The sequence below is a fragment of the Streptomyces sp. cg40 genome (assembly GCF_050320165.1).
Lineage (GTDB): Bacteria > Actinomycetota > Actinomycetes > Streptomycetales > Streptomycetaceae > Streptomyces > Streptomyces hokutonensis.
Window position 1 is genome coordinate 2,235,202 of record NZ_CP190128.1, and the last position, 57,279, is coordinate 2,292,480.

At 71.0% G+C, this 57,279-nt stretch carries 47 protein-coding genes (2 of these 47 cut by a window edge); 15 read left to right on the forward strand and 32 right to left on the reverse strand.

What is annotated here, in order from left to right; genetic code table 11:
* A protein-coding gene (locus ACQHII_RS09860) for a gamma-glutamyltransferase family protein (protein WP_427918924.1) crosses the window boundary here: on the reverse strand, positions 1–455 show its 5' end (the start). 1,348 nt of this gene lie to the left of the window's left edge; 455 of the gene's 1,803 nt are visible here — the first part of the coding sequence; the start codon lies at positions 453–455; the stop codon falls past the left edge of the window.
* A gap of 189 nt (positions 456–644) precedes the next feature.
* Complete coding sequence (locus tag ACQHII_RS09865) at positions 645–1,799, reverse strand: ROK family transcriptional regulator (RefSeq protein ID WP_427918925.1); 1,155 nt, start codon at positions 1,797–1,799, stop codon at positions 645–647.
* 368 nt (positions 1,800–2,167) lie between these two features.
* Here ACQHII_RS09865 and ACQHII_RS09870 point away from each other — a divergent pair, with 368 nt between their 5' ends.
* The 7 genes from ACQHII_RS09870 to ACQHII_RS09900 all read left to right on the forward strand — a co-directional run bounded on the left by ACQHII_RS09870 (position 2,168) and on the right by ACQHII_RS09900 (position 13,386).
* Positions 2,168–4,237, forward strand: a complete 2,070-nt coding sequence (locus tag ACQHII_RS09870) for a fibronectin type III domain-containing protein (protein WP_427918926.1) — start codon at positions 2,168–2,170, stop codon at positions 4,235–4,237.
* Between the two features lie 56 nt (positions 4,238–4,293).
* A complete protein-coding gene (locus tag ACQHII_RS09875; protein WP_427918927.1) occupies positions 4,294–5,319 on the forward strand; it encodes a carbohydrate ABC transporter permease in 1,026 nt (341 codons plus the stop codon).
* Positions 5,320–5,330: 11 nt separating this feature from the next.
* The gene (locus ACQHII_RS09880; protein ID WP_427918928.1) at positions 5,331–6,269 is read left to right on the forward strand and encodes a carbohydrate ABC transporter permease; all 939 of its coding nucleotides are present in this window, start codon (positions 5,331–5,333) and stop codon (positions 6,267–6,269) included.
* 32 nt (positions 6,270–6,301) lie between these two features.
* A complete protein-coding gene (locus tag ACQHII_RS09885) occupies positions 6,302–8,719 on the forward strand; it encodes a glycoside hydrolase family 95 protein (RefSeq protein ID WP_427918929.1) in 2,418 nt (805 codons plus the stop codon).
* Positions 8,713–9,750, forward strand: a complete 1,038-nt coding sequence (locus ACQHII_RS09890; RefSeq protein WP_427918930.1) for an acetylxylan esterase — start codon at positions 8,713–8,715, stop codon at positions 9,748–9,750. The genes ACQHII_RS09885 and ACQHII_RS09890 overlap by 7 nt, the downstream gene beginning before the upstream one ends.
* Complete coding sequence (locus ACQHII_RS09895) at positions 9,747–11,108, forward strand: ABC transporter substrate-binding protein (RefSeq protein WP_427918931.1); 1,362 nt, start codon at positions 9,747–9,749, stop codon at positions 11,106–11,108. Before ACQHII_RS09890 ends, ACQHII_RS09895 begins: the two co-directional genes overlap by 4 nt.
* A gap of 94 nt (positions 11,109–11,202) precedes the next feature.
* Positions 11,203–13,386 carry an alpha-galactosidase gene (locus ACQHII_RS09900; RefSeq protein ID WP_427918932.1) on the forward strand — a complete coding sequence of 728 codons (2,184 nt, stop codon included), beginning with the start codon at positions 11,203–11,205 and terminating at the stop codon, positions 13,384–13,386.
* Here the strand turns inward: ACQHII_RS09900 and ACQHII_RS09905 are convergent.
* Positions 13,367–14,077 carry a response regulator gene (locus tag ACQHII_RS09905; RefSeq protein WP_427918933.1) on the reverse strand — a complete coding sequence of 237 codons (711 nt, stop codon included), beginning with the start codon at positions 14,075–14,077 and terminating at the stop codon, positions 13,367–13,369. The genes ACQHII_RS09900 and ACQHII_RS09905 overlap by 20 nt on opposite strands.
* Positions 14,074–15,189 carry a sensor histidine kinase gene (locus tag ACQHII_RS09910; RefSeq protein WP_427918934.1) on the reverse strand — a complete coding sequence of 372 codons (1,116 nt, stop codon included), beginning with the start codon at positions 15,187–15,189 and terminating at the stop codon, positions 14,074–14,076. Before ACQHII_RS09910 ends, ACQHII_RS09905 begins: the two co-directional genes overlap by 4 nt.
* Positions 15,190–15,355: 166 nt before the next feature.
* On the opposite strand from ACQHII_RS09910, the gene ACQHII_RS09915 reads away from it, so the two are divergent.
* Both ACQHII_RS09915 and ACQHII_RS09920 read left to right on the forward strand, forming a co-directional pair.
* The gene (locus ACQHII_RS09915) at positions 15,356–16,351 is read left to right on the forward strand and encodes a carboxymuconolactone decarboxylase family protein (RefSeq protein ID WP_427918935.1); all 996 of its coding nucleotides are present in this window, start codon (positions 15,356–15,358) and stop codon (positions 16,349–16,351) included.
* Between the two features lie 163 nt (positions 16,352–16,514).
* Positions 16,515–17,186, forward strand: a complete 672-nt coding sequence (locus tag ACQHII_RS09920; RefSeq protein WP_427918936.1) for a hypothetical protein — start codon at positions 16,515–16,517, stop codon at positions 17,184–17,186.
* Between the two features lie 27 nt (positions 17,187–17,213).
* On the opposite strand, the gene ACQHII_RS09925 is transcribed toward ACQHII_RS09920, so the two are convergent.
* The 9 genes from ACQHII_RS09925 to ACQHII_RS09965 all read right to left on the reverse strand — a co-directional run bounded on the left by ACQHII_RS09925 (position 17,214) and on the right by ACQHII_RS09965 (position 28,533).
* Positions 17,214–18,761, reverse strand: a complete 1,548-nt coding sequence (locus ACQHII_RS09925; protein WP_427918937.1) for an NCS1 family nucleobase:cation symporter-1 — start codon at positions 18,759–18,761, stop codon at positions 17,214–17,216.
* Positions 18,762–18,893: 132 nt separating this feature from the next.
* A complete protein-coding gene (locus ACQHII_RS09930) occupies positions 18,894–19,913 on the reverse strand; it encodes a TIGR03842 family LLM class F420-dependent oxidoreductase (RefSeq protein WP_401938476.1) in 1,020 nt (339 codons plus the stop codon).
* Between the two features lie 11 nt (positions 19,914–19,924).
* On the reverse strand, positions 19,925–21,328 hold the full coding sequence (hydA, locus tag ACQHII_RS09935; RefSeq protein ID WP_427918938.1) for a dihydropyrimidinase: 1,404 nt from the start codon (positions 21,326–21,328) through the stop codon (positions 19,925–19,927).
* A gap of 123 nt (positions 21,329–21,451) precedes the next feature.
* On the reverse strand, positions 21,452–22,294 hold the full coding sequence (locus tag ACQHII_RS09940) for a nitrilase-related carbon-nitrogen hydrolase (protein WP_328676852.1): 843 nt from the start codon (positions 22,292–22,294) through the stop codon (positions 21,452–21,454).
* Between the two features lie 155 nt (positions 22,295–22,449).
* Positions 22,450–24,012, reverse strand: coding sequence for a PucR family transcriptional regulator (locus ACQHII_RS09945; protein ID WP_427918939.1), 1,563 nt, complete (start codon positions 24,010–24,012; stop codon positions 22,450–22,452).
* A gap of 27 nt (positions 24,013–24,039) precedes the next feature.
* Positions 24,040–25,326 (reverse strand): aspartate aminotransferase family protein, encoded by a 1,287-nt coding sequence (locus tag ACQHII_RS09950; protein WP_427918940.1) that lies wholly within the window; start codon positions 25,324–25,326, stop codon positions 24,040–24,042.
* Positions 25,323–26,165: a nitrilase-related carbon-nitrogen hydrolase gene (locus ACQHII_RS09955; RefSeq protein WP_427918941.1), complete on the reverse strand. Its 843-nt coding sequence runs from the start codon at positions 26,163–26,165 to the stop codon at positions 25,323–25,325. The genes ACQHII_RS09950 and ACQHII_RS09955 overlap by 4 nt, the downstream gene beginning before the upstream one ends.
* 159 nt (positions 26,166–26,324) lie before the next feature.
* Entirely contained in the window at positions 26,325–28,115 is a 1,791-nt protein-coding gene (locus ACQHII_RS09960; protein ID WP_427918942.1) for a hypothetical protein, read from the reverse strand.
* A gap of 166 nt (positions 28,116–28,281) precedes the next feature.
* The gene (locus tag ACQHII_RS09965) at positions 28,282–28,533 is read right to left on the reverse strand and encodes a helix-turn-helix domain-containing protein (protein ID WP_019071243.1); all 252 of its coding nucleotides are present in this window, start codon (positions 28,531–28,533) and stop codon (positions 28,282–28,284) included.
* Positions 28,534–28,565: 32 nt separating this feature from the next.
* Here ACQHII_RS09965 and map point away from each other — a divergent pair, with 32 nt between their 5' ends.
* Entirely contained in the window at positions 28,566–29,336 is a 771-nt protein-coding gene (map, locus tag ACQHII_RS09970) for a type I methionyl aminopeptidase (protein WP_427918943.1), read from the forward strand.
* Positions 29,337–29,474: 138 nt separating this feature from the next.
* Positions 29,475–32,051, forward strand: coding sequence for an ATP-dependent Clp protease ATP-binding subunit (locus ACQHII_RS09975; RefSeq protein ID WP_427918944.1), 2,577 nt, complete (start codon positions 29,475–29,477; stop codon positions 32,049–32,051).
* Here ACQHII_RS09975 and ggt read toward each other — a convergent pair.
* On the reverse strand, positions 32,035–33,837 hold the full coding sequence (gene ggt / locus ACQHII_RS09980; RefSeq protein WP_427918945.1) for a gamma-glutamyltransferase: 1,803 nt from the start codon (positions 33,835–33,837) through the stop codon (positions 32,035–32,037). The genes ACQHII_RS09975 and ggt overlap by 17 nt on opposite strands.
* A 143-nt stretch (positions 33,838–33,980) precedes the next feature.
* Between ggt and ACQHII_RS09985 the strand changes: the two genes are divergently transcribed.
* On the forward strand, positions 33,981–34,736 hold the full coding sequence (locus tag ACQHII_RS09985; protein ID WP_427918946.1) for a hypothetical protein: 756 nt from the start codon (positions 33,981–33,983) through the stop codon (positions 34,734–34,736).
* A gap of 116 nt (positions 34,737–34,852) precedes the next feature.
* Entirely contained in the window at positions 34,853–36,421 is a 1,569-nt protein-coding gene (locus tag ACQHII_RS09990; RefSeq protein WP_427918947.1) for an alpha/beta fold hydrolase, read from the forward strand.
* A gap of 36 nt (positions 36,422–36,457) precedes the next feature.
* On the opposite strand, the gene ACQHII_RS09995 is transcribed toward ACQHII_RS09990, so the two are convergent.
* The 5 genes from ACQHII_RS09995 to ACQHII_RS10015 form a co-directional block, all read right to left on the reverse strand.
* On the reverse strand, positions 36,458–37,315 hold the full coding sequence (locus ACQHII_RS09995) for an amino acid ABC transporter permease (RefSeq protein ID WP_427918948.1): 858 nt from the start codon (positions 37,313–37,315) through the stop codon (positions 36,458–36,460).
* Positions 37,312–37,956: an amino acid ABC transporter permease gene (locus tag ACQHII_RS10000; RefSeq protein ID WP_427918949.1), complete on the reverse strand. Its 645-nt coding sequence runs from the start codon at positions 37,954–37,956 to the stop codon at positions 37,312–37,314. Before ACQHII_RS10000 ends, ACQHII_RS09995 begins: the two co-directional genes overlap by 4 nt.
* A gap of 11 nt (positions 37,957–37,967) precedes the next feature.
* A complete protein-coding gene (locus ACQHII_RS10005; protein ID WP_427918950.1) occupies positions 37,968–38,873 on the reverse strand; it encodes a glutamate ABC transporter substrate-binding protein in 906 nt (301 codons plus the stop codon).
* Positions 38,874–38,890: 17 nt separating this feature from the next.
* Complete coding sequence (locus tag ACQHII_RS10010) at positions 38,891–39,634, reverse strand: amino acid ABC transporter ATP-binding protein (RefSeq protein WP_427918951.1); 744 nt, start codon at positions 39,632–39,634, stop codon at positions 38,891–38,893.
* A 112-nt stretch (positions 39,635–39,746) separates the two neighbouring features.
* Positions 39,747–40,154, reverse strand: a complete 408-nt coding sequence (locus ACQHII_RS10015; RefSeq protein ID WP_427918952.1) for a DUF6278 family protein — start codon at positions 40,152–40,154, stop codon at positions 39,747–39,749.
* 175 nt (positions 40,155–40,329) lie between these two features.
* On the opposite strand from ACQHII_RS10015, the gene ACQHII_RS10020 reads away from it, so the two are divergent.
* Positions 40,330–41,571 (forward strand): lipase, encoded by a 1,242-nt coding sequence (locus tag ACQHII_RS10020; RefSeq protein ID WP_427918953.1) that lies wholly within the window; start codon positions 40,330–40,332, stop codon positions 41,569–41,571.
* A 29-nt stretch (positions 41,572–41,600) separates the two neighbouring features.
* Here the strand turns inward: ACQHII_RS10020 and ACQHII_RS10025 are convergent, their stop codons facing one another.
* The 8 genes from ACQHII_RS10025 to ACQHII_RS10060 form a co-directional block, all read right to left on the reverse strand.
* The gene (locus ACQHII_RS10025; protein ID WP_427918954.1) at positions 41,601–42,380 is read right to left on the reverse strand and encodes an exodeoxyribonuclease III; all 780 of its coding nucleotides are present in this window, start codon (positions 42,378–42,380) and stop codon (positions 41,601–41,603) included.
* Between the two features lie 30 nt (positions 42,381–42,410).
* The gene (locus tag ACQHII_RS10030) at positions 42,411–43,055 is read right to left on the reverse strand and encodes an MBL fold metallo-hydrolase (protein ID WP_427918955.1); all 645 of its coding nucleotides are present in this window, start codon (positions 43,053–43,055) and stop codon (positions 42,411–42,413) included.
* A gap of 70 nt (positions 43,056–43,125) precedes the next feature.
* Complete coding sequence (pcaC, locus tag ACQHII_RS10035) at positions 43,126–44,418, reverse strand: 4-carboxymuconolactone decarboxylase (protein ID WP_427925271.1); 1,293 nt, start codon at positions 44,416–44,418, stop codon at positions 43,126–43,128.
* A 174-nt stretch (positions 44,419–44,592) separates the two neighbouring features.
* Positions 44,593–46,107, reverse strand: a complete 1,515-nt coding sequence (locus tag ACQHII_RS10040; RefSeq protein ID WP_427925272.1) for an SWIM zinc finger family protein — start codon at positions 46,105–46,107, stop codon at positions 44,593–44,595.
* A gap of 1,070 nt (positions 46,108–47,177) precedes the next feature.
* On the reverse strand, positions 47,178–50,012 hold the full coding sequence (locus tag ACQHII_RS10045; RefSeq protein ID WP_427918956.1) for an SNF2-related protein: 2,835 nt from the start codon (positions 50,010–50,012) through the stop codon (positions 47,178–47,180).
* Positions 50,013–50,110: 98 nt separating this feature from the next.
* Positions 50,111–50,692 carry a sugar kinase gene (locus ACQHII_RS10050; protein WP_427918957.1) on the reverse strand — a complete coding sequence of 194 codons (582 nt, stop codon included), beginning with the start codon at positions 50,690–50,692 and terminating at the stop codon, positions 50,111–50,113.
* The gene (locus ACQHII_RS10055) at positions 50,689–51,837 is read right to left on the reverse strand and encodes an ROK family glucokinase (protein WP_381241248.1); all 1,149 of its coding nucleotides are present in this window, start codon (positions 51,835–51,837) and stop codon (positions 50,689–50,691) included. The genes ACQHII_RS10050 and ACQHII_RS10055 overlap by 4 nt, the downstream gene beginning before the upstream one ends.
* Before the next feature lie 198 nt (positions 51,838–52,035).
* Positions 52,036–52,773, reverse strand: coding sequence for a GntR family transcriptional regulator (locus tag ACQHII_RS10060; protein WP_427925273.1), 738 nt, complete (start codon positions 52,771–52,773; stop codon positions 52,036–52,038).
* A gap of 129 nt (positions 52,774–52,902) precedes the next feature.
* On the opposite strand from ACQHII_RS10060, the gene ACQHII_RS10065 reads away from it, so the two are divergent.
* A complete protein-coding gene (locus tag ACQHII_RS10065) occupies positions 52,903–53,919 on the forward strand; it encodes a Gfo/Idh/MocA family protein (RefSeq protein ID WP_427918958.1) in 1,017 nt (338 codons plus the stop codon).
* Here ACQHII_RS10065 and ACQHII_RS10070 read toward each other — a convergent pair.
* The 5 genes from ACQHII_RS10070 to ACQHII_RS10090 all read right to left on the reverse strand — a co-directional run.
* Complete coding sequence (locus ACQHII_RS10070) at positions 53,912–54,412, reverse strand: hypothetical protein (protein ID WP_427918959.1); 501 nt, start codon at positions 54,410–54,412, stop codon at positions 53,912–53,914. The two genes, ACQHII_RS10065 and ACQHII_RS10070, sit on opposite strands and share 8 nt — an antisense overlap.
* Before the next feature lie 12 nt (positions 54,413–54,424).
* Entirely contained in the window at positions 54,425–54,823 is a 399-nt protein-coding gene (locus ACQHII_RS10075) for a PaaI family thioesterase (RefSeq protein WP_427925274.1), read from the reverse strand.
* 109 nt (positions 54,824–54,932) lie between these two features.
* Positions 54,933–56,117: a cytochrome P450 family protein gene (locus ACQHII_RS10080; RefSeq protein WP_427918960.1), complete on the reverse strand. Its 1,185-nt coding sequence runs from the start codon at positions 56,115–56,117 to the stop codon at positions 54,933–54,935.
* Positions 56,118–56,182: 65 nt separating this feature from the next.
* A complete protein-coding gene (locus tag ACQHII_RS10085; protein ID WP_427918961.1) occupies positions 56,183–56,869 on the reverse strand; it encodes a response regulator in 687 nt (228 codons plus the stop codon).
* Positions 56,870–56,907: 38 nt separating this feature from the next.
* A protein-coding gene (locus tag ACQHII_RS10090; RefSeq protein ID WP_427918962.1) for a sensor histidine kinase crosses the window boundary here: on the reverse strand, positions 56,908–57,279 show its final stretch. 885 nt of this gene lie beyond the right edge of the window; the window shows 372 of its 1,257 coding nt (coding positions 886–1,257); the start codon falls outside the window, past its right edge; it ends in the stop codon at positions 56,908–56,910.

Here is a 57,279-nt window from a genome sequence, read left to right on the forward strand (position 1 = left end):
GTCGCGCCGACGTTCTCCACGCACGCGTGCCCGTCCTCGGCGTACCCGATGGCGTACTTCAGGACGTCGGCCAGGGACTTCGTGCCGTGGTCGCGGAGCAGCAGCATCCACGCGTCGAAGGCACCGGGGACGGCCGCGGCGAGGGGGCCCGTGCCGGGTACGAGATCCAGACCGAGTCCCCTGTAGTGGTCGATCGTGGCTCCGGCGGGGGCGACGCCCTGTCCGCACAGCACGCGCACCTCGCCGCCCGCCGGGGCGAGCAGGACGGGCACCTCGCCGGCCGGGCCGTTGAGGTGCGGCTCGACGACGTGCAGGACGAAGGCCCCGGCGACGGCGGCGTCGTAGGCGTTGCCGCCGTCCTCCAGGACGGCCATCGCGGACTGCGAGGCGAGCCAGTGGGTGGAGGACACCATGCCGAAGGTGCCCTGGAGGGTGGGGCGGGTGGTGAAGGACATGTCTCACCTCTGCGGTCGCGCGCGTAGGCCGGGGCTCGGCTCCGGTCGTCCTGATCGATCAGCAGAGTATCGACCGGGGGCGTGCACCCTTCGGCGCGCGCTGGGCCGAAGGGCCACAGGGGCGACCGGCTGCGGGCTGCGGGCTGCGGGCTGCGGGCGACGAGGAGCCCACCCACGTCCGCAACTCCCCTACTTCGCGGGAGCGAACACCCGATGTGCCGCGACCACCGCCCCGCCGCGCGCCCACTCCTCGAACGGCAGGGGGCGGACCACGAGATCGCAGTCGACCGCGGCACCGAAGGCGTGATCCACGAAGGCCTGCCGGATGTGGTCGGCGAAGAGGTCGTAGGAGGCGACGCCCTCGCCGGAGATGATGATCCGCTCCGGCCCGATGAGGTTGGCGACGCAGGCGAGGGCGAGGCCCACCGCGTGTCCGGCGCGGGCGAAGACGGCGCGGACGGCGGGGTCGCCGGTGTGCGCGAGGCGGATCGCGCCGTCCATGGTCAACTCCGCGTCGCCGGTGGCCTGTCGGGCCTGTTCGACGATCGCGTGGGTGGAGGCGACCGCCTCCACGCAGCCGGTGTTGCCACAGGTGCAGACCCGGTCGGTGCCGCTCACCGGCAGGTGGCCGACCTCGCCCGCCACGCCCCGCGCGCCGGAGACCACCCGACCGGCGACGCAGAGCCCGGCGCCGATGCCGGCTCCGACGGTGACCAGGGCGAAGATCGACAACCCGACACCGGCGCCGAACCACTGCTCGGCCACGGTCAGCGCGCGTACGTCGTTCTCGACGACCGTGGGTGTCCCGGTGGCCGTCTCTACCAGCTGGGCGAGCGGCACCCGGCGCCAGTTGAGGAAGGGCGAGTACTGGACCGTGCCCAACTGGCTGTCCACGTCACCGGAGATGGTGACCCCGACGCCGTGGAGGTCGGCGGGGCCCGCCAGGTTGGCCGCCGTTCGCAGTTCGTCGACGAGCCGGGCGATGGCCAGCACCACGGTGCCCACGTCGCGCGAGTCGAGGCGGACGCGCCGGGAGGCCAGCGGACGGGCCGTCAGATCGGCCAGTACGCCGATGAGTTCCTCGCCGGTGACCTTCACACCGGCGAACAGGGCGCGTTCGGGCCGGACTTCGACCGGGGTCGCGGGACGGCCGTTGGTCCGCCCGGTGGTGGGCCGGCCGCCCTCGGTGATCCAGCCGTCGGCCATCAGCGAGGTGGCCACCTTGGTGACGGCTCCCGCGGTCAGTCCGGTCCGCCGGCCGATCTCGGCGCGACTCAGCGGACCGTGCTGGAGCAGGGTCTGCAGGACGAGTGCGGCCGCGGGCGGCTGGTCGGCGAGGGTCATGGGGCGACGTTACCTTTCCTTTGGAAAGTAAGACAAGGGATATTCATCGGCCCTATGGGCCTGAAACCGCAGGTCATTCGACAGCAGGTGGCTGAAACCCCCCACCAGGCCACACAAAGGTCGGAGTTTTCTGCGCGTTGACTATGTTGACGCTGGAAGGAAACTAAGCCTAGATTCGCCGCACTCCTCGTCGGGGCGGACGGGACGGTCCTGCGCCGGTGAGGAGTGTGTGGCCCCCACCCACTCGCCCGTTGGCCCCAGCGAACCCCCTCGGTGATGTCCCGGGACGACCACACCGAGAGGCTCCCCGCACCTCGACACCTCAGGCGGGAACCCCGCCTGCAGCCGCGCCCTGACGGAGTACACACATGCCTCGTCCAGCTCGACCCACCCGTCTGAGAACTCTCACCTGCCTCACCGCACTGACGGCGGCGCTCGTCGTGCCCGCCTCCGCACAGGCCGCGACCGCCGCGGACGCCCCGGGGGCCCAGGCATCCGGTACCACGACCGCCACGACCACGCCCCTCGTGGCCGCCAAGCCCTACATGGGTTACAGCACTTGGAGCGTCGAGTCCACCAACTTCCCCGGCTACGGAGGGGACTGGCTCACCGAGGCCCACGTCCTCCAGCAGGCGGACGTACTGTCCTCGAAGTTGAAGTCGCACGGCTACAACTACGTGAACGTGGACGCCGGTTGGAACGACGCCAAGGGCGACGCCTACGCCCGGCCGACCCCGAACCTGACGAAGTTCCCGCACGGGATGAAGTACCTCGCGGACCAACTCCACCGCAAGGGGCTGAAGTTCGGCCTCTATCTGGCCGTCGGCCTCTACCAGCAGGCGTACAACGACGGCAGGACGCCGATCTACAACGCCCCGGGCTGCACCACGAAGGACATCGTCTACCCGGACCTGCGCAAGACCAGCGGCTGGGACGACGTCTCCTACCAGCTGAACTTCTCCAGCCCCTGCACCACCAAGTACATCCAGTCCGAGGCCGACCAACTGGCCTCCTTCGGCGTCGACTTCCTCAAGATCGACGGCGTGGGCCCCGGCTCCAACCAGGGCGACGCGGCGCACGACAACGTCCCCGACATCCAGGCCTGGCACACCGCCCTGAAGAACACCGGGCGGCCCATCGAGTTCACCCTGTCCTGGTCGCTCAGCCACAACCAGGCCGACGTCTGGAAGGCCAACTCAAACGGCTGGCGCATCGACACGGACGTCGAGTGCTACTGCGACACCCTGGTGACGTGGAACAACTCCGTGAAGGCGCGCTGGAACGACGTCGTGCCGTGGATCGACGACGCCGGGCCGGGCCACTGGAACAACCTCGACTCGCTCGATGTGGGTTCGGACGTCATGGACGGCGTCAACCAGACCGAGCGGCAGAGCTACATGACGCTCTGGGCCATCGAGGCGGCGCCGCTGTACATCGGTGACGACCTCACCAAGCTCGACAAGTACGGCCTGAAGCTACTCACCAACGACGAGGTCATCGCCGTGGACCAGGCGGGCAACCCGGCCAGGCCGGTCAGCCAGAAGACGCCCCAGCAGACCTGGTACGCCCGCAACGCCGACGGCAGTTACACCGTGGCCCTGTTCAACCTGGGCAAGGGCTACTCGGACGTGACCGCGGACTTCAGCGACCTCGGCATCAGCGGCAAGGCCAAGGTCCGCGACCTGTGGAGCCACAAGAACCTCGGCTCGGTGAGCGGCAGGTTCACCGACAACCTGGCCCCGCACGGCTCGCGTCTGCTGCGCATCACGCCCGCCGCGACCGGCAGCCACCCGGGTGTGCCGCTGAACGTGCACGGCACCGCGTCGACGGCCGGCAGCGTCTCGCTCGCCTGGAGCGCGGTCAACTCCGGTACGAAGACAACCGGTTACGACGTGTACGCCAATGGCACCAAGAAGGCCACCGTCACCGGCACTTCGGCCACCGTGAGCGGTCTGAAGGCCGGTACCGCCTACTCCTTCACCGTGGTCGCCCATGACGCGAAGGCCCGAAAGTCCTTCCCCAGCAAGGGAGTCGACGTCACCACCCCGGCGGCCGGCGGACCGGTGTCCTACGAGGCCGAGGCCTCCGGGAACACCCTCACCGGCAACGCCTCCGTGGGCGACTGCTCCGCGTGCTCGGGCGGCAAGAAGGTCGGCAACCTCGGCGGCACCGGAACCCTGGCGGTCAACCACGTCACCGCGCCCCGCGACGGCACCTACCTGATGAAGCTCGACTACACCGACGGCTCCACCGGCCGCACGATGATCATCGGCACAGGTGACACCTCCTTCCAGCAGTTCCTGCCGGGCAGCAACGACAACAACTGGGGGCAGCCGAGCTCGATCACGGTGCCCGTGCAGCTGAAGGCCGGCGACAACACGATCACCTTCGGCAACGCCTCGGACTACGCCTCCGACGTGGACCGCATCACCCTCTGACCGCCGTCCGTCCGACCCGGGCGGCCTCCAACCGACCGACATCCGAGGAGAGTTCCGTGGTGGTCACATCACAGGGCGAGCCCAAGACGCCGACCCCACCGCCGTCCGCCGCGGTGACCACCACGGTTACCGCCCCCGGCCCAACCCCCCGCGTCCGCAGGACCCGTTCGACCCGCAGGGCGAGCCGATACGCGCCGACCAGGTCCGCGGCGGCCCGCCGCCGCGACCTGCCGGTCGCCCTCCTGCTGATCATTCCCTCCGTCGTCGGCTTCGCGGTCTTCTACGCCTATCCGACCCTCCGAGGCATCTACCTCAGCTTCACCGACTTCCATGTCCTCACCCCGCCGAACTGGGTGGGACTGGCCAACTTCCACCAGATGTTCGGCGACGACGTCTTCTGGCACTCGCTGCTCGTCACCGTCTACTTCGTGATCCTGGCCGTCGTCTTCGGCACATTGGCCTCCCTGGTGACGGCGGTGGTGCTGCACCGGGTGACCAAGTCGTCGGGGCTGCGCGGCGTGATCCTGCTGCCGTTCCTGATCTCCAACGTCATCGCCGCCCTGGTCTGGCAGTGGATGCTCGACCCGTCCCTCGGTGTGGTCAGCCTCGTCCTCCAGCATCTGACGGGCCACTCCATCCTCTTCTTCGGCAGCAGCGCCTGGGCCATCCCGTCCCTCGCCGCGATCAGCATCTGGAAGTGGATGGGCTACTACTCCCTGCTGATCTTCGCCGGTCTCCAGACCATCCCCTCCACCATCTACGAGGCCGGCCGGGTCGACGGCGCCAGTGAGGTGCAGATGTTCCGCCGCCTCACGGTGCCCCTGCTGCGGCCGATCCTGGTCATGGTGGTCGTCCTGACGGTGATCAACTCCTTCCAGGTGTTCGACATCGTGCAGGTCACCACCCAGGGCGGCCCGGCGAACGCCTCGAACGTGCTCCAGATGTACATCTACAGCAAGGCGTTCAGGCAGTTCGACTTCGGCTACGCCGCCACCCTCTCGCTGGCCCTGTTCGCCCTGCTCATCACGGTCACCTTCACCCAACTGCGGCTCGCCCGGGCCAACGAATCCGACCTGAGCTGAAGGAGCCCGTCATGGCAGTCACCCTCGCCCCCGGCCGGGCGGCCACCGCGTGGCCCCGGCCCCGGAAGAACCGCAGAAGCCTCTCCCCCGGCAGGATCGTCGCCTGGATCTATCTGGGCATCGTCGTCCTCATCACGCTCTTCCCGTTCTACTGGATCCTGCGCACCGCGCTGTCCAACAACTACAAGCTGTCGACACACCCGTCCTCGCCGCTGCCGGTCGGCTTCACCTGGGGCGCCTTCGAACGCGTCCTCGGGATCGCCTCCACCGCCGACGCACAGGCCCAGGGCGGCTCGGGTGCGGCCATCGACATCGCGCTGTACCTGCGCAATTCGCTGATCTACGCGTCCGTGCAGACCGTGCTGATCGTGCTGTTCGCCTCGGCCGGCGCCTACGCGTTCTCCCGGCTGCACTGGCGGGGCCGCAACCTGGTGTTCAATATCCTGATCACCGCGCTGATGGTGCCCAGCGTCTTCACGCTGCTGCCCAACTTCGTGTTCGTCAAAGACCTCGGCCTGACCAACACGTTCGCCGGACTGATCCTGCCCGGAGCCCTCTTCCAGGCGTTCACGCTGTTCTTCCTACGGCAGTTCATGCTGGGGCTGAGCAACGAGGTCGAGGAGGCCGCGATCCTCGACGGGGCGGGCCCGCTGCGGATCTTCTTCCGGATCGTGCTGCCGATGTCGTCGGCTCCGATCGCGACCGTGTCGCTGCTGATGTTCGTCAACGCCTGGAACGACTACTTCTGGCCGCTGCTGATCACCAACAGCCAGGACGTGGAGCCGCTGACCCTCGCGCTCGGCGTCTTCAAGCAGTCCTCGCCCCAAGCCGCCCCCGACTGGGCCGGGTTGATGGCCGCCGCCCTGGTCGCGGCCCTGCCAATGCTGCTGCTGTTCGTCGCCTTCGGCAAGCGCATCGTCAACTCCATCGGCTTCTCCGGCCTCAAGTGACCGGCCGTACCCCGCGATTGGACGACACAGCCATGCACTCCAGCGACCTGGTGCTGAGCTGGCCCGCGCCCGCCGCCACCTGGACGGAGGCCGCCCCGGTCGGCAACGGCAGGATCGGCGCGATGGTCTTCGGCGGCACCGGCCGGACCCGTGTCCAGATCAACGACTCCACCGTCTGGTCCGGCACCCCCGCCGGACCGGCCGCCGCCCTCGCCGCACTCCGCGCGCGAGGGGCAGGTCCGGAGCGGCTCGAAGAGGTCCGCGCCGCGCTGCGCGCCGGCGACCAGGACCGCGCCGAATCCCTCCTCATGACCTTCGAGGGCCCCTACACCCAGGAGTATCTGCCGTACGCCGACCTGCACTTGACCGTGCCGGGCGGCGAGCGCGCCACCTACCGCGGCCGGACACTCGACCTCGACACAGCGGTGGCCGAGGACGGCTTCGACCTCGACGGGACGACGGTACGGCGCCGGGTCTGGGCCGACGCCGTCACCGGCGCGCTGTGCGCGACGCTGGACGCGGACGGCGGCACGGTCGACCTGGCCGTTGAACTGTCCACCCCGCTAAGGGAATTGCTCCGCTCGGCCGCGCCCGACGGCATCACGCTGGGCATCGGGATACCGGTGGACGGCGCCCCCGAGCACGAACCCGAGGTCGCGGAACCGCTGCGCTACGTGGACGGCCCCGTCGACGGCTACGACCCCTTCGGCGCCCTGGCGCTCGCCGTGCACACGGACGGCACGACGACCGTGGACGACGAGGGAGTCCTGCGCGTCACCGGCGCCTCGCACGTCCTGCTCACCCTGGCCAGTTCCACCGCGGCCCACCGCGACTGGAACGGGGCCCCGGCCGTGGACCGGGCCGCCCATCTGGCCGAGGCCGGCCACCTCGCGGCGCGGGCCCTCGCGCAGGGCGCCGACCGCCTCCTCAAGGACCACGAGGCCGACGTACGGGCCCTGTTGGGCGGCACGTCCCTGCGCGTCGGGCCCCGCCGCTCCGGCACCTACGACGTCGCCCGCGACATCCTCGGCGGCGACGACGAACTCCTCACCGCCACCGTGCTGTTCCAGCTCGGCCGCCACCTCCTGGCCACCGCCTCCCGCCCGCACACCGGCCCCCCGGCCAACCTCCAGGGCATCTGGAACGCCGAGCTGCGCCCCGCCTGGTCGTCCAACTACACGATCAACATCAACACCCAGATGAACTACTGGGGCGCGGAGACGGTCGGGCTCAGCGCCTGTCACGCGCCCCTGTTCGACCTCCTCGACCGCATGGCCGTACAAGGCACGCGCGTGGCAAGGGAGTTGTACGGTGCGCGCGGCTGGGTCGCGCATCACAACACCGACCCGTGGGGATGGGCGCTGCCGGTCGGCATGGGGCACGGCAACACCTCGTGGGCACTGTGGATGATGGGCGGCGCCTGGCTGTCCCAACACCTTTGGGACCACTACGAGTTCACCCGGGACGCCGTCTTCCTGCGGGAGCGGGCCTGGCCGTTGCTCAGCGGCTGCGCCGAGTTCCTGCTCGACTGGCTCGTCGACGACGGCACCGGCCACCTGGACACCCTGCCGTCGACCTCCCCGGAGAACCTGTTCCTGGCCGACGGCGTTCCGAGGTCCCTGACCCGCTCCGCCGCCATGGACCTGGCGCTGATCCGGGCCACCTTCCAACGGACCCTGACGTCAGCCGAGTTGCTGGGCATGGACACCCCGCTGACCGGGGAGATACGCGCGGCACTGCCACGGCTGCGCCCACTGCCGGTGTCGCCGGAGGGCCGGCTCCAGGAGTGGGCCGAGGACCTGACCGAGGCCGACCCGCACCACCGTCACCTCTCGCACCTGATCGCCGTACATCCGCTGGGTCTGATCGATCCCGACTCGACTCCCGAACTGGCCGAGGCGGCAAGGAAGTCGATGGACCGGCGCGGGCCGGGGGCGATGGGGTGGTCGTGGTCCTGGAAGATCGCTCTGCGGGCGTGGCTGCGTGACGCCCCCGCCGCGCGCTCGCTGTTCCTCGAAGCCGTGCAGCCACTTGACGGCGACTCCGGGGTGAACGCCCCTGTGGACGGATCGCGTTGGGGCGGGCTGCTGCCCAACCTGTTCTCCACGCATCCGCCGTTCCAGATCGACGGCAACTACGGGCTGATGGCAGGCATCGCCGAGATGGTGGTGCAGAGCCACACCGGCACGCTCCAGCTGCTGCCCGCGCTGCCCGCGCAGTGGGCCGAAGGTGAGGCCCGGGACCTGCGTTGTCGCGGTGGTCTGGCCGTCGACTTCGCCTGGAACAAGGGCGAGTTGACCGGTGCGACCGTGCGCAGGCACGCGGGTGACTCCGGTGAGACCGTGCGGGTCCGGTATCGCGACCGGACGACCGAGCTACTGCTTCCGGCCGGTCACCAGGTCGAGTTGGACGCTGCGCTGCGGCCCAAAGGGGAGCCGGTGCCGTGCTGAGCGAACAGGACGTCCCCGAGCTGTTCGCCTACCGCAGCGCCTACCGCGAACCCGCCGACTTCGACACCTTCTGGAAGGGCACCCTCGCCGAGACCCGCGCCGGACAGGAGGCCACCCTCCAACTGAGCGCGGTCGCCACCGGCTTGGAGACGGTCGACGTCTACGACGCCGTGCTGCCCGGCTTCGGCGGCCACCCCGTCCGCGCCTGGCTGCGGATGCCCCGGCGGCGGGGCGGCCCGCTGCCCGCCGTGGTGCAGTTCCACGGTTACGGCAGTGGGCGCGGGGCCCCGATCGACGACCTGCTGTGGGCGTCCGCCGGGTACGCGCATCTGCTGGTGGACGCGCGCGGTCAGGGCGGCGCCTGGGCGGGCGGGGGCGGGACCCCCGACCCGGTCGGCAGCGGCCCGGCGCATCCCGGGTTCCTCACGCGGGGCATCGAGGACAAGGACACCTACGTCTACCGGCGGGTGTTCACCGACGCCGTCCGTGCCGTGGACGCGCTGCGTGCCCGCACCGATCTGGTCGACCCGGAGCGGGTCGCCGTGGTCGGCCCCAGCCAGGGCGGCGGTATCGCCCTCGCGGTCGCCGGACTGGTGTCCGGCCTGGCCGCCGCCCACTTCCAGTCGCCGTTCCTCTGCGACATCCGGCACGCCACCCGGCTCACCTCCGCCGAGCCCTACGCCGAGATCGTCGGCTATCTGGGGGCCCGCCGGGACCGGGTGGAGCAGACCTTCGACACTCTCGGCTACTTCGACGGACTCGCCTTCGCCCGCCGCGCGAACGCCCCGGCCTGGTTCTCCGCCGGGCTGCGCGACGAGGTGTGGTCGGCCGTCACCGCGATCGCCGCCTACCACGCCTACGCCGGCCAAAAGGAGCTGCGGCTGTGGGAGTTCAACGGCCACGACGCCGGCGGGCCCGAGGACCTGGCCGTCGCACTGGGCGCTTTCGGCGCCCTCCTCAAGACGTCGTCCCATCCGCCGGTGCAGCCGTCCCCCGCACCGACCGCGTCATCCCGAAAGAAGGAACAATGAGAAGAATCAAGGGAGTTCGGAAGACGGTCGCGCTGGGCGCCACGCTCACGCTGGCCGCGCTGCTCTCCGCGTGCTCGGGCGGCTCCTCCTCCGCCGGTGGTTCCAGCACCGTCAACTGGTGGACCTGGGACGACAAGCAGGCCGCCGCGTACAAGGTGTGCGCCACGGACTTCGAGAAGGCCAACCCCGGCACCAAGGTGAAGATCACCCAGTACAACGTCAACGACTACTTCACCAAGCTGACCGCCGGATTCGTGGCCGGCAACGCGCCCGACGCCTTCCAGAACAGCGTCCAGTTCTTCCAGGCGTACGCCTCCCAGCACCAACTGCTGGCGATGGACGACTACATCAAGAAGGACAACTTCGACCTGTCCCGGTTCTCGGTCGGTGTCGACGCCTGGAAGTTCACCGACGGCAAGCAGTACGCCCTGCCGCTGGACTGGGCGGCGTCCGGCGTCTACTTCAACGAGGACGCCGTCAAGAAGGCCGGGTACACCGACCAGGACGTCAAGTCGCTGAACTGGAACCCCGACAACGGCGGCACGCTCGGCAAGATGATCGCCCACCTGAGCATCGACACCAAGGGCCGGCGAGGCGACGAGAAGGGCTTCGACAAGTCCCACATCAAGACGTACGGCTACGGGGAGGTCGCGTCGAAGGACTTCATCGGCCAGTTCACCTGGAACCCGCTGGTCAGCACCACGGGCTGGCGGCTGGGCGACAGGACGACCTGGCCGACAGTGTTCAACTACGCCGACCCCCGGTTCGTGAAGACCATGGACTGGATCCGTTCCCTGACCGACAAGGGCTACGCGCCGAAAATCGGGCAGTTCAACGACAGCGTCAGCGACGTCGACCTGCTCTCCTCCGGCAAGGTCGCCATGGAGACCGGCGGTTCGTGGGAGGCCTCGACCTTCGTGAAGATCCCCGGCGTCAAGGTCGGGATCGCCCCCACCCCCTACGGCCCCGACGGCAAGACCCGGTCCGTGCTGAGCAACTCGAACGGCAACAACATCTGGGCCGGCACCAAGAACCCCGAGCAGACCTGGAAGTGGGTCTCCTACATGGGCAGTGAGGCCTGCCAGTCCAAGGCCTCCCTGACGGGCACCTTCTTCCCGTCGATCCCGGCCTCCATGGACGCCTCGGCCGCCGCGCTGGCCAAGACGGGCGTCGACCTGTCCGTCTTCACGGACATGATCAAGGACAAGGTCCTCTACCCGTCCCCGGTCTACGGCAACGGCGCGGCTCTCCAGGACGCGTTCCAGCCGCTGTTCCAGGGCTACTTCGCGGGCCAGAAGAGCGACTCCGTCTTCACCGACATGCAGAACCAGAGCAAGCAGCTGCTCGCCAAGAAGTGACCCCACCGCTCCTCCGCACCCCCTGTCCGGCCGTCGGACGGGCCCACTGAGCCGGGCCCGTCCGGTGGCACCGGGCGCCCGGAAAGGACTCTTCATGCCGGACACCACGGCGCGGATCCACATCCTGCGCGCGGCGGGCACCGCCCTCGTCGTGGAGCTCACCGAGCCGGTGCCCAGGGTGCTGCACTGGGGGGCCGACCTGGGCGACCTCCCGCAGGACGCCCTGGCCGCGCTCGCCCTGACCGGCGAACCCGCCGTGCTCAACAACTCCGTCGACATCCCGCGCCGGTTCACCGTCTGGCCCACCGAGGCCGACGCCTGGTCCGGCACCCCGGCCCAGGAGGGCCATCTCGCCGGCGCGTTCGCCGCACCCCGGCTGACACTGACGGACAGTTCGTACCAACCACGTTCTAAGGGCGGGGAGTTGACCCTCCACCTCGTCGACCCCGGCACCGGACTCGACGTCACGCTCTCCTACGTTCTGGAGCCCTCCGGGGTACTGGGCGTACGGACCACACTCACCCGCCGGCCGGACGCGGACCCGGTGCCGTACGACCTGGCGGGCCTCACGACGCTGCTGCCGCTGCCGCGCCGGGCGTCCGAGGTCCTCGACTTCACCGGCAAGTGGAGCCGGGAGCGCTCACCGCAGCGGCGGCCGCTGGGCTACGGCACGCACGCCCGTGAGGTGCGGCGGGGCAAGCCGGGGGTGGACTCGCCGTACGTCATGGCGGTGGGCGTGCCCGGGTTCGGTTTCCGCGACGGGGAGATCTGGGCCGTCCATGTGGCCTGGAGCGGCGACCAGCGGTATCTGGCCGAGCAGTTGCCGGAGGGCGCGGGCACCCATGCGGGGGTGCTCGGCGGCGGCGAACTCCTGCGGGCCGGGGAGATCCGGCTCGCGCCCGGTGAGTCGTACACCGCTCCGGTCTGCCACTTCGCCTGGTCCGACCAGGGCCTGGACGGGCTCGCCGACCGCTTCCACACCCTGCTCCGGGCCCGCCCCACGCATCCGCGCGGCCCCCGCCCGGTGATCCTCAACAGCTGGGAGGCGGTCTACTTCGACCACGACCTGGACCGGCTGCTGCGGCTGGCCGACCGGGCCGCCGAGGTCGGTGTCGAGCGGTTCGTGCTGGACGACGGCTGGTTCCGGGGCCGTCGTTCGGACGACGCCGGGCTCGGCGACTGGACCGTCGACCCCGTGGTGTGGCCCGAGGGGCTGACCCCGCTGGTGGACCATGTGCGGTCGCTCGGCATGGAGTTCGGGCTGTGGGTGGAGCCGGAGATGATCAACCTGGACTCCGACCTGGCCCGCGAGCACCCCGACTGGGTGCTGGGCCCCGCCCGCGGGGTCGGCCCGGCGGCCCGCCACCAGCATGTGCTGGACCTGGCCAACTCCGATGCCTGGCAGTATCTGTTGGACGCGTTGGACGCCCTAGTGGAGAAGTACGCCATCGCGTATCTCAAGTGGGACCACAACCGGGAACTCCACGAGACCGTGCACTCGGCCGCCGACCGCCCCGCGGCGCACGCCCAGGTGGTGGCCCTCTACCGGCTGATGGACGCTCTCAGGGAGCGCCACCCCGCCCTGGAGATCGAGAGCTGCGCCGCCGGTGGCGGACGGATCGACCTGGGCATCCTGCAACGGACCGACCGGGTCTGGGCCTCGGACTGCAACGACCCGGTGGAACGCCAGACCATCCAGCGCTGGACCGCGCAACTACTGCCCCCCGAACTGGTCGGCACCCACGTGGGCCCGCGCACCAGCCACACCACCGACCGCGTCAGCTCCGACCAACTCCGCCTGACCACCGCCCTGTTCGGCCACGCGGGCATCGAACAGGACCTCACCCGCTGCTCCCCGGAGGAACTCGCCCGCCTCACCGCCTGGACCGCCCTCCACCGCGAACTGCGCCCGCTGCTCCACGGCGGCCGCACGGTCCGCGTCGACCTCACCGACGAGTCGACCCTGCTGCACGGAGTCGTGGCCCACGACGGCTCGGCCGCGCTGTACTGCTGGGCGCGGCTCGCCACGTCCCCCGAAGGCCAGTACGGGCGAACGCAGTTGCCCGGCCTGGACCCCGAGGCGACCTACCGGGTGCGCGTGCGCACCGAGTTGGGCCTGCCGTCCTTCCACGAGATCGCGGAACCGGCCTGGCTGTCCGCGGCCCTCGACGACGGTCTGTCCCTGCCCGGTTCGGTACTCACCGTCGCCGGCCTGCCCCTGCCGAACCTCAACCCCGAACAGGCCCTGCTCCTCGAACTCAGGAGGACGGCCGACTGACCGGGCGTGACTCCGCCTCGCAACGGGATTCCGTTGCGCGGGCCGTCACGAGGCCCGACTCGTAGGCGAACACGACGAGTTGGGCCCGGTCTCGGGCGCCCAGTTTGGTCATGGCCCGGCTGATGTGGGTCTTCGCCGTGAAGGGGCTGATGACCATGTGGGCGGCGATCTCCTCGTTGGTGAGGCCGCGGGCGGCCAGGGCGGTGACCTCGCGTTCGCGACGGGTGAGATGTTCGAGGCCGGTGGCGGTGGAGCGGTCGGGGGGCCGGGAGACGAACTCGCCGATGAGGGTGCGGGTGATCGACGGGGAGAGGAGGGCCTCGCCGGCGGCGACGATCCCGATGGCCTGGAGCAGGTCCGCGGGATCGGTGTCCTTCAGGAGGAAGCCGCTGGCGCCCGCCCGGAGCGCCTCGAAGACGTACTCGTCCAGGCCGTAGTTGGTGAGGATGACGACCCGGACCGCGGCGAGGGCGGGGTCGGCGGCGATGCGGCGGGTCGCCTCGATGCCCGTCAGCACCGGCATCTGCACGTCTATCAGCGCGACGTCGGGCAGTTGCGCGCGGACGAGGGCCACGCCCTGTTCGCCGTCGGCCGCCTCGCCCACCACCTCGATGCCGTCCTCGGCTTCGAGGAGGGCGCGGAAGCCCGCGCGCATCAACGCCTGGTCGTCGACGACCACGACCCGGATCATCCCGCCTCCCCCAGTGGCAGTTCGGCCCGTACCGAGAAGCCGCCCTCCGCGCGCGGGGCGGTGTGCAGGGTGCCGCCCAGGGCCGTGACGCGCTCGCGCATGCCGGTGAGGCCGATGCCGGGCTTCGGCGGGCAGCCGGGGTCGGCCGCCCCGTCGTCCTCCACCCGGATCGTCAAGTCCTCTTCGCCGTAGTCGAGTCGGACGCTGACCTTGGCCGGGCCCGCGTGCCGGGCCGCGTTGGTCAGGGCCTCCTGGACGATGCGGTACACCGCGCGGTCGACCGTCGCCGCGAGGGGGCGCTCCTCGCCCGTCACCGCGAGTTCGACGGCGAGTCCGGCCGCGCAGGCCCGCTCGACGAGCAGTTCGGGGGTGCCGGTGGGCTCCTCGGTGGTGCGCAGGACCTCCAGGGTGGCCCGCAGTTCCCGCATCGCCTCGCCGCCCGCCTCCTGGATGGCGAGCAGTGCGGGCGGCACCTCCTCGCCGCGCTTGCGGGCGAGGTGGACGGCGACGCCCGCCTGGAGCTTGACGATCGAGATGCTGTGGGTGAGGGAGTCGTGCAACTCCCGCGCTATGCGGAGCCGTTCCTCACCCTCGCGGCGCAACGCGACCTCCTCGCGGGTGCGTTCGGCCTCCAGGGCGCGCTGTTCGGTCTGGCGCAGATACGCCTGCCAGTTGCGGTCGGCGAGGCCGGTGACCACCGCGCACAGGAACCAGCCGGCGATGAGCGCGGTCCGCTCGAGCACCTGCTGGGTCGTCGGGCCCGTGGCGAAGTACGCGGCCAGGAACAGCCCGCCCGCCCCGGCCGACCAGCCGCGGTGTCCCACCCGGGCCGCCGTGTGCATGGCGGCGAGCACGGGCAGACCGGCGGCCGGCCCCGGGTGGGCGTGCAGGACGTAGGCCGCCTCCGCGACCGTGGCCACGGCGAGGACCGCGCGCGGGGCCGTCTGGTAGAACGCCAGGGCCGCCGAGGCCAGAGCCATCAGCGCGTAGTCGACGGCGGTGGTGTCCGCGTCGAAGGCGGCGACGGTCATGACGAGGGCGCCGATCACGACCGCGAGGGAAGCGTCGGCGAGGCGCCTGCGTGGGGTCACATCGACCGGGTACCCGCTCATGACCGCACAGTAGACCGCCGCGCCGACATGGTCGTCAGCCCTGTGGACAACTCCTGGACTACTCCCCACGCAGTACTTTCCGGGCCCGCGCCACCCGGCCGACGCAGCGTCAACTCCCTTCGGCCGTACGACGACCTGAGGCATCCGGGCGGCGCACGCTGCTGCCATGCCCACACCCTTCCGTCACACCCGGCCCCCGTCGCCGAAGTCCGCCACGGGCCGCACCGCCGAAGTCTTCGAGCAGATCGCCGTCGACTTCGGGATCGAGCGGCCCCCGACCTTCGTGGTCCTGTCCTCCGTGCCCGAACTCCTGGCGCCCGCCTGGGCGTTGATGCGGGAGTCGCTGATCGCGGGCGACGGCAGCCGCACCGGCAAGGAGCTGGCCGCCCTCGGTGTCTCGCTCGCCAACAAGTGCCCGTTCTGCGCGGACGCGCACACCGTCCTGCTGCATGCCACCGGCGACCACGCCCTCGCCGAGCACCTGGCACGCGGCGGCACACCGGACAACGAGGAGCACGCGCGCGTGCTCGACTGGGGCCGCCGCACCCGGGTCCCGGGCGCGGACCTGGCGCCCTATCCGTTCCCGTCCGAACAGGCGCCCGCCTATCTCGGCACGGCCCTCGCCTTCCACTTCATCAACCGCATCGTGTCGGCCCTGCTCACCGAGCAGCTCCTGCCGGGCAACGCCCAGCGGTTCCGGGCCGTCCGCAGCCTCGCCGGCCGCAGCGTGGCCCGCACCGTGCGCCGCAGCGCCGTACCGGGAGCGGCACTCCCCCTGCTCGACACGCCGGGCCCCGGCCCGGGCTGGGCGGCCGGCACCCCGGTGGGCCCGGCCTACGACGCCCTGCGCACGGCGGCGCTCGCGGGCGCGGACCTTCTCGACGCGGACGACCTGACCCTCGTACGGGAGACGCTGTGGGCCTGGGACGGGGGACATCCGCCGGTCGTGCTGCGCGGCTTCCCGAACCGGCGGGAGCGGCCGGCGGCACGGCTGGCGGTGCTGGCCGCGCTCGCGCCGTACCGGATAACGGAGGAGGACGTGGCCGCCCGGCGGGAGCCGTCGCGCAGTGACGCGAGTCTCGTGCGGCTCGTCGCGTACGGGGCGTTCGCGGCCGTCGAACGGATCGAGACGACGATGCGGGTGCCCGCCGTCCACACCTGAGCGGTGGACATAAGAGGACACACAACGCGTCCACAGTCGGGCACTGTCACCACACAGGCACGGAGCGAGTTCGTACTTCCGCCTCACAGGGAGTCATGTGACACTGGCGTCCCCGTCCGCAGTGCGGACCCGCTCCGCACCCTTCCCCCACGAGAAGTGCGACTTGCGTTCTCTTCCTCTGCCGCTCGCTCTCACCGCGCGTCTGTCGCCGGTCGTCGTGCTCGCCGCGATGGGCTGGGCCCTGACGTCCGGTCCGTTCGCCGCGACGACGACCGCCGATCACAAGGCGACGCCCGAGTCCGACTCCTCGTCCGGGAGCTCGGCCCCGTCGACGGCGCCCGCGGCCAAGGCGTACTCCACGTCCCCCGCCCCGTGCGGGAGTGTGACGGCGGCGACGCTCAAGTCCCTGGTTCCGGGCGCCAAGACGGCCGGCAAGGAGATCCCGTCGACGGACACGAAGGTGCGCCGCACCTGCTCGTGGAACGCGCTCAAGGGGTACGACTACCGCTGGCTCGACGTGTCGTACGAGATCACGGAATCGGACGAAGCGGCGAAGAAGTCGTACACCGAGACGACTACGGAGAAGAGCGGCGGCGGGGTGGTGCCCGGGCTCGGGGACGCGGCCTACTCCATCGTGAACCTCACCACAGAGGACAAGCAGCAGACGCGTGAGGGCACGGTCGTCGTCCGCGCGGGCAACGCGCTGGTGACCATCACGTACAACGGCAGCGACTTCGAGAACAAGAAGGCGCCGAGCACGGACGTCATCAACAAGGGCGCGATCAAGGCCGCCAAGGAGGCGGTGACCGCGCTGGAGGGCGCCAAGGCCAGCTAGCCCCGGCGCCCTCCCGCACGACGAGTCCTACGCCTCGACGGGCGTCGGCTCCTGCGGCGCCGGCTCCTTCCGGGTCAGCAGCGTCAGCGCCACGTAGAGGACCATCGACGTGCCGAGGCCCACCGCCCAGCCGTAGTCGGCGAGGGAGGACAGGGCCGGGATGGGGCGGCCGTCGATCAGCGGATGGAAGTCGGCGCCGCCGACGGCGAGCACACCACCCACCAGGAAGGCGACGACGGCGCGCCAGTTCCAGCCGCCGTCGTACCAGTAGCGGCCGCCCGCCTTGTACAGGTCGGTCAGGTCGAGCTTGCCGCGGCGCAGGATCCAGTAGTCGGCGATGAGGATGCCGGCGACCGTGCCGAGCAGACCGCCGACCAGGCCGAGCCAGGTGAAGATGTAGCCCTGCGGGTCGGAGTACAGCTTCCACGGGAAGATCAGCACGCCGAGGACGCTGGTGATCAGGGCGCCGGTGCGGAAACTGATCTTCCGGGGCGCGATGTTGGAGAAGTCGAAGGCGGGCGAGACCAGGTTGGCCGCGATGTTCACGGACAGGGTCGCCACCAGGACGGTCACCAGCGCGTAGAGCAGACCGACCACGTTGTCCGTCTTGGCGGCCAGCTGCACCGGGTCCCAGATCGCCTTGCCGTAGACGGCCTGCGAACCGGAGGTGACGAGCACCGACAGGAACGCGAACAGGGTCATGGTGGTCGGCAGACCGAGCGCCTGGCCCCAGGTCTGGGCCTTCTGGCTCTTGCCGTAGCGGGTGAAGTCGGGGATGTTCAGCGACAGCGTGGACCAGAAGCCGATCATGCCCATGAGCGAGGGCCAGAACAGCTTCCAGAAGCTGCCGCCCCAGCCGAGCTTGGAGGGCTGGTCGAAGAGCGGGCCGAGGCCGCCGGCCTTGCTGCTCATCCACCACAGCATCACGAACGCGCCGACGAGCACGAAGGGCGCCGCCCAGTTCTCGAAGCGGCGGATCGTCTCCATGCCCCGGTAGATGATGGCCACTTGGAGCACCCAGAACAGCGCGAACGACAGCCACATCGTCCAGGCGTACCCGCCGATCTGCGAGGCGTTCGCCCAGCTGTCCCCGATCAGCTTGCCGGCGAGGAAGAAGATCGCCTCACCGCCGATCCAGGTCTGGATGCCGAACCAGCCGCAGGCCACCAACGCCCGTACCACGGCAGGGAGGTTGGCGCCGCGCACACCGAACGAGGCACGCGCGAAGACCGGGAAGGGGATGCCGTACTTCGGTCCCGCGTGCCCGGTGAGCAGCATGGGCACGAGCACGATCAGGTTGGCCAGGGCGATGGTGAACACCGCCTGCTTCCAGTCCATGCCCACGGCGATGAGCCCCGAGGCCAGGGTCCAGGAGGCCGTGTTGTGGGCCATGCCGACCCACAGCGCGGAGAAGTTGTACGTGGTCCAGGTGCGCTTCTCGACGGGAACCGGCAACAGGTCGTCGTTGGCGTACGGCCCGCTGGGCTGCGGAGATCCGGGGGCGATCTCCACGCGCCCGTCGGCGAGGGTGACTTGAGCGGTTGGCGGCAGAGCCGAGGGAGCTATGTCGGTCATGGGCAGGCCAATCAAACGAGGGGCGGATCCGGAAAGGCCGTGCGGGGGGCTCCGGTCCCCCTCCCCAGGACGGTGGGGAGGGGGAGAACTGGAGTGGGGGGACGGGGAGTTGAGCGGTGGCGCGGGTGTGTGTCAGGCGTTGACGGCCGGGATGATCGTCGCGCCGTACGCGTCGATCGTGGCCTCCTGCGCGTCGTGCATGTCGTAGACGGCGAACTGGTCGACGCCCAACTCCCGCAGGGCGTTGAGCTTCTCGATCTGCTTCTCGGCCGATCCGATGATGCAGAACCGGTCGACGATCTCGTCGGGTACGAAGGCGGTGTCGGGGTTGTCGGCACGGCCGTGGTGCGAATAGTCGTACCCCTCACGGGCCTTGATGTAGTCCGTGAGTTCCTCGGGTACGGCGGCGGAGTGTTCGCCGTACTTGGAGACGAGGTCGGCGACGTGGTTGCCGACCATGCCGCCGAACCAGCGGCACTGGTCGCGCGCGTGGGCGAGCGCCTCGGGCGAGTCGTCCTCGGTGACGTAGGCCGGGGCGGCGACGCAGATCTTGACCTCGGAGGGGTCGCGCCCGGCGGCGACGGCCGCGTCCTTGACCGCCTTGACCATGTACTCGGTGAGGTAGAGGTCCGAGAGCTGGAGGATGAAGCCGTCGGCCTCCTCGCCGGTCATCTTCAGCGCCTTGGGACCGTACGCTGCCATCCAGACCGGGAGTTGGGCGTCCTCCTTGGCCCAGGGGAACTTGATGACCGTGCCGCCGAGGTCCGCCTCCTGGCCGGAGCCGAGCGCCCTGATGACCTTCATGGCCTCGCTGATCCGGGCCAGGGTGTTCGGGGTGCGGCCCGCGACGCGCATCGCGGAGTCGCCGCGGCCGATGCCGCAGACCGTGCGGTTGCCGAACATGTCGTTCAGGGTGGCGAAGGTGGAGGCGGTGACCTCCCAGGTGCGGGTGCCCGGGTTGGTGACCATCGGGCCGACCGTCAACTTCGTGGTGTTGGCCAGGATCTGACTGTAGATCACGAACGGCTCCTGCCACAGCACGGCGGAGTCGAAGGTCCAGCCGTAGGTGAAGCCGTTGCGCTCGGCGCGCTTCATCAGGCTGATGACCCGCGAGGCCGGCGGGTCGGTCTGCAGGACGAGTCCGAAGTCCATGTGCGCCACTCCTAGTTGAGGTACTGACTGGTGGAGCGCGGGGTGTAGACGCCGTGGCCCGCGTGCCCGGTGTACTCCCGCTCGGTGATGACGAGTTCGCCGCGCGAGAGGACGGTCTCGACGCGGCCGGTGAGGCGCTTGCCCTCGTAGGCCGAGTAGTCGACGTTCATGTGGTGGGTCTCGGCGGAGACGGTCTGCTCGGCGTGCGGGTCGTAGATGACGACGTCGGCGTCGGCGCCCGGGGCGATCGTGCCCTTCTTCGGGTAGAGGCCGAACATCCGCGCCGGAGAGGCGCAGGCGATCTCGATCCAGCGGCGGCGGCTGATGTGCCCGTCGACGACGCCCTGGTGGAGCAGGTCCATGCGGTTCTCGACGCCCGGCATGCCGTTGGGGATCTTCGAGAAGTCGCCCCTGCCGAGCTCCTTCTGGCCCACGAAGCAGAAGGGGCAGTGGTCGGTGGAGACCACCTGGAGGTCGTTGGTGCGCAGGCCCTGCCAGAGCTTGGCCTGGTGCTCCTTCGGCCGAAGGGGCGTGCTGCACACGTACTTCGCGCCCTCGAAGTCGGGCTCCGCGAGGTTGTCGGTGGAGAGGAACAGGTACTGCGGACAGGTCTCACCGAAGACCGGCAGCCCCTCGTCGCGCGCCTTGGCCAGCTCGGCGACCGCCTCCATCGCGGAGACGTGCACGACGTAGAGCGGGGCACCGGCGACCTGCGCGAGCTTGATCGCGCGGTGGGTGGCCTCGGCTTCGAGGAGGGCCTTGCGGACCTCGCCGTGGTAGCGGGGGTCCCTCTCCCCGCGGGCCAGCGCCTGCTCGACCAGCACGTCGATCGCGATGCCGTTCTCGGCGTGCATCATGATCAACCCGCCGTTGTCGGCGGCGCGTTGCATGGCGCGCAGGATCTGGCCGTCGTCGCTGTAGAAGACGCCCGGGTAGGCCATGAACTGCTTGAAGGAGGTGACGCCCTCCTCGACCAGCAGGTCCATCTCCTTGAGGGTGTCCTCGTTGACGTCGGACACGATCATGTGGAAGCCGTAGTCGATGGCGCAGTTGCCCTCGGCCTTGGCGTGCCACGCGTCGAGGCCCTCGCGGAGAGCTCCGCCGACGTTCTGGATCGCGAAGTCGACGATGGTCGTCGTACCGCCCCAGGCGGCGGCCCGGGTGCCGGTCTCGAAGGTGTCGGCAGCCTTGGTGCCGCCGAACGGCATCTCCATGTGGGTGTGGGCGTCGACTCCGCCCGGGATGACGTACTTCCCGGTGGCGTCGATGACCCGCTCGGCGGTCCACGCGTCGGCCGTCGGGGTGCCGGAGGTGGCCAGGGCCGCGATGCGGCCGTCTTCGATCAGGACGTCGGCGTGGAGTTCGTCGGACGCGGTGATGACTAGGCCGCCGCGGATTACGGTACGGGTGCTCATTGTTTGACTCCGCTGGATTGTGGTCTGGTGCGGGTCGGTGGGGGCTGGTCGCGCCCCGCGGCGAAGCCGCTAGTGGACGCTGCCCCGCGCCCCTGAAGACGGGGCGCGGGTGCCTTGCGTGTCTTACGGTGCGGTCAGCGGGCCGTACGCGTCCGGGCGGCGGTCGCGGTAGAACTGCCAGCGGTCGCGGACCTCGCGGAGCTTGGCCAGGTCCAGGTCCCGGACGACCAGTTCGGGCTCCTTGTCGCTGGCCACCTCGCCGACGAACTGGGCCTCCGGGTCGACGAAGTAGGTCGTGCCGTAGAAGTCGTTGTCGCCGAGCTCCTCGACACCGACCCGGTTGATGGCGCCGACGAAGTACTCGTTGGCGGCGGCGGCAGCCGGCTGCTCCAGCTGCCAGAGGTACGCCGACAGTCCGCGCGAGGTCGCCGACGGGTTGAAGACGATCTCCGCGCCCGCGAGGCCCAGTGCGCGCCAGCCCTCCGGGAAGTGCCGGTCGTAGCAGATGTAGACACCGATCCTGCCGACCTTGGTGTCGAAGATCGGCCAGCCGCTGTTGCCCGGGCGGAAGTAGAACTTCTCCCAGAATCCGGGGACTTGGGGGATGTGGTGCTTGCGGTACTTGCCGAGGTAGGAGCCGTCCGCGTCGATCACGGCGGCCGTGTTGTAGAGGACGCCGGGCTGCTCCTCCTCGTACATCGGCAGGACCAGGACGATGCCGTGTTCCTTGGCGAGCGCCTGGAAGCGCTTGACGATCGGGCCGTCCGGGATCGCCTCGGCGTACTCGTAGAACGCCTTGTCCTGGACCTGGCAGAAGTACGGTCCGTAGAACAGCTCCTGGAAGCACAGGACTTGAGCACCCTGCGCGGCGGCGTCGCGCACCGCCTGCTCGTGGACCTGGATCATGGACTCCTTGTCGCCCGTCCAGGCTGTCTGGAACAGGGCGGCACGAATCACGGTGCTCATCGGGACCTCCGGTCGCTAGGTGTGTGAGGAGCCTAGGAAGTCCGAAAGTCGTCGTTGAGTTGCACGGTGTCACGTCTGCGGACGCTCGGCGTTCCACGGTGTCACCCTGTCGTGGCCGCATGTTTCACCGCCGTTTTCGCAGGTAGTCCCATGTTTCACCCCTGTTGCGCGTCGTGCGCGAGGAGCGCGATGTGCACCGACGCGGCCTGCTCGAAATCGTCGAGGTCGACTCCGAGCCGGCCCTCTATCGCCTCCAGCCGGCGGTACAGCGCGGGCCGTGAGACGTGGTGGAGCTGGGCGGTGCGCGACTTGTTGCGGCCGGTGGCCAGATAGGTGCGCAGTACGGCGAGCAGGTCCTCGTCGGCCGCGCACAGCAGCCCGTCCAACTCCCGTTCGGCGAAGGACTGCACCTGCGGGTCGTCCCGCAGCAGCCGGATCAGGCCGCGCAGATGGACGTCCTTGAGGCGTACGACGGTGGGGAGTTCGAGGGCGTCGCTGGAGTCGGCCACGGCGTCGGCGACGTGCTGCGCCTCGCGCAGCCCGGCGGGCACGTCGTCCCAGACGGTGCGCTGGCCTGCGGCGGCCACGACCGCCTTCAACGCCCCCGACTCGGTGCGCAGTCGGCTCGCGAAGTGCGCGGCGAGGGCGTCCGCGTCCTGGTCGCGGGGCAGGCTGAGCAGGACTGCGGTGACACCGTCGGCGAGTTCGGCGACCAGTCCGGGGAGCCCCAACAGCCTTAGGACCCTGTCCAGTTGGGCCGTGTCGCCGTCGCGTACGACCATCGGTACGAAGGTGCGGCGGTTGACGGGGAGTCCTGCGGCCCGGGCGCGGGGCAGGAGTTGGCGGGCCGGTACGACGCCGCTCGCCAGGTCGGTCAGCAGGCTCTGGGCGGACTGCTCCTCCCAGGTGTGGGAGGAACCGCCGAGCATGCGGTGCAGGACGAGGGCCTCGGCGGCGCGGTCGGCGAGGAGGCGTCCGGTGGCGGTGTCGCCGCGGTGGCCGCACAGCATGATCTGGCCCCAGCGCTCGCCGCGTCCGCCCAGTTCGGCACGGATCCAGCCGTCGCCCTCGCTGCCGCCGGCCTGGCGGGAGATGCGCTCCCAGTCGCGCAGCACGTCGTCGACCGCGGACCGCTCCCCAGCCGTGGCGAGGACGCGGTGCGCGAGGTTGGTGACGACGACGGGACAGGCGCTGTGCGCGGCGACCTCGTCGAGCAGACTCTGCAACGGGGCGCCTCCGGTGATGAGTGCGGTGAGCGCGGTCCGTACGGCCTCGGAGAGGCTGACGGCGGCGAACTTCCGCCGCACCAGCCGGGATTGGACCTCCTCCGTCAACTCCGCGAAGGGGAAGGGCCGGTGGAGCACCACCATGGGCAGCCCGCACCGCTCGGCGGCGCGGCGCATCACGTCCGGCGGGGCGGGGAAGGCTCGGCCGAGACCGAGGACGACGGCCGAGGCCTCCGCGCGGTGCAGGGACTGGATGTACTCGGCCTGGGCGCCCTCGTCACCGGCCAGCAGGACGCCGGTGGTGAGGATCATCTCGCCGCCGCTGAGCATCACGCCGACATCGGCGGCCTCGGCGACATGCACCCACCGCACGGCGCGGTCGAGCTGGCTCGCGCCGGCCACCACCTCGGGTTCCCCGGCCAGCACCCGTTCCAGGGCGAGGACCTGACGGACCGACAGAGCGGGTTCCAGGGGGTCGAGGGTGGTGGCCATAACGCGTTTCCCTTGCTCGTACTGCTGCTACTGCGTGCTCGACAGAGCCCGTTCGAGGATGGCGGCACCCTCTTCGGCCTCCGCGACGGTGAGGGACAGCGGCGGGGCGATGCGCAGGGCGCTGGTGTCGTGGCCGCCGCCCTTGCCGAGGAGCAGCCCGCCCTCGCGGGCCGCTTCGAGCACGGCGGAGGCGGCCCGCGGATCAGCCTCGTCGGTGCCCGGTTTCACCAGCTCGATGCCGATCATCAGTCCGCGCCCGCGCACTTCCCGGACGCCGGGATGCTTGGCCGCGGCGGCCCGCAGGCGCTCGATGAGGAGGCCGCCGACGCGACGGGCGTTGCCCTGGAGGTCGTGCTCCAGGAGGTAGGTGAGGTTGGCGAGGCCCGCCGCCATGGTGATCTGGGTGCCGCCGAAGGTCGAAATGCTGTTGGAGTCGAGGCAGTTCATGATGTCGGCGCGGGCGACGACACCGCCGATCGAGCTGCCGTTGCCGATGCCCTTGGCGAAGGTGAGGATGTCCGGCGGACCGTTCTGGCCGTGCGCCTGCCAGCCCCAGAAGTGGTCACCGGTGCGGCCCCAGCCGGTCTGCACCTCGTCGGCGATCCACAACACGCCCCGCTCGGCGAGGACTTCGCGGAAGGCCGCGTACAGGCCGTCGGGCGGGGAGGTGAACCCGCCCACGCCCTGGACGGGTTCGGCGATCAGGGCCGCGGGCGGGCGGACGTGCCCGAGCAGGTCCTTCAGGTCGGCCACACAGGCCGCGATGAACTCGGCGTCGGACAGGTCGGCGTAGGGTCCGCGCGTCCGAACACCCCCGTGGACGTAGAGCGTCTGGAGCGGGGAGAGGGAGGTCGGGGACCAGCCGCGGTTGCCGGTGATGCCGACCGCGCTGAAGGAACGGCCGTGGTAGCTGTTGCGCATGGCCAGGATCTGGTTGCTGCGCCGGTACGAGGTCGCGAGCAGCAGGGCGGTGTCGTTGGCCTCGGTGCCCGAGGTGGTGAAGAAGACGCGGGCGTCGGGGATGCCGGACAACTGGGCGACGCGCTCGGCGAGTTCGACCATCGGGCGGTTGAGGTAGAGCGTGGACGAGTGGAGGATCCGCCCGGCCTGCTCGCTGACCGCCTTGGTGACCTCGGGGAGCGCGTGCGCGGTCATGGTGGTGAGGATGCCGCCGAAGAAGTCCAGGTACTTGTTGCCCTCGGCGTCCCAGACGTGCCGGCCCTCGCCGTGCGTGATCTCCAGCGGGTTGTCGTAGTAGAGGGCGAGCCACTCCGGGAGTACGGCCTTGTGCCGTCCCAGCAGGTCCTTGGTCACGGTTGCACCAACCCTTCGTAGGCGTCGGGACGACGGTCGCGGTAGAACGCCCACTGCTGGCGGACTTCCTCGATCAACCCGAAGTCCAGGTCTCGCACGACGAGTTCCTCGTCCTTGTCACTGGCGACGTCGCCGACGAACTGGCCCCGCGGGTTGACGAAGTACGACGTCCCGTAGAAGTCGTTGTCCCCGTACTCCTCCTGTCCAACCCGGTTGATCGCGGCGATGAAGTACTCGTTGGCCACGGCCGCGGCCGGCTGCTCCAGCTGCCAGAGGTAGGCGGAGAGGCCGCGTGAGGTGGCGGACGGGTTGTAGACCAACTGGGCGCCGTTGAGGCCGAGTTGGCGCCAGCCCTCGGGGAAGTGGCGGTCGTAGCAGATGTAGACGCCGACCTTGCCGACGGCGGTGTCGAAGACGGGCCAGCCGGCGTTGCCCGGCCTGAAGTAGTACTTCTCCCAGAAACCCTTGACCTGCGGGATGTGGTGCTTGCGGTACTTGCCGAGGAAGGTGCCGTCGGCGTCGATCACGGCCGCGGTGTTGTAGTAGAAGCCGTCCTGCTCGATCTCGAAGACCGGGACGACGATCACCATGCCGGTCTCGCGCGCGAGCTGTTGCATACGACGCACGGTCGGCCCGTCGGGCACCGGCTCGGCCCAGTCGTAGTGCTCCGGTTCCTGGACCTGACAGAAGTAGGGGGCGTTGAACACTTCCTGGAACCCGATGATCCGGGCCCCCTGGCGGGCCGCCTCGCGGGCGTGTTCCTCGTGTTTCGCCACCATGGACTCGGTGTCGCCGGTCCAGGTGGCCTGGACCAGAGCGGCGCGTACGACGTTGGCCATGAGCTGCTCCTTCGACGGGGACGTCAGAGCCTCTACGCCCGTAGACAAAGGCCGTAGAGGCATGAACGTAAGCCTCCGGAGGAGCCTTGCCAAGACCATCGCCGTTAACCCGCGGAGTCGATCGCGTTTCACACTCCGGTGGGCGAGCCGATGGGCCGGCTAGGCGGTGAAGCCCGCGACCCGGAGAGCGTGGACGAGATCCCAGTGGCGCTCGTCCGAGACGCCCCGGGCGGCCTCGACCAGCAGCGGGACGAGCTGCTGGGGGTCGGCCGCGACGCTGCGGGCCGCCTCCTCGGGGGTGCGGACCCGGACGTAGGCGTCGAGCAGGGCGCCGATCTCGCGGCGGCGGCCCTCGGTGGCCAGCGCGAGCACCGCCTCACCTATCTCCTCGGCCGGGCGGGCCACGCCCTGCCGCAGGATCTGCTCGCCGTCCGCCGTACGGCCCGCCGCGACCAGCGCGTCCGCCGCGCCCACCAGCCGGTCGGCGGGCAGCGAGGCGGCCTCCCAGAGCAGCGTCGCCCAGTCGGCGCCGAGCCCGGCGCGCTGGAGCTCGGCCGCGAGCAGCGGGAAGCGCGCGGCGGGCCAGTACGCGGCCTCGGCGAGCAGCGCGTGCGCCTCGCCGCTCCGGCCCTCCCGCCGCAGCCCCACGAGCCGCTGCACGGCCTCCACGGTGGCCTGCCGCGCCTCGGCGTCCAGCGCCTCCCGCCTCGGCTGCGCCTGCTCGGCCGGCCGCGCGGCCCCGGCGAAACGGGCCCCGCGCGGGGTACGGCGGGCGGCGGGCGCGGAGGCCGGCAGCTCCGGTACGGCGGCTGCGGGGTCCGGCGCCGGAGTGGCGACGGCGGTGTCGTCCTCGGCCATGCCGGCGAAGCGGGCGCTGCCCCGGCGGCGCTTGCGCTGCTTGGGGGCGGGGGCCGGGTCGGGGGCGGGGTCGTTGGCCTGCGTGGGCTCGGGGGCGGCGGACCGTGCGGCCTCGGGGGCGGGCCAGTCGGAGGCGTCGGTCCCGGGCCAGTCGGCGGGCTCGGGCGCGGGAGCGGCGGCGGGGCTCGGGAAGTCGTCCCGCAGGGGGGCCGGGCTGCCGTAGCCGGGGTTGGCGCGCTCGAAGTCCTCGTAGCCGCGGCGCGCGTCGGGGGCGCTGTCGTCGCGGCGCGCGGGCTGGGACTCGGTGCCGTCGATGCCCGCCGGGCCGTAGCCGCGGCGCGCCTCACGGACGCCCTCGTCGTGACGCAGCGGATCGGGGCCGACATGGCCGCTCCGGGGACCGGCGGCGGGCGTCTGTTCCGTGTCGCGCTGGCGGGGCAGGCGGTGCGGGGTCGGGCCGTTGCCGTACCGACCGTACGGGTCCTCCCCGCCGGACGGGCCGTCCTGGCCCTGGAAGGTGTCGTCGACCCGGAAGACGTTGCCGTGCCGGTCGCGGTGGACCGCCCCGCCACCCCGGAGGCGGACCCGGTTGTCCAACTCCTCGATGCGGGAGCGGAGTTCGGCGCAGCGGGCGGTGGCGCGCTCGTGGTCGTCGTGGGCCCAGGCGAGGTCGAGGCGGAGGGCGTCGGCCGCCTCCTGCGTGGTGGCGGTGCCGAGCAACCGCCCCAGTTCCGCCTGCCGTTCGGCGGCGTACTTCTGTTCGCGGAGCATCACGTCGAGCCGGTCGCTGAGGGCGTCCCGGCTGCCGGGCCGGGCGTCGAACGCGGCGAGCGCCGCCGCGTGCAGGGCGCGGGCGCGTTCCCTCTCCTGGGCGGCGACACCGGGGCCGTACTCGGCGGCGAGGTCCTGGAGCAGCGCCTCCACCACGTCCCAGGGCGGTATCTCACGTCCGCCCAGGCAGGCCTGCATACCATCGGGATCGCGCTGCCAGAACACCCCGCACCAGCCCCCGCCCTGGTCGAGGCGCGCCAGAAGCCGGTCGAGGTAGTTCGCGAACTCCCGCACCTGTCCGGGGAGTTGATCCACAGCCATGCTCCAACTCCCGCCAGACCGGAATGCTCCGGTCCGTAGAAAACACCATTTGTGTTACGACGCGGCTACGGAAGCTTTTCGAGCCGGGCGCAGAGAGTTCGGAGCCTACGCCTCCGCCCTGTGCGCTCGCCGGGTTCCGCCGGATCCGCCGTGTCCGCCACCCGTTTCAGGCCGCCAACGGCGCACACCTGACCACGAGTTGATCCATGGACAGCCCGAGCGCGTCGGCGAGCGCGGCGACCGTGAAGAAGGCGGGTGTCGGTGCCCGGCCGGTCTCGATCTTGCGGAGGGTCTCCGCCGAGATGCCCGCGTGCGCCGCCACGTCCGTCATGCTCCGGCCGCCACGGGCCTCGCGCAGCAGCCGGCCGAGCCGTTCGCCGCGTTCGCGCTCTTCGGGGGTGAGAGGGGTGCGTACCATGCCGTCATTCTAATACCGGTATAGTAATTGGCATGGTGGAACTCAAGACGGACACGTCTATCGATGCGATGTACGAGGCGGGCCAGGTCGTGGCCCGCGCCCTCACGACCGTGCGGGAGGCCGCCGACGTGGGCGTGTCTCTGCTGGAACTGGACGAGTTGGCGCACGACGTGCTGCGGGCGGCGGGCGCGACCTCGCCCTTCCTCGGCTACCGCCCCTCGTTCGCGCCCACTCCGTTCCCGGCGGTCGTCTGCGCCTCGGTGAACGACGCGATCGTGCACGGCATCCCGGACGGCTACCGCCTGCGCGACGGCGACCTGGTCTCGATGGACTTCGGCGCGCAGCTGAACGGCTGGGCCGGCGACTCGGCCATCAGCTTCACCGTCGGCACGCCGCGTCCCGCCGACCTGCGCCTGATCGACACCGCCGAGCGCGCCCTCGCGGCGGGCATCGCGGCGGCCGTCGTGGGCAACCGCATCGGCGACATCGCGCACGCGATCGGCACGGTGTGCCGTGCGGCCGGCTACGGCATCCCCCAGGGCTTCGGCGGCCACGGCATCGGCCGCCAGATGCACGAGGACCCCGGCGTCCCGAACGAGGGCCGCCCCGGCCGGGGTTTCCCCCTCCGCCACGGCATGGCCCTCGCGATCGAGCCCATGCTGATCGCGAGCGGCAAGGACGGCTACCACGAGGCCCCGGACGGCTGGACCCTGCGAACGAACGACGGCTCGAGGGCGGCGCACGTGGAACACACGGTGGCGATCACGGATGGCGGGCCAAGGGTCCTTACCGAGCGACGCTGACCGTCCCGCCCAGGGGCGCGGGGCCGTGTCGATGTGCGGCTCCGCCGCGTGGGCGCGACCAGCCACAGCACACCCGCAGACATGAACGCACCTAAAACAGCACATGCTCCCCGCAGTGGTCCGTGCCATGGTGGATTGATGACCAGTGGCCACATACCACCTGAAAACGACCCCTTCGCAGACTTCTTCGCCAGGTTCTTCGGAGGGGCCACCCGCCCCGGTCCACGCCACGTAGACATAGCCCGCCTGTTGAGCCAGCCGGCCAGGGACCTCGTCCGGGGCGCCGCCCAGTACGCCGCGGAACACGGCAGCCACGACCTGGACACCCAGCACCTGCTGCGCGCCGCGCTCTCCGCGGAGCCGACCCGCGGCCTCCTCACCCGTGCCGGCGCGGACCCCGACTCCCTGGCGGCGGAGATCGACGAGCGCTCTGGACCGGTCCAACCCCCGGAGGGCACGTCCCTCAACCTCACCCCGGCCGTCAAGCGCGCCCTCCTGGACGCGCACGACCTGGCGAGGGCGGGCGGCGCGGGCTACATCGGCCCCGAGCACGTGCTCGGGGCCCTCGCCGCGAACCCGGACTCCGCCGCCGGGCACATCCTGAACGCGGCCCGCTTCGCCCCCACGGGCCTGCCGCCCGAGGCACCGGACGGCACGCTGCCGCGCACGGACCAGCCGCGCCCCACCGGCACCCCGACCCTCGACAAGTACGGCCGCGATCTCACCGACCTGGCCCGGCACGGCCGTATCGACCCGGTGATCGGCCGTGACGAGGAGATCGAGCAGACCATCGAGGTGCTGTCCCGGCGCGGCAAGAACAACCCGGTGCTGATCGGCGACGCGGGGGTCGGCAAGACCGCGATCGTCGAGGGGCTCGCCCAGCGCATCACGGACGGCGACGTCCCGGACGTGCTGACCGGGCGGCGGGTGGTCGCGCTCGACCTGACGGGCGTGGTCGCGGGCACCCGTTTCCGGGGCGACTTCGAGGAGCGGCTGACGAACATCGTCGGCGAGATCCGCGCGCACTCCGACGAACTGATCGTGTTCATCGACGAGTTGCACACCGTGGTGGGCGCGGGCGGTGGCGGCGAGAGCGGTTCGACGGACGCGGGCAACATCCTCAAACCGGCGCTGGCGCGCGGTGAATTGCACATCGTGGGCGCCACTACGCTGGAGGAGTTCCGCCGGATCGAGAAGGACGCGGCGCTGGCCCGCCGCTTCCAGCCGATCCTGGTGCCCGAGCCGACCGTCGCGGACGCGATCGAGATTCTGCGCGGACTGCGCGACCGCTACGAGGCACACCACCAAGTCCGGTACACCGACGAGGCGTTGGTGGCCGCCGTGGAACTGTCCGACCGCTATCTCACCGACCGCCGCCTGCCCGACAAGGCGATCGACCTGATCGACCAGGCGGGCGCGCGGGTACGGCTGCGGGCGCGCACGAAGGGCACGGACGTACGGGCCCTGGAGCGCGAGGTGGAGCAGCTCGCCCGCGACAAGGACCAGGCGGCGGCCGACGAGGACTACGAGAAGGCGACCCGACTCCGGGACCGCATCGCCGAGTTGAAGGTGCGGCTGGCGGAGGCGGGCGGAGAAGACACGGGCGACGAGGGACAGCACCTGGAGGTCACCGGGGAAGCGATCGCCGAAGTCGTGTCCCGGCAGACCGGCATCCCGGTGAGCAGTCTCACCGCGGAGGAGAAGGACCGGCTGCTCGGTCTGGAGGAGCATCTGCACCGGCGGGTCGTCGGCCAGGAGGAGGCGGTGCGGGTCGTGTCGGACGCGGTGCTGCGCTCGCGAGCGGGGCTGGCGAGCCCGGACCGGCCGATCGGCAGCTTCCTGTTCCTGGGCCCAACAGGCGTCGGCAAGACGGAACTTGCCCGCGCGCTCGCGGAGGCACTGTTCGGCAGCGAGGACCGGATGGTCCGCCTGGACATGAGCGAGTACCAGGAACGGCACACGGTGAGCCGTCTCGTCGGCGCCCCGCCCGGTTACGTCGGCCACGAGGAGGCCGGTCAGTTGACCGAGGTCGTACGCCGGCACCCCTACTCGCTCCTCCTCCTCGACGAGGTCGAGAAGGCGCACCCGGACGTCTTCAACATCCTCCTCCAGGTCCTGGACGACGGCCGGTTGACCGACTCGCAGGGCCGCACGGTCGACTTCACCAACACGGTGATCGTGATGACCAGCAACCTCGGTTCCGAGGCGATCACCCGGCGCGGGGCGGGGATCGGTTTCGGGCCGGGCGGCGCCGACGCGGACGAGGAGGCGCGGCGCGAGCAGATCCTGCGCCCGCTGCGCGAGCACTTCCGCCCGGAGTTCCTCAACCGTATCGACGAGATCGTCGTCTTCCGTCAGCTCACGGCCGAGCAACTCCGGCTGATCACCCAGCTGTTGCTGGAACGCACCCGCCGCCTCATGCACGCACAGGGCATCGCGGTCGAGTTCACGGACCCGGCCGTCGACTGGCTGTCCCAGCAGGGCTTCCAGCCCGAGTACGGCGCCCGGCCGCTGCGGCGGACCATCCAGCGCGAGGTCGACAACCAGCTGTCCCGGCTGCTCCTGGACGGCCGGATCGCGGAGGGCGGCCGGGTGACGGTGGACGTGACGGACGGGCGGCTCGCGTTCCGGACGGATACGGCCACCTCGCCCGCCTCCGACCTGTCGGCTACGACTCCGCCCGCCTCCGGCTCACCGGCTACGGGGCCGGATTGACCACCGCCGCCGACCCGCCGCCGCGCCGTACCTTCTCGGCGGCGGCCAACCACTCCCCGTTCGGCAGCCGTTGCACACCCGTCGCCGCGCCGATCTCCGGATTCAGCGTGAAGGAGTGCCCGATGGCTTGCAACTGGGTCTTCAAGTCGCTGTTGTAGAGCGCCGGTTCGAGTTCCGTGTTGGCCGCGTTGCGCTGACTCGCGCGAGGCGCGGCGATCGCGTCCACGAGTGGCAGCTTCCGGTCCAGGAACTCCGTGAGGGTCTGGAGCACGGTCGTGATGATGGTCGCGCCACCGGGTGAACCGAGCGCCACGACCGGCTTGTTGTGCTTGTCGAGGACGATCGTCGGCGAGATCGAGGAGCGCGGGCGCTTGCCCGGACCCGGCAGGTTCGGGTCGTGGACGGCCGGGTTGGCGGGCGTGAAGGAGAAGTCGGTCAGCTCGTTGTTGAGCAGGAAGCCGCGGCCGGGCACGGTCATCGCGCTGCCGCCGGTCTGCTCGATGGTGAGCGTGTAGGAGACGACGTTGCCCCACTTGTCGGCGACCGTGAGGTGGGTGGTGTTCTCGCCCTCGTACGTCGTCGGGGCGGCCGTCCCGGCGGCGGTGCAGGCCGTCGGGTTGCGCGGGTCGGCGGGCGCCAGCGGGCTGGTGAGGACCGCGTCGTCCTTGATGAGGCAGGCGCGCGAGTCGGCGAACTTCTGCGAGAGGAGTTCCTTCGTCGGTACGTCCTCGAAGGCGGGGTCGCCGACCCAGCGCCCCCGGTCCGCGAACGCGATCCGGCTGGCCTCGATGTAGTGGTGCAGGTACTGGACCTCGCTGACCTTCGAAAGGTCGGTCTTCTCAAGGATGTTGAGGGCCTCGCCGACGGTCGTGCCACCGGAGGAGGAGGGCGCGATGGAGTAGACGCCGAGTCCGCGGTACGTCGTCTTCGTGGGGGCCTGGAGCTTGGCGCGGTAGGCCGCGAGGTCCTGGGTGGAGAGCTTGCCGGGGCGGGCGTTCCAGCCCGAACTCGCGTCCACCTTCGGGGTGTTCACCGTGGCGAGGATGTCCTTGCCGAGTGCGCCGCGATAGATGTCCCCGATCCCCTTCTTGCCCAACTCCTTGTAGGTGGCGGCAAGTTCGGGGTTCTTGAAGGTGGAGCCGACGACCGGCAGGGCGCCGCCGGGCAGGAACAGCTTGGCGGTGTCGGGGAAGTAGCGGAAGCGCGTCTCGTTGGCCGCCGTCTGGGTGCGGAAGGTGTCGTCGACCGTGAAGCCGTCGGACGCGATCCGCTCGGCGGGCTTGAGGACCGTACCGAGCTTCTCACTGCCCCACTGGTCGAGGGCCGTCTGCCAGGTAGCGGGCGTGCCCGGGGTGCCGACGCTGAGGCCGCTGCTGACGGCGTCGGCGAAGGCGAGTGCCTTGCCGTTCTCCACGAAGAGGTTGGAGTCGGCGGTCAGCGGAGCGGTCTCGCGGCCGTCGATGGTGTGCACCGTACGGGACTTGGCGTCGTAGTAGACGAAGTAGCCGCCTCCGCCGATGCCGGAGGAGTAGGGCTCGGTGACGCCGAGCGCGGCGGCGGTGGCGACGGCCGCGTCGACCGCGTTGCCGCCCTTCTTCAGGACCTCGATACCGGCAGCGGTGGCGTCCGCGTCGACGCTCGCCACGGCACCGCCGTAGCCGACGGCGACCGGAACCTTCGTCGGTGTGCTGCTGCTCGTCGCGGCGGGTGGGGCCGCGGCCCCGACCGACACCACGGCGGCCGAGACCGCCAGGACCGACAGTTTCCGTGCCACTGGGCGACGCATCCGTACCTCCAGTCCAGAACCGTCCGCGCAGCGTATCCACCTGGCACGGGCCCCGACAGACCGCTTCCGGCCGCCGCCACACGAACGTCACACGTCGAACACCGGTACGTACCAGCCACATCGGGCCGCTAACATGCGCGCCCATGAATGACGACGTGCGCAACATCGTTCTGGGCGTGGTCGCCGCCGGCCTCAGCGCCGCGCTCGGCTGGCTCGCCCGCACCTACCTGTGGAAGCGCAAACTCCGGCGCAAGCAGGCGTTCTTCGGGCTGCCCGACAACTCCGAGTCGCTGCTCGTGGTCAACCGCGAGGCGGGCGGCCCCGAACTCACGGTGATGCGGCACGACGTGTTCGCACTCCTCGAACTCGCCGCCCTGATCAAGGACTGCAACGCGCACGCCCAGGTCGTCGCGCACGACGCGGCCCAGCAGGGCTTCGGCGAGCGCACCGAGTTCTGCGTGGGCGGCCCGGCCTCCAACCGCCGGATGGCAGCGCATCTGGCGTCCCTGCTGCCCGGCATCCGCGTCAACGTCGACCCCGATCCGGGGCCGGACCGGGGCGCGTTCCAAATAGGCAGCGAGCGCTACCGACTTGAGCCCGGCAAGGGCGAGTACGTGCTTCTCGCCCGGCTCACCGCCGGTCAACTCGGCGGCGCGCGGCCGGTGTTCCTCTTCTGCGGCCAGCGTGCGATCACCAATCAGGCGGCGTCCCGCTATCTCGCCCGCAACCACGAGAAGTTGGCCCGCAAACACGGCGGCAACACCTTCGTCCTGCTGCTGAAGGTGGTCAACTCGCAGGCGTACGGGCCCGATGTGGTGGAACTGGTGGCGGACGTGACCCGGGCGGCGGAAACGCCTCTGCCTGCACCGGCACCACGAAGTTCGCACCGCGCCTCCTGAAGTCACACACACTTCAACAATCGTTACTGGCACGTAACTTACCCACGGGTTACCTCAGGTAAAGGGGTGCGGTTACCGTCGGGTCACTTTGCATTGACACGTGTGAGGAGTGACCCGTGCGAAACCGTCGCCAGTCCCTGCGTACGACCGCCGCGGTCGCCGTCTCCGCGACTCTCGTCGCCGGAGGCGTCCTCGGGCTCGCCCCCGCCGCCCAGGCCGCCACGAACGGCGTCCGCTTCGTCGACATCGCGGGCGACGGCGGCACGAAGCTCGCGGCGAACGTCGTCACCCCCGCGGGCGCCGACGGCTCACGCCGCTACCCTCTCCTCGTCCTGCCCACGAGCTGGGGCTTCCCCCAGGTCCAGTACCTCGCCCAGGCCGAGAAGCTCGCGAACTCCGGCTATGTCGTGGTGAGTTACAACGTCCGCGGCTTCTGGCAGTCCGGCGGCGGGATAGAGGTCGGCGGCCCGGCCGACGTGGCCGACGCGTCCAAGGTCATCGACTGGGCGCTCGCCAACACCCCGTCCGACGCGGGGCACATCGGCATGGCGGGCGTGTCGTACGGAGCCGGCATCAGCCTCCTCGCGGCCGCACACGACAAGCGGATCAAGGCAGTTGCCTCACTGAGCGGCTGGGCCGACCTGATCGACTCGATCTACTCGGGCCGTACCGAGCACTCCCAGGCGACCGCCCTGCTGGACGGCGTCGGCGAGGTCACCGGCCGCCCGAGCGCGGAGACCAGCCAGATGTTCAAGGACTTCCTCGCCGGCGACCTGTCCAAGGAGCAGGAGTTGATCGCCTGGGGGAAGGAACGCTCTCCCGCGACCTACCTCGATCAGATCAACAAGAACGGCGCGGCCGTCATGCTCGCCAACGCGTGGGGCGACTCGATCTTCCCGCCCAACCAAATGACCAAGTTCTACGGCGAGTTGACCGGCCCCAAGCGGCTCGAACTCCGTCCCGGCGACCACGCCACCGCCGAACTGACCGGCCTGTTCGGGCTGCCCAACGACGTGTGGACGGACACCGAGCGCTGGTTCGACCACTATCTCAAGGGCGAGGACAACGGGATCAACCGCGAGGACCCCGTGGAGCTCAAGTCCCGTTCCACGGGCGGCTACGAGGGTTATCCGGACTGGAAGTCGGTCGGCGCGACCCGCAAGAAGATCGACCTCGCGGGCACGACCACCATCCACACCAACGTCGACTCGGGCGCGGACGGCGGGATCGTCTTCCTGTCCAGCATCCTCGACCAGGTGGCGCAGGTGCCGCCTCTCGCGTGGGTCCCGCTGCTGCCACGCCGCTGGGCCGCCGTATGGCAGTCGGGGACGTACACGAGCGCCCAACAGGTGCGCGGCACGGTGAAGTTGCACACCACGGTCACGGACACCAAGGAGAGCGGCACCCTCGTCGCGTACCTCTACGACATGGGCCCGCTCGGCCTCGGCAAGCTGGTCAGCAACGCGCCGTACACCTGGCACGGGCAGACGCCCGGCAAGCCGTTCGGTGTGGACCTGGAGTTGTTCTCCACGGCCTACGACGTCCCGGCAGGGCACCATCTCGCCCTGGTCGTCGACACGGTCGACCCGCTCTACATCGAGCACAACCCGACCGGCGCGCAGCTGACCTTCTCCTCGCCCGCGAACGACCCGTCGTACGTGTCGATCCCGCTGCGCGAGCAGTGATCTCCGGCTGCCGCCGGACGGGCAAGTGCCCTCCAACTACTGCACCCGCGGCAGCAGCGTCCCTGGTTCGGCCGGGGCCACGTCCACGGCCTCGGTCCTGGGACTGCGCTGCTCCCGGCGGGACACCCAACCGGCGAACCAGGAGAGCAGCATGCACATCCCGATGTAGATCGGCGAGATCACCATCACCACGGGGATGAACGGCAAATCGTAGTCGAGGTTCGACGCGATCAGCTTCCCGGCGTGGAGAAACTCCTCATAGGTGATCAGATAGCCCAGCGAGGTGTCCTTCAGCGCGACCACCAACTGGCTGATGATGGCGGGCAGCATGGCCCGTACGGCCTGCGGTACGAGGACGTAGGACATCACCTGGGTCTTGCGCATGCCGAGCGCGAACGCGGCCTCCCGCTGGCCGCGTTCGACGCTGTTGACACCGGAGCGGAAGACCTCGGCGAGCACCGAGCCGTTGTAGAGGGTGAGGCCGGCCACCAGTGCGGGCAGCGGCTGCACCTTGAGCGCCACGAAGATGAAGAAGATCATCACCAGGACGGGCATGGCGCGGAAGAACTCCACGAGGAGGGTGGAGAGCCGGCGCACCGGCCAGTGGTCCGAGAGGCGTCCCACGGCCAGCAGGGTGCCGAGTGCCAGTGACAGTACGGCCGCCAGCCCGAAGGCCTTGAGCGTGTTGCCGAGGCCGCGCAGCAGGAGTTCCTGAATTCCCTTGTACTCGAAGGGCATCCACTTCGTGTACGTGAACTGGTCGGTGTCGAACAGGAGATAGAGGATCCAGGCGAGGAGGCCGAGGATGACGACGGTGGACGCGATGCCGTAAAGGCGGTGCCGTTTGCGGGTCTTGGGGCCGGGGACGTCGTAGAGGGCGTTGGCGGTGGTCATCGGGCGACTCCCCACTTCCTCTCCAGCGCGTTGAACAGCGCGCTGATGGCGAGGGTGATGATCAGGTAGCCGAGGGCGATCCAGACGAAGGTCCAGACGATGTTGTAGCCGAGCTCGCTCAACGTCCGGTAGGTGCCGAGGAGTTCGGTGACGCTGAAGGCGCCCGCGATCGCCGAGTTCTTGGCGAGCGCAATGAGGGTGGAGCCGACCGGCGGGATCACCGAGCGGAACGCCTGCGGCAGGACGACCAGGCCGAGGCTCTGCCCGAAGGACATCCCGAGGCTGCGGGCCGCCTCGCTCTGTCCCCTGGGCACGGTGTTGATGCCGGAGCGCAGCGCCTCGCAGATGAACGCCGAGGTGTAGCAGCCGAGCGCGAGGACCGCGAACACCTTGAAGGGCAGCACGAGTCCGAAGCGCGGCAGGCCGAGCAGGACCGCGAAGAAGAGCAGGGTGAGCGGGGTGTTGCGCAGGACGGTGACCCACACCGTGCCGAACACGCGCAGCGAGCCGACCGGGGCGACCCGGAAGGAGGCCATGAGGAAGCCGAGGACGAGCGCCAACACCGAGGCGTAGACGGTGAGTTCGACGGTGCCGAGGAAGCCGTCGCCGAAGGTCGAGAAGTTGTCTGTCAGTACGTTCACATCGGCCTCGCTCAGCTCGCCGGGTAGCGGTCGATCGCGGGCGGGGTGGGCGCGGGCACTCCGGACAGGCCGAGCGTCGCCTCGTACGCCTTCTTCCAGTCGCCGTTCTTCTCACGGGCCTCCAAGGCGTCGTCGAGGGCGAAGCGCAGGGCGTTGTCGCCGTGCGGGACACCGATGCCGTACGGCTCCTTCGAGAAGGGCTTGCCGACGACCTTGAGCTGGTCGGGGACCTTCGCCGCGTAGCCGATGAGGATCGCGTCGTCGGTGGTGACGGCGTCGACCTGGTAGGTGAGCAGGTTGTCGACACAGACCGAGTAGGTGTCGTAGGCGACGAGTTGGGCCTTCGGATAGTCGTCCTTGATGCGCTGGTACGGCGTCGATCCGGCCGCCGAGCAGACGCGTTTGCCGGCGAGGTCCTGCGGGCCGTGGATGTCGTGCTCGTCGCTGCGGACGAGCAGTGACTGACCGGCCATGTAGTAGGGGCCGGCGAAGCCGACGAGTTTCTTGCGCATGTCGTTGATGGTGTAGGTGCCGACGTAGTAGTCGATCTGGCCGTTCTGCAGGGCGGTTTCGCGGTTGGCCGAGGCGATCGTCTTGAAGTGGACGGTCTTCGGGGCGAGGCCGAGGGAGGCCGACATCATCCTGGCGATCTCGATGTCGAAGCCGGAGTAGGTGCCGGTCGCGGGGTCCTTCTCGCCGAGGTAGGGCTGGTCCTCCTTGGCGCCGACGACGAAGTAACCGCGCTTCTTCGCCCGCTTCCAGGTCTTGGAGTCGGGGAGCTGAAAGCCTTGTGCCACTTGGTAGTTGGGGAGTCTCTCGGCGGCCGGGCCCTTCACGGGCGGGCTGCCCTCCTTGCCGCAGGCGGTCGCGAGCAGCGCGAGGATCAGCACCAGAAGCACACGGGTCGTACGGAACATGGATCGCACTCCCCCGCTCAGTGCTTGAGGATCTTGGACAGGAAGTCCTTGGCCCGGTCGCTGCGCGGGTTGGTGAAGAACTCCTCGGGGGTGCGGTCCTCGACGACGCGGCCGTCGGCCATGAACACGACGCGGCCCGCGGCGGATCGGGCGAAGCCCATCTCGTGGGTGACGACGACCATGGTCATGCCGTCGTGGGCCAACTGCCGCATGACTTCCAGGACTTCGTTGATCATCTCCGGGTCGAGGGCCGAGGTCGGCTCGTCGAAGAGCAGGGCCTTGGGTTCCATGGCGAGGGCGCGGGCGATGGCCACGCGCTGCTGCTGGCCGCCGGAGAGCTGCGCGGGGAACTTGGGCGCCTGCGAGGCGAGTCCCACGCGGTCGAGGAGTTCCAGGGAGCGCCGGTCGGCGTCGTCCCGCTTGCGCTTGCGAACCTTGATCTGGGCCAACGAGACGTTCTGCAGCACGGTCTTGTGGGCGAAGAGGTTGAACGACTGGAAGACCATGCCCACTTCGGCGCGGAGCTGTGCGAGGGCCCTGCCCTCCTCGGGCAGCGGCCGGCCGTCGAGCTGGATCGTCCCGGACTCGATGGTCTCCAGCCGGTTGATCGCCCGGCACAGCGTCGACTTTCCCGACCCCGAAGGGCCGATGACCACGACCACCTCCCCCTTGCCGACGGTGAGGTTGATGTCCTGGAGGACATGCAGCTCCCCGTAGTACTTGTTGACGTCCCGCAGTTCGATCAACGGATCGACGGCCATGCCCAGCCCTACTCACTCTCAGCTGTGTCGTGGTTGCCGCAAACTATCCACACAAGACCGGAGTTAACGCACGACACGCACTTTTCGGGCATTAGCCGTATTTACGCCCCTCTTACTCTTCGGAGACCTCCGCGTACAGCTGCGAGAGCTCGGGCACCCCGCTCGCGGCCCACTCGTGACCGGAGGCCACGACGTCGAACTCGCGCCCGGAGTCCAGCCGTACGACGGGCTGGCCGTCCGGCCGGATCTCCCAGGCGGCACCCTCCACCGTGCGCACGATCACCGTGCCGAGATACAGACCGGCGTCGTTGCCGAGCCAGGACACGGTCTCCTCGTCGTCCCGCCAGCGCGGCACCAGCTGGTCGAGTGCCTCCAACGAGCTTGCGGAGTCGTCGAGTTGGATGCCCTCCCGAGCGGCGTGCGAACGGAGCAGCTCGCACTCGGCCAGCAGCTCGGCGATGCCCTCGGCGTCATGGATACGGTGCTTCTCGGCCCGGTCGCCCAGGAAAGGGATGTTCATACATACAGCGTGTCATTCGGACCGCCGTACGCACCACAGGGCGTCGCGGGTGGCGTGTCAGCACCCCGGCCGCGGCGGGGGAAAGCCCCTCTCCCGAGCGCGGGTTGGCCGGATGGTGGGTGCGATGTCCTGTTCGTACGGTCGCAGTATGCATCGGACAGGCAGGATGATCGTGATGTCTTCGGTTGCCGCAGCCCTGGTGGTGAGCGGTTCGGTGTCAGCGGGTGCCGTGGCGGCGGGAGCGGTTCCGGCCGCGTCGGCGCAGACCGCGCACGACGCGGGGCGGGGGCGGGTGGTGTCGGTGACGCACCTGCGGACGCTGTCCGCGCGACAGGTGACCGCCGAGCTGAGGAGTGATGAGGACGGCCCGGACTGGTACACGGGACGCGTCCGCCACGGCGTGGACACGTACCGGGTGGTCTACCGCACGGTGGACGCCAAGGGGCGGCCGACCACCGCGAGCGGGCTGCTGACGTTCCCGCGCGGTGGTGAGCGGCGGCTGCGGACGGTGTCGTTCACGCACGGCACGGAACTCTTCAAGGGCGATGTCGCCTCGGTGTCGAGCGAGGTGTGGAGCCAGGCGCCCGCCCTCACCTACGCGTCGGCGGGCTTCGCCGTCGTACTCCCCGACTACCTGGGGCTCGGCCTCGGCCCCGGGCGGCAGGCGTGGATGGATGTGCCGTCCGAGACGACGGCCGCCCTGGACCTGCTGCGGGCCGCGGCCTCCGTCGCGCCCACGGTGGGACGGCAGTTGGGGCACGAGGTGCTGGCCACCGGCTTCTCCCAGGGGGCGTCGGCGGCGCTCGGGCTGACCCGGGCCCTTCAGGAGGGGGCCGATCCGCGCTTCCGGGTCACGGCGGTGGCGCCGGTGAGCGGTGCGTACGCCTTCCGTGACGTGGCGTTCCCGTCCCTGCTGGACGGACGGGCGGACGCGAAGGACGGCGTGATCTACACCGCGCTGGCCCTGGTCTCCTTCAACCGGCTCCATCACCTCTACGACAGCCTGGGCGAGGTCTTCCGCGCGCCGTACTCCCGCACGATCGAGGGCCTGCTGGACGGCACGCACACCGGGCAGGAGGTCGTGGCGAAGACCCCGGCCGCGGTCGACGCCCTGCTCACCCGGCACGGGCGGGCGCTCATCGAGCACCCGACGGGCGGACTGGCCGCCGCGCTGCGGATCACCGACGGGGTGTGCACGGGCTGGACGCCGAAGATGCCCGTGCGGCTGTACTACGCCGAGGGCGACGAACAGGCCGTGAACGGCAACAGCGAGCACTGCCAGGCGTCGTTCCGGGCCCGGGGCGTCGACGTACCGCTCGTCGACCTCGGCACTCCGGACTACGGCGGCTCCCGCCATCTGGGTTCCCAGCAGGCGGCGACGGGGGCCGTCGTACGGTGGTTCGCCTCGCTGGGCTGAGCGGGCGGGCGGGGTCCGGTGCGGTCCGGTCAGACGTCCAGGTCGACGACCACCGGTGCGTGGTCCGAGGCGCCCTTGCCCTTGCGCTCCTCGCGGTCGACGTAGGAGTCGGTGACGGCCTTCGCGAAGGGCTCGTTGCCGTAGACCAGGTCGATGCGCATGCCCCGGTTCTTCGGGAAGGCGAGCTGGCGGTAGTCCCAGTACGTGTACGGGTGGTCGTACTTGAGGGGGCGCGGGACGACGTCCGAGAGGCCCGCGTCGCGCAGGGCGGTGAGGGCGGCGCGCTCGGCCGGGGTGACGTGGGTGAGGCCCTCGAAGGCGGCCACGTCGAAGACGTCGTCGTCGGTCGGCGCCACGTTGTAGTCGCCCAGCACCGCGAACGGGCGGCTGCCGCGCGCGTCCTCCGCGACGGCCGCTCTGAGGGCCTCGAACCACTGGAGCTTGTACGCGTAGTGGGGGTGGTCCACCTCTCGGCCGTTCGGCACGTACACCGAGCAGACGCGGACCGGGCCGCAGGTCGCCGCGACGGCGCGGGGCTCCTGGACGCCGTCGTAACCGGGGTCCCCGGTCAGGCCCTTGACCACGTCTTCGAGGCCTACGCGGGAGAGCACCGCCACGCCGTTCCACCGGCCGGTCGCGTTCACCGCAGCCTCGTAGCCCGCCGCGCGCAGCTCGTCGAACGGGAACTGCGCCTCGGCGAGCTTGGCCTCCTGGAGGCACAGCACGTCGGTGCCGCTGCTCTCCAGCCAGGCCAGGAGCCTCGGCAGACGGGCGGTGATCGAGTTCACGTTCCAGGTCGCGATGCGCATGCCTCACAACCTACCGAACGGCACTGACACTCAGACCGACGCGCTGTCCCCCGGCGCCAGCCGCAGGTGCTCCGCGCCACCGAGCGCGCCGATCTGATGGTCGTAGATCGGGCGGGCGAGGTCCGTGAGCAGGGCGTCGTGGATGTCGTAGGCGCGCTGCGGCTTGACCTCGCGGACGTAGTCGATGACCTCGGAGATCTTGCTCCAGGGGGCCATGACCGGGAGCATCAGGGTCTCGACGGGGTGGTCGGGGACGGTGAGGGCGTCGCCGGGGTGGAAGACGCGTCCGGCGTCGACGAGGTAGCCGACGTTGGTGATGCGCGGGATGTCGGGGTGGATCACGGCGTGCAGTTCGCCGTGCACCTGGACGTCGAAGCCCGCCGCCGTGAAGGTGTCGCCGTGGCCGACGGTGTGCACCCGGCCCGGGAAGGCGGCGGAGAGCTGGTCCGCGACCGACTTCAGGGTCCAGATCTCGGCGCCCGGGCTGGCCTCCAGGCCGGCCCGCAGCCGGTCCTCGTTGAAGTGGTCGAGGTGCTCGTGCGTGACGAGGATCGCGTCGACGCCGTCGGTCGCGTCCTCCTCGGTGAAGGTGCCCGGGTCGATGACGAGGGTCCGGCCGTCCTTCTCCAGGCGGATGCAGGCGTGCGACTTCTTGGTGAGCGTGGTGAGCGTCATGGGTCCATCCTGCCGCTGCCCGGCGCCTCGCGGGCAGCCGAGGCTGGTGCTTTCGGTACCCGGCTGAAGATCACTCCGTGGGGGTCGTCTCCTCGCGGATGACCTGCTGGGCGACCTTGAAGGCGCTGTTCGCCGCGGGCACCCCGCAGTACACGGCCGCCTGGAGCAGCACCTCCTTGATCTCGACCGGGGTGAGGCCGTTGCGCAGCGCAGCGCGGGTGTGGAAGGCCAGTTCGTCCAGGTGACCGCCCGCGACCAGCGCGGTGAGGGTGACACAGCTGCGCGAGCGCCGGTCGAGGCCGGGCCGGTCCCAGATCTCGCCCCACGCGTATCGCGTGACGAACTCCTGGAAGTCCCCGGAGAACTCGTCCGCCTGCGCCAGCGCCCGGTCCACATGCGCGTCGCCGAGCACCTCCCGGCGGACCTTGATCCCGGCGTCGTAGGGATCCGGACGGCCCATGACCTGCGGCGGTACGGGAGGCGGCGGCGCGATCTCGGCGATGGGCACCACCTGCTGCGGCGCGGCGAGGACCGGCCTGACCGGGGGCGCCACGATGGCCATCTGCCCGGTGGACTGGTCGAAGGGCGGCTGCCAGGCGGTGGAGAAGTGCCGGACCAGAAGGTCGGTGACGGCGGCGGGCTGCTCGACCGGGACCAGGTGCGAGGCGCCCGGTACGACCGCGAGGCGGGCGTCCGGGATGCCGGCGACCAGCGTGCGGGCCTCGGCGGGGCCGGTGACCTGGTCGTCCGAGCCGACCAGGACGAGGGTCGGCACACCGATCCGGGCGAGTTCGGACCGTACGTCGAACGCGGCCAGCGCCTCGCACGCGGCGATGTAGCAGCCGGGGTCGGTGGTGCGCACCATCTGTACGGCCCACTCGGTGATCGCGGGCTGCGTGGCCGCGAAACCGCCCGTGAACCAGCGCTCGGGCGAGGTGCGGGCGATGGGGTCGAGCCCGTTGGTGCGCACGATCACCCCGCGCTGACGGAACTCGTCCGCCGTTTCGAAGCGCGGCGAGGCGGCGATCAGCGCCAGCGAGGCCACCCGCTCGGGGTGGCGCAGGACCAGTTCGAGACCGACCGCGCCGCCGAGCGCGCAGCCCGCGTAGCCGAAGCGCTGCACGCCGAGCGCGTCGAGGGTGGCGAGCAGCCGGTCGGCCAGGTCGGAGACCGAGCCGGCCGGGTGCGCGGGCGAGCCGCCGTGGCCCGGCAGGTCGTACCGGAAGACCCGCCACTGCTTCGCCAGCTCGGGCACCTGGCGGTCGAACATGTGCCACGTCGTCCCGAGCGAGGGGCCCAGGATGAGAACCGGGGCGTCCTCGGGGCCGTCGAAGCGGTACTGGAGGGCGGGGCTGTTGTTCATGTCGCTCACCGCTCCAACGTAACCGCCGTTTCTTACGGTCCGGTCGTGGGGCCCCCGGTCTCCGCACCCGGCTCCCACACTTCGGTGGGGAACCCTCACATCGCCTTCACTGGATATCGGGCGGGGTGCGGGGCGTGGAGTGCGGGCGGCGGCGGGCGGCGGGTGAGCTGCGGCTCAGAGTTCACCGGGGGCGCCCAGGCCCGTGAGTGCGCCGACCGGGTCCAGGTCCGGGGTGCCTCTGGGCCACCAGTCGTCGTGGCCTGGTTCGGACTCGTAGGCGTACCACAACCCGTCGCGGCCCAGGCGGAGTTGGACATGGCCGTGGGGGTGGGTGAGGTGGTTGTGCCAGGGGCGGAAGGCCGGGAGGTCGGCGGCGAGGAGCAGCGGGCGGGCCCGGTCGAAGCGGCCGGCCGGCGGATCCCAGGGCTCCTCCAGCACCGCGAGTCCCTCGATGCCGCCCTGCCGCCAGGCTGCGACCGCGCGTGCCAGGTCGCCCGGGGTGCGTCCGGTGGCCTTGGCGAGGGAGGCGTAGAGGGTGCGGGTGGTGGCGGTCAGCCCCGAGCCCGGGCGGGCGGCGGCGAGGCGTACCGCGTCCTGCCACAGGGTCAGCTCGCCGACCGGATCGCGACCGGTGCTGAGCAGCGCGTGCGCGCGGGCGGCGGCGTCGGTCGCCAGCTGGTCGAGGGCGAAGGGGTCCGGGCCGCCGGGTGAAGCCGGGTACACAGGAGGCTGCTCGGGGTGCGGGGGCGTGGGCAACGGGGGTGGGAGCGGCGGGAGTCGGCGGTCCGTCGCGAGGGCGTCCGTGGCCCGCACGCCGGGAAGCGGGGCCGGTTCCCGGTCCTGGGCGGCGCGGGCGGCCCGGGTCGCGTTGCGGCGGGACAACGCGTCGAGCAGCGGGCGTTCGCCCCGGCCGCGCAGCAGGAGCAGCACGAAGGGGTCGGCGTCGAGGAGGCGCGCGGTCTGGTAGCAGAGGGCGGCGGCGTGCTTGCAGGGGTGCCCGATGTCGGGGCAACTGCAGTGCGGGTCCAGATCACCAGGCCCCGGCAGCAACGGAACCCCGCACTCGGCAAGGGACTTGGGCATCTCCTTGTCGAGCAGCGCGGCGATGTGCCCGGGCCGGTCGGCGGCGGCGTCCAGGAACCGGTCCCAGTCGGCGTCGTCCAGCGTCCGCAACCGCACCTGTACGCGGTACGGGCGCGGGCGGCTGCCCTGCACATACGCGAGCACGAGCCCCGGCGTCACGGTGATCGCGTCGACGTGGCCCTTCTCGGCGTAACCCCGCCCGCGCGCAAGCCGCTTCGCGTCCAGGGCGCCTTCCTCCAACGCGGTGACCCAGGCGTTGCCCCACCAGGTCTCGGCGAAGTGCGTGTCCTTCGACGGCTTCGGCGGGAACGCGGGGAAGGTGCGGCGGAGGTCGCCGTCGCGGGTGGGGGCGGCCATGGTGGTGGGGGTTGTGGGGATGGGGATGGGGATGGCGTTGGGGTTGGAGTTGGAGTTGGAGTTGAGGGTTGCGGCCGTGATGCGGAGCTCGGTGTGATCCTGCGTCCGTTGGCTCCAACTCGCTTGTTCTTCTGGGGCGTTGTCGGCGGGCGGCTCCGTGATGGGGTCGTCGCCCTCGGGCATCCGGAAGGCACCGGCGAGCAAGTCCCGTACGGCGCGCGCCCGGTTGGCCTCGATCCCGCCGGGCACGTGGGAGCGGGGTCGAGAGGCGCCTGAGGGGGTGGCGGGGCTGGAGGTCCGGCGGGGTGGTCGGGGCGCGGACTCAACTCCCTTGTTCCCTACGTCGGTCCGGGCCTGCTGACTCTCCCGCCGGGCAGCGCGCAGTGCCTCGCGGGCGAGGTCGGCGGGACGGGCGGACGGCTGGTCGGAGGCACGGTCGCCGGGGGCGGGAGCGGGGGGTGCCGAGTGGTGACCTTGCTGTTCTACGGGTTCGGGAGCATCCGGTTCGGTACGGGTGCCCTCGGTGGCTGCCGCTGCGGTCGCCTCGCGTCGGACCGGCAGGGCGGCACGCAGCGCGGCGCGGGCTGCGTCACCGGGGCGTGGGGCGGGCGGTGAGGGATCGGTGGCCGGGGGTGCGGTGACCGTCGTGTCCTCGTCGCCGGTCACCACGGGAGCGGGGGACGCCGACGCCTGGGGACCGGTCGGCCCAGGCGCGCTGGACACCGGCCCGCCAGCACCGGTCGGCCCAGGCTCGCGGGGCACCGACTCCCCAGGACCAGCCGACACAGCCGCACGGGACACCGACGCCTCGGAACCAGATGCCCCAGGCGTGCGGGACGCCGACGCCCGGGAACCAGATGGTCCAGGCGCACGGGACACCGACCCCCCAGGACCAGCCGACACAGCCGCACGGGACACCGGCACCTCGGACCCAGATGACACAGCCGCACGGGACACCGACCCCCCAGCACCGGTCGGCCCAGGCTCGCGGGACACCGACCCCTCGGAACCGGCCGGCCGCGGCTCGCGGCGGACCGACCCCTCGGAACCGGCCGACCCAAGCGTGTTGACCACCGGCTCCTCAGGAGCCGCCGCAGGCCCCGCGGGCTTCTCCGGCGCCCGATCCCGACGTTCACGCGCGGCGCGCAGCGCTTGTCGTGCCAGGTCGGCGGGGCGCGCGGCCGGCCGCTCGGGCCCTTCACTCGCGCCCGGTGCGGGCCGCGTCCGCCCCGACTCGCCTTCGCCCACCGCGAGTTCTACGTCGCGCTCCGCTTCGCGCTCCATTTCGCCCGCACCCGGCGCGCTGCCCTCCACTCCCGTCACGACTCCCTCCGCAACCGCACCAGGTCCGAGAGCTCCCGGTCCGACAGCTCGGTCAGGGACGACTCTCCGGAGCCGAGGATCGCGTCGGCCAACGCCCGCTTGGATTCGAGCATTTCGGCGATGCGGTCCTCGACCGTGCCTTCGGTGATGAGGCGGTGGACCTGGACCGGCTGGGTCTGGCCGATGCGGTACGCGCGGTCCGTGGCCTGTTCCTCGACCGCCGGGTTCCACCAGCGGTCGAAGTGGACGACGTGACCCGCGCGGGTAAGGTTCAGGCCGGTGCCGGCCGCCTTGAGGGAGAGGACCAGGACCGGGGTCGCGCCGGCCTGGAAGCGGTCGACCATGCGCTCCCGCTCCGGTACCGGTGTGCCGCCGTGGAGCAGGTCGACCGGGACCGCGCGGGCGGACAGGTGGGAGGTGATCAGGCGGGCCATGCCGACGTACTGCGTGAAGACGATCGCGGAACCGTCCTCCGACAGCAGCGTGTCCAACAGCTCGTCCAGCAGGGCGAGTTTGCCGGAGCGGGCGGCGAGGCGGTCGCCGCCGGCCTGTGCCGCCGTGTGCTCCTCCTTGAGGTACAGAGCCGGGTGGTCGCAGATTTGCTTCAGGGCCGTGAGGAGCTTGAGGACGAGGCCCCGGCGCGCGATGCCCTCCGTGGTCTCGATCGCCAGCATGGACTCCCGTACCACCGCCTCGTAGAGCGAGGCCTGTTCGCGGGTGAGCGGGACCGGGTGGTCGGTCTCCGTTTTGGGCGGCAGCTCGGGGACGATGCCGGGGTCGGACTTCTTGCGGCGCAGGAGGAACGGGCGGACCAGGCGGGCGAGTCGGGTCACCGCCTCCTCGTCCTCGCCGTTCTCCACCGCGCGCGCGTGCCGGGCGCGGAAGGACTTCAGGGGGCCGAGGAGTCCGGGGGTCGTCCAGTCCAGCAGGGCCCAGAGTTCGGAGAGGTTGTTCTCTACCGGAGTGCCGGTCAGGGCCACGCGCGCGGGCGACGGGATCGTGCGCAGGGCCTTCGCGGTCGCCGAGTACGGGTTCTTGACGTGCTGTGCCTCGTCCGCGACGACCATGCCCCACGGCTGTTGGGCGAGCGTCGCCGCCGCCGAGCGCATCGTGCCGTACGTCGTGAGGACGAAGCCGCCGGTCAGGTCCTCCAGGGTGCGGTCCGTGCCGTGGAAGCGGCGGACGGGGACTCCGGGGGCGAAGCGGGTGATCTCCCGCTGCCAGTTGCCCAGGAGGGAGGCGGGGCAGATCACCAAGGTGGGGTCGCGGTGTGCCCGGCGCAGGTGGAGGGCGATGAGGGTGATGGTCTTGCCGAGGCCCATGTCGTCGGCGAGGCAGCCGCCGAGGCCGAGGGAGGTCATCAGGTCGAGCCAGGCCAGGCCCCGGAGTTGGTAGTCCCGGAGGGTGGCCTGAAGGGCGGGCGGGGGCTCGGCGGGCTGGATGCCTGCCGTCAGGCGGTCGCGCAGGGTGGCCAGCGCGCCGACCGGGACGGCCTCCACCTGTTCGCCGTCGACCTCCGCCGTGCCCGTGAGCGCGACGGACAGCGCGTCGACCGGGTCGAGCAGGCCCAGTTCGCGTTTGCGGGCCTTGCGGACGAGGGCCGGGTCGACCAGGACCCACTGGTCCCGCAGCCGTACGACCGGACGGTGGGCCTCGGCCAGGGCGTCCATCTCGGCCTCGGTGAGCGGGTCGCCGCCGAGCGCCAACTGCCAGCGGAACTGGAGGAGTTCCTCGCTCTCGAAGAAGCCCGTGCCGTCGGTCGCCGAGCCCGGCGCCGACCGGACCACGGCGGACGCCGTCAGGTCCTGCGCCAGGTCCCGGGGCCAGTGGACGGCGACTCCGGCCGCCGCGAGCCGGGTGGCCGCGATGCCGAGCAGATCGCCCAACTCCTCCTCGGAGAGGGCGAGTACATCGGGCACGTCCTGCTCGGTGAGGCGGTCCAGCGGGGGCCAGACGCGGGCGGCCCGGCGGACGGCCAGCGCGGCGTCCACGCGCGCGCGGGGGCCGAAGGCACTGTCCGCCGTGCCCGCCCACAGGGCCGCCGCGTCGACCACGAGAGTGGGGTCGGCGAGGCTGTGCACCTGAACGATGGCCGCGCCCGCGCTGCGCACCCGGCCGCCGTCGTCGAACAGGTCGTAGGCCGAGAGGTCCAGGCGGAGCGAGATCCGCACGCCCGCGTCCATGCCGGCGGCGACCTCGGCGGCCCAGTCCTGGGCGTCGCGCAGGCGCTGCGGCGGGCGGGCCGCGAAGGGCATCCCGGAGGTGTACGGCGCGGCCGGGGTGCGGGGCAGGGTGTCGGCGACCGCGTCCAGGAAGGACCGCATCAGCGCTTCGGGCTCGGGCAGCCGGAGCGGGCCCGGACCGGGCAGCGGGACGGCGTGGCCCTCGTACGGGAGGGCCGCCGCGACCGCGCGGACGTGTGCGATGTCCTCGGGCTCCAGGGGACCCGCGCGCCAGGCGTCGTGGCCCGTGGCGGTGAGGCCGGGGAGCAGTCGGCCGCGGGCCGCGAGGCGCAGCGCGTGCAGGGCGGCGGCCCCCCAGCAGGCGGTGGCGGGATGGGCCGCGGGGTCGCGGCGGGCGCGCACGAGGAGGGGCAGCGCCGCTTCGATCGGCAGGGTCAGCGCGGGGGCGGACCTGCGGCGGACCGCGGCGCCCTGTCGTCGTACGACCGTCAACTCGGTCTGTTCCACGCCCTCTTCGGCCTCGGGGAGCGCCCGCTCGCCGTCGGGGTCCCAGAAGGCGACGCGGCCCTCGCGCGGGACGACGGGGGACGGCAGGAAGACCGCGGCCAGCCGTACGGAGATCTGCTCCATGAGTGCCGTGTCCGTCATACGTCCTGTCACCTCCCGCCCGTCAGTCGTCTCAGCTGTCTTCGACTCTACGGGCGGGGTCTGACAATCGGCCCCGGCGACCGGCCGGGGCGGCCCCGCTAGGGAACCGTGCGGGAGACGACGTAGACCATGGGGAGGGCCGGATCGGACAGGTTCACCACGACGTCCTGGGTGGGTGCCGGGTCCTTCTGCTTGTTGACCACGCCCCACCAGGGGCCGGGGCGGGTGAACTTCCAGCCGGTGATCTTCTGGTCGCGGTCGCTGATGGTGATGTCGTTCTTCTTCAGCGTGTCCCGGTCCACTCCTATGCCGGCGAGGAAGGTGTCGAGGCCCGCCTCGGAGGTCTGGAACTGGACGTAGAGGCGGCTGGTCTTCCAGTTGTTGGTCTCGTAGAAGGCGACTTCCTCGGCCGGGTGCGGGACCGGTACCTGGTAGAGGCGGCGCTGGACCTTGGAGGGCCAGCCCACGGTGAGGCCGGTCGCCGAGTACTTGGCCTCCTTGTCCTTGCCGCTGTTGCGGCTCTGGTTCGCGGAGATCGCCAGGTAGACGGCCGGTACGCCGATGAGCAGCACGATGATGAGCAGGGTGATCGCTCTGCGGCGGGCCTTGTGGCGGGGGTCCTCGGGTGGCCGGGGCGGCTCGTCCCGGGGCACGGACTGGCGGGGCAGCGATGCGATCATGCGGTGTCCTGGGTGCCGCGCCGGGACTCGGCGAACCGCTCGTAGCGCTCGTACCGCTCGACCCGGCGGCGCTTGGCGCGGCGGAAGCGGCGGGCGACCAGCCGGGCGAGGTCGGCGGCGCCGACCATGCCGGCCTCGGGGCCGAGCTGGGCGCGCACTATGCGGGCCTCGGGGCGGTAGCCGCGGCCGGTGAGCTGCCGCTTGAACGCGTCCCGCGCGGGGCCGATCAGCAGGTCGTCGGCGGCCGAGACCCCGCCGCCGATGACGAAGCAGGAGGGGTCGAGGGCGGCGGCGAGGTTGGCGATGCCGACGCCGAGCCACTGGCCGATGTCCTGGAGCAGCTCGATGCACATCGCGTCGCCCTCGCGGGCGAGCTCGGTGATCATCGGTCCGGTGATGTCGCCGATGCTGCCCTTGACGTGCTCGATGATCCCGTAGGCCACCGGGGAGTCGGCCGCGGCGAGTTCGCGGGCCTCCCTGACCAGCGCGTTGCCGGAGCTGTACTGCTCCCAGCAGCCGCGGTTGCCGCACGGACAGCGGTGGCCGCCGGGCACGACCTGCATGTGGCCGAACTCGCCGGCGACGCCGTACTTGCCGCGCTTGACCTGGCCGTCCTCCAGGATCGCGCCGCCGATGCCGGTGCCGAGCGTGATCATGACGAGGTGGTCCTCGCCGCGGCCGGCGCCGAAGCGCCACTCGGCCCAGGCGGCGGTGTTGGCGTCGTTGTCCACCAGGACCGGCACGGAGAGCCTGCTCGTGATGCGGTCCCTGAGGGGCTCGTTCCGCCAGGACAGGTGGGGCGCGAACAGGACGCGGTTGCGCTCGGCGTCGACCCAGCCGGCCGCGCCGATGCCGACCGCGTGCACGTCGTGCCGGTCGGACAGGTCCAGGACCAGTTCGACGATGGTGTCCTCGACGACCTTGGGGCTCTTGGACTTGTCCGGGGTCTCCGTGCGGAGCTTCTCCAGGATGTTGCCGTCGGCGTCCACGACGCCCGCCATGACCTTGGTGCCGCCGATGTCGATACCGACCGTGGGCACGCGGGGGGCCGTCAGGTGCGACCTGCGCTCGCGCGTGCCGACAGTTCGGAGCGCGGGCGCGCGGCGGGAGCCTATGGGGGCGCTGAAGTTGCCGTAGGTGCTCATCAAGGCCCGATTCTGCCTCACCGTGACGCTAGGTGCTGTGCGGGGGCGTGAAGGGGGGTGCGGATCGTTGTCTGGTGCGAGTGCGTTGTGGCTGGTCGCGCAGTTCCCCGCGCCCCTAAAAGGGGCGCTATAGCGGGCGCCAGCCCAACCCGCCATGTCCGGACATTACGACAAATGACACGGGCGAAACCGTGGAACTCAGGGACGTACCAGCAGCTGGAACTCGAACGAATAGCGGGTCGGCCGGTAGGTATGGCTGCCGAATTCGACCGCTCTGCCCGTGTCGTCGAAGGTGGTGCGCTGCATGGTGAGGAGTGGGGCGCCCTCGGTCTCGGCCAGGCGTTCCGCCTCCTCGGGCGTCGCGCCGCGGGCGCCGATGGACTGGCGGGCGCTGTGCAGGGTGATTCCGGCGGTGCGCATCATCCGGTACAGGCCGGTGGCCTCCAGTTGTGCGGTGTCGAGGTTGAGCAGGCCGAGCGGGAGATGGTTGGAGAGGTACGCCATCGGCTCGCCGTGGGCGAGGCGCAACCGGTCGATGCGGTGTACGTCGCTGCCCTCGGCCACGCCCAGTGCCGCCGCGACCTCGGCGGACGCCGGGACGACGGTGTTGACGAGGACCTTCGTGGCGGGGCGCTGCCCGGCCGCCTCCAGGTCGTCGAAGAGGCTGCTGAGTTCGAGCGGTCGCTTGACCTGGCTGTGCACGACCTGCGTGCCGACGCCCCTGCGGCGCACCAGGAGGCCCTTGTCGACGAGGGACTGGATGGCCTGGCGGACCGTGGGCCGGGACAGACCGAGCCGGGCCGCCAGCTCGATCTCGTTGCCCAGCAGGCTGCCCGGGGTCAGCGAGCCGTGCTCGATCGCGGCCTCCAGCTGTTGGGACAGCTGGAAGTACAGCGGCACCGGGCTGCTCCGGTCCACGCTGAGTTCGAGCGGCACTGTCGGGTCCACATCTGGTTTCGGCACGGGCCGAGCGTAGCTCTGTGAATGGTTGACGGGAAGTGATGTAGTTCGATTGTCCGGACATACGCATTGACAGCGTGCCTGGTCGGCCCTCAGTTTGTTCCCATGCGCATCGGAGTCATCGGTACGGGCCGCATCGGGACCATCCATGCCAGGACGCTCAGCCGTCATCGTGAGGTCGGTTCGCTGATCCTCACGGACGTGGACCCGGTACGGGCCCAGGAGCTGGCGAACCGGCTGGGGGAAACGGCGGCACCGAGCACGGAGGAGATCTTCAAGTGGGGCGTGGACGCCGTGGTGATCACTACGGCGACATCGGCGCACGCCGAACTGATCGGCAGGGCGGCACGCTCCGGGCTCCCGGTGTTCTGCGAGAAACCGATAGCCCTCGATCTGCCCGGTTCGCTGGCCGCGATCGCCGAGGTCGAGACGGCGGGAACGATCCTTCAGATGGGGTTCCAGCGCCGGTTCGACACGGGTTACACGGGTGCCCGGGAGGCGGTGCGCTCGGGGCGGCTGGGACGGCTGCACACGGTCCGCGCGATGACCTCCGACCAGACCCCGCCCCCGGCCGCCTATCTGCCGATCTCCGGCGGGCTGTACCGGGACACCCTGATCCACGACTTCGACATGCTGCGCTGGGTGACCGGGCGCGAGGTGGTCGACGTGTTCGCGGCCGGCTCGGACGCCGGGCCCGCGATGTTCCGCGAGGCCGGTGACGTCGACACGGCCGCCGCCGTCCTCACGCTGGACGACGGCACCCTGGCCACGCTGACGGCCACCCGGCTGAACGGGGCGGGCTACGACGTCCGGATGGAACTCGCCGGAGAACTGGACCAGATCGTGGTCGGCCTGGACGACCGCACCCCGATCGCGTCCACCGAACCGTCCGGGCCGCCGGCCGCGACCAAGCCGTGGACCGGCTTCCTGGAGCGCTTCGCGCCCGCCTACGAGGCCGAGCTGATCGCCTTCGTCGAGGTCGTGGTCGGCCAGCGGACCAATCCGTGCGACGGCCGCGAGGCTCTCCAGGCGCTGCGGATCGCCGAGGCGTGCGAGGTGTCCCGGCACGAGCGAAGACCGGTCAAGCTCTGCGAGATCGCGGGCGGCCACGCCCTCAGTTGAGCAGCCGTATCGCAGGGGTCGCCGCGTCCGTGGCGGCCCCGAAGTCGCAATGGGGGCACCGCAGTTCGCGCGGCCGTCCCTGGTTGGTCTGGATGCTGTACGTGGCCGCCTCCTTCGCCTCGGGGCAGTAGGAGCGAAGGTGCAGCCGCACCCAGGGGTGGCTGGTCGGGGCCATGGCGGGTCTGCTGTCCCTGGTGTCCTCGAAGGGCGCCCACCAGAAGTCGACCAGCGCCCGCAGGGCGAGCCGCCCGGGACCCGAAGTCGTGTCGTACGCGGCGATCCGGCCGGCCGTGCGGTGGCGCTGGAGACCACTGCGGCTGCCGGAGCACAGGGCCCGCTCGGCCCCGCACTCGAACACCTGGGTGCGGCCGGTCCGCTCGCAGACGAAGCAGTCGACGGTGAACTCCAGCTGTGAACTCCAGTGCAGATGATGCCCGTTGCCCCCGGCGAAGGGCCCGGTCAGCTCTGCGGTGATCTCCGCGGTCCGCAGCATGTACGGCTCCCCTCAGGCCGTCCGGACCGTCAGCACCGTGCCCTGGGCGACCGCGCAGAGGGACTCCGTGCCGTCGTCGGCGACCGCGAGGACGTCGCAGCGGACCACGGCCTGGCGGCGGCCGGCCTGGACGACCTCGGCCCGGGCGCGCAGGGTGGTGCCGGTGGCCGGGCGGACGTACTGGATGGTGAGACCGCCGGTGAGGACCGCGGGGCCCAGGACGGTGCCGCCGGCGAAGGTGAGCGCGTTGTCGGCGGCGTAGGAGAGGACTCCGCCGTGCACGAAGCCGTTCTGCTGGTGGAGGTCCTCCCTGATGTCGATCTCCAGCGTGGCGCCGCCGTCCCCGAAGGCACTCAGCCGCGCGCCGATCAGCCTGCTGAAGGGCTGGCTCTCCAGCGCCTTGCGGGCCATGGCCAGGTCGAACTCCACGAGTGCGGTCACGAGAGGGGCCTCCTGGGGCTTCCACTACGGCTTTCGTCACACCTTGGACGGCTGCTGCGGCCCGTCCGGTGCGGCCGTTCTACCAGCGCACCGGCAGGCTGCGCATCCCGCGCATCAGCATGCCCGGGAGCCAGTCGCCGGGCGGGCCGTCCAGGGCGAGGCCGGGAGCGCGCTCCAGCAGGGTCCGTATCGCCGTGCGTGCTTCGAGGCGGGCCAGCGGGGCGCCCAGGCAGTAGTGGATGCCGTGGCCGAAGGCGAGGTGGCCCCGGCTGTCGCGGCGGATGTCGAAGCGGTCCGGGGCGGGGAAGCGGCCCGCGTCGCGGTCGGCGGCGGTGAGGCCGACCATGACCGCGTCGCCCCTCGCGACGTGGGTGCCGGCGATGTCCAGGGATTCCGCGGCGAAGCGGAACGTGCCGTTCTCCACCGGGCCCTCGTAGCGCAGCATCTCCTCGATCGCGCCGTCGAGGAGGGTCATGTCGGCGCGCAGGGCGGCGAGTTGGTCCGGGTGCGTGAGCAGGGCGTGGACGCCGCTGGTGAGGAGGTTCACGGTCGTCTCGTGGCCGGCGATGAGCAGGATGAACGCCATGCCCCGCAGTTCCTGCGGGGAGAGCCGGTCGCCGTCCTCGGCGGTGGTGCGGATCAGGTCGCTGAGGAGGTCGCCGCTCGGGCCCGCGCAGCGCTTGTCCTCGATCAGGTCGCCGAGGTACTCGGCGAGCCGCACGAACGCGTCGTACTCGCTGCCCGAACTGCTGGGCGCCACCGCCTCCGTGGACAGTTTACGGAACTCCGCGCGGTCCATGTCGGGCACGCCGAGGAGCTCGCAGATCACGGTGATGGGCAGCGGGTAGGAGAGGGATTCGACGAGGTCCGCGCGGCCGAGCGGCAGCATCGCGTCGAGGAGTTCGTCGGTGATCTGCTGGACGCGCGGGCGCAGTTCCTCGACGCGGCGCATGGTGAAGGAGCGGGTGATGAGCCCGCGCAGGCGGGTGTGCTGCGGCGGGTCGGCGGCCAGCAGGTACTTGCCGATCAGCTCCTCGTCGAGGAACGTCACCCCGATCCTGCTGCCGTCCTTGGCCAGCCGCGGGTCGGCGAGCGCCGCGCGCGCCTCCTCGTACCCCACGATCAGCCAGGTCAGATGGTGCTCGTCCGGCTCCGGGAGGCGCACGAGATGGACCGGGCCGCGCTCGCGCAGCCGGGCGTACACCGGATGCGGGTTACGTCGGAACTCCGCGCCGAACTCTCCTAAATCGATTGCCTCGGTCATGCCCTGCCCCCTCCGGACGATCCCCCGAGATCTCCCAGTGCAGTGGGAACGCGTGGCGACAGCGGCTAGTGCCCGGCGTCGCCGTCCTCTTCGAGGAGGCCCGCGTCGTACGCCAACAGGGCGATCTGCACACGGTTGTTGAGGTCGAGCTTGGCCAGGATGCGGGAGACGTGGGTCTTGACGGTGGCGACGCTCATGAAGAGGCCGGCGGCGATCTCGGCGTTGGCGAGGCCCTGTCCGACGGCGACGGCGACCTCGCGTTCGCGTTCGCCGAGGACGGCGAGGCGGGCACGCGCGCGTGCGCGACGGGTGTCGGTACCGGTGGCCGCGCCGGCCGCGTGTTCCATCAGCTGGCGGGTGACGGCGGGCGACAGGACGGGATCGCCGGCCGCGACCCGGCGGACCGCGTCGAGGATCTCGGCGGGTGGGGTGTCCTTGAGGACGAAGCCGGCGGCTCCCGCGCGCAGGGCCCGCAGTACCTGTTCGTCGGCGTGGAAGGTGGTGAGGACGATGATCTGCGGTGCGTCGCCGCGGGCGCGCAGCCGCTCGGTGGCGGTCAGTCCGTCGACCGAGGGCATGCGGATGTCCATCAGGACGACGTCCGGGTGGACGCGGTCGACGAGTTCCTGGACCTCGCTGCCGTCGGCGGCCTCGCCGACGATCTCGATGTCGGCGGCGCCGCCCAGCATGAGGGACAGTCCGGCCCGCACCAGCGGGTCGTCGTCGACGAGGAGCAGTCTGATCGCGGTCATGGGGCTACGTAACCACGGCCCCGTGGTGGAAAGCCGGGTCATCCCCAGGGCAGCCAGGCCCGGACCCGGAATCCGCCGCCCTTCTCCGGGCCGTGTTCGAGCCGTCCCCCCGCGAGCGTCGCCCGCTCGGTCAGGCCGATCAGGCCCTGGCCCGAACCGGGGACGTGCGGGACCGTCCCCTCCGGGGGCGGGTTGTGGACGGCGACCACCAGGCCGTCGCCCGGGGTGCCGCCGACGGTCACGGTGACCTCGGTGCCGGGGGCGTGTTTGCGGGCGTTGGTGAGGCCCTCCTGGGCGATGCGGTAGGCGGTGCGGCCCACGGAGGCGGGCACCGCAGCGGGGTCGGTGACACGGTTGACGAGGGTGACCTTCATGCCGGCCTCGCGGGACTCGGTGACCAGGGCGTCCAG

What these genes read in the sequence shown, in the direction of transcription:
- ACQHII_RS09865 (WP_427918925.1), bottom strand. Translation starts at nt 1,799, where the DNA reads ATGACCCTCGCCGACCAGCCGCCCGCGGCCGCACTCGTCCTGCAGACC.
- ACQHII_RS09870 (WP_427918926.1), top strand. Translation starts at nt 2,168, where the DNA reads ATGCCTCGTCCAGCTCGACCCACCCGTCTGAGAACTCTCACCTGCCTC.
- ACQHII_RS09880 (WP_427918928.1), top strand. Translation starts at nt 5,331, where the DNA reads ATGGCAGTCACCCTCGCCCCCGGCCGGGCGGCCACCGCGTGGCCCCGG.
- ACQHII_RS09885 (WP_427918929.1), top strand. Translation starts at nt 6,302, where the DNA reads ATGCACTCCAGCGACCTGGTGCTGAGCTGGCCCGCGCCCGCCGCCACC.
- ACQHII_RS09895 (WP_427918931.1), top strand. Translation starts at nt 9,747, where the DNA reads ATGAGAAGAATCAAGGGAGTTCGGAAGACGGTCGCGCTGGGCGCCACG.
- ACQHII_RS09900 (WP_427918932.1), top strand. Translation starts at nt 11,203, where the DNA reads ATGCCGGACACCACGGCGCGGATCCACATCCTGCGCGCGGCGGGCACC.
- ACQHII_RS09905 (WP_427918933.1), bottom strand. Translation starts at nt 14,077, where the DNA reads ATGATCCGGGTCGTGGTCGTCGACGACCAGGCGTTGATGCGCGCGGGC.
- ACQHII_RS09910 (WP_427918934.1), bottom strand. Translation starts at nt 15,189, where the DNA reads ATGAGCGGGTACCCGGTCGATGTGACCCCACGCAGGCGCCTCGCCGAC.
- ACQHII_RS09915 (WP_427918935.1), top strand. Translation starts at nt 15,356, where the DNA reads ATGCCCACACCCTTCCGTCACACCCGGCCCCCGTCGCCGAAGTCCGCC.
- ACQHII_RS09925 (WP_427918937.1), bottom strand. Translation starts at nt 18,761, where the DNA reads ATGACCGACATAGCTCCCTCGGCTCTGCCGCCAACCGCTCAAGTCACC.
- ACQHII_RS09930 (WP_401938476.1), bottom strand. Translation starts at nt 19,913, where the DNA reads ATGGACTTCGGACTCGTCCTGCAGACCGACCCGCCGGCCTCGCGGGTC.
- hydA (WP_427918938.1), bottom strand. Translation starts at nt 21,328, where the DNA reads ATGAGCACCCGTACCGTAATCCGCGGCGGCCTAGTCATCACCGCGTCC.
- ACQHII_RS09940 (WP_328676852.1), bottom strand. Translation starts at nt 22,294, where the DNA reads ATGAGCACCGTGATTCGTGCCGCCCTGTTCCAGACAGCCTGGACGGGC.
- ACQHII_RS09945 (WP_427918939.1), bottom strand. Translation starts at nt 24,012, where the DNA reads ATGGCCACCACCCTCGACCCCCTGGAACCCGCTCTGTCGGTCCGTCAG.
- ACQHII_RS09955 (WP_427918941.1), bottom strand. Translation starts at nt 26,165, where the DNA reads ATGGCCAACGTCGTACGCGCCGCTCTGGTCCAGGCCACCTGGACCGGC.
- ACQHII_RS09960 (WP_427918942.1), bottom strand. Translation starts at nt 28,115, where the DNA reads ATGGCTGTGGATCAACTCCCCGGACAGGTGCGGGAGTTCGCGAACTAC.
- ACQHII_RS09965 (WP_019071243.1), bottom strand. Translation starts at nt 28,533, where the DNA reads ATGGTACGCACCCCTCTCACCCCCGAAGAGCGCGAACGCGGCGAACGG.
- map (WP_427918943.1), top strand. Translation starts at nt 28,566, where the DNA reads ATGGTGGAACTCAAGACGGACACGTCTATCGATGCGATGTACGAGGCG.
- ACQHII_RS09975 (WP_427918944.1), top strand. Translation starts at nt 29,475, where the DNA reads ATGACCAGTGGCCACATACCACCTGAAAACGACCCCTTCGCAGACTTC.
- ggt (WP_427918945.1), bottom strand. Translation starts at nt 33,837, where the DNA reads ATGCGTCGCCCAGTGGCACGGAAACTGTCGGTCCTGGCGGTCTCGGCC.
- ACQHII_RS09985 (WP_427918946.1), top strand. Translation starts at nt 33,981, where the DNA reads ATGAATGACGACGTGCGCAACATCGTTCTGGGCGTGGTCGCCGCCGGC.
- ACQHII_RS09995 (WP_427918948.1), bottom strand. Translation starts at nt 37,315, where the DNA reads ATGACCACCGCCAACGCCCTCTACGACGTCCCCGGCCCCAAGACCCGC.
- ACQHII_RS10005 (WP_427918950.1), bottom strand. Translation starts at nt 38,873, where the DNA reads ATGTTCCGTACGACCCGTGTGCTTCTGGTGCTGATCCTCGCGCTGCTC.
- ACQHII_RS10010 (WP_427918951.1), bottom strand. Translation starts at nt 39,634, where the DNA reads ATGGCCGTCGATCCGTTGATCGAACTGCGGGACGTCAACAAGTACTAC.
- ACQHII_RS10015 (WP_427918952.1), bottom strand. Translation starts at nt 40,154, where the DNA reads ATGAACATCCCTTTCCTGGGCGACCGGGCCGAGAAGCACCGTATCCAT.
- ACQHII_RS10020 (WP_427918953.1), top strand. Translation starts at nt 40,330, where the DNA reads ATGTCTTCGGTTGCCGCAGCCCTGGTGGTGAGCGGTTCGGTGTCAGCG.
- ACQHII_RS10025 (WP_427918954.1), bottom strand. Translation starts at nt 42,380, where the DNA reads ATGCGCATCGCGACCTGGAACGTGAACTCGATCACCGCCCGTCTGCCG.
- ACQHII_RS10030 (WP_427918955.1), bottom strand. Translation starts at nt 43,055, where the DNA reads ATGACGCTCACCACGCTCACCAAGAAGTCGCACGCCTGCATCCGCCTG.
- pcaC (WP_427925271.1), bottom strand. Translation starts at nt 44,418, where the DNA reads ATGAACAACAGCCCCGCCCTCCAGTACCGCTTCGACGGCCCCGAGGAC.
- ACQHII_RS10045 (WP_427918956.1), bottom strand. Translation starts at nt 50,012, where the DNA reads ATGACGGACACGGCACTCATGGAGCAGATCTCCGTACGGCTGGCCGCG.
- ACQHII_RS10050 (WP_427918957.1), bottom strand. Translation starts at nt 50,692, where the DNA reads ATGATCGCATCGCTGCCCCGCCAGTCCGTGCCCCGGGACGAGCCGCCC.
- ACQHII_RS10055 (WP_381241248.1), bottom strand. Translation starts at nt 51,837, where the DNA reads ATGAGCACCTACGGCAACTTCAGCGCCCCCATAGGCTCCCGCCGCGCG.
- ACQHII_RS10065 (WP_427918958.1), top strand. Translation starts at nt 52,903, where the DNA reads ATGCGCATCGGAGTCATCGGTACGGGCCGCATCGGGACCATCCATGCC.
- ACQHII_RS10070 (WP_427918959.1), bottom strand. Translation starts at nt 54,412, where the DNA reads ATGCTGCGGACCGCGGAGATCACCGCAGAGCTGACCGGGCCCTTCGCC.
- ACQHII_RS10075 (WP_427925274.1), bottom strand. Translation starts at nt 54,823, where the DNA reads ATGGCCCGCAAGGCGCTGGAGAGCCAGCCCTTCAGCAGGCTGATCGGC.
- ACQHII_RS10080 (WP_427918960.1), bottom strand. Translation starts at nt 56,117, where the DNA reads ATGACCGAGGCAATCGATTTAGGAGAGTTCGGCGCGGAGTTCCGACGT.
- ACQHII_RS10085 (WP_427918961.1), bottom strand. Translation starts at nt 56,869, where the DNA reads ATGACCGCGATCAGACTGCTCCTCGTCGACGACGACCCGCTGGTGCGG.